This is a genomic window from Mucilaginibacter sp. UR6-11 (assembly GCF_020880695.1).
In the GTDB taxonomy this organism is placed as follows: Bacteria; Bacteroidota; Bacteroidia; order Sphingobacteriales; family Sphingobacteriaceae; genus Mucilaginibacter.
The window spans coordinates 1,094,331-1,152,001 of record NZ_JAJIWO010000001.1; the positions used below are offsets into that span (position 1 = coordinate 1,094,331).

Consider the following 57,671-nt stretch of genomic DNA (forward strand, 5'->3'; position numbering starts at 1 on the left):
TGACGATAGTCGTTGTTATTGAGTATCAGATCTAATTCTGTACCGATACGTGCGGGCGTACAGTCCTGTTGGATGAGTTCTTTTACAATACCTCTGTTCACTATAAGATTGACAAGCGAAATATATTTTATTTTTACTACCCAACGTGCAATTGTTATAGATATTGGATTGCCTTTATAAACAACAATCTGTGGTACGTTAAATAACGCGGCCTCTAAAGTTGCCGTGCCCGATGCCACTACGGCAGCATAAGCATTACTTAAAATATCGTAAGTAGCATTAAACAACACAGGGATTGACCGACCGTTTAAATACTGGCTGTAATAATCGGTATTAAATGAAGGTGCCCCGGCAATGATAAAATGATATTCCGGGTATTGATCTGCAACGGCTATCATGTCGGGCAGCAGGTAATTAATTTCCTGTTGGCGGCTACCCGGAAGTAAGGCCACAATTTTTTTACCGCCCAGCTTATTTTTCGCTATAAAACCTGCATCAGGGGTAAAAGCAGCTACAGCGTCAAGTAACGGATTGCCTACATAGTCAACTTTCATGTCCCACTCCCGGTAAAACTCAACCTCAAAGGGCAGGATGCAGAACAAATGATCAACCACCTTTTTAATTTTAAGTACCCGTTTTTGGTTCCAGGCCCAAACTTTTGGGGATATATAGTAGTTAACCGGCAGGTTATTTTCCTTAGCGAAGGCTGCTATCTTTAAATTAAAACCCGGGAAATCAATCAGTATCAAAACATCGGGATGATAGTTGGCAATGTCCAGCTTACAAAAAGCCAGGTTCTGTAATATGGTGCGCAGATTTATCGCGACTTCAAAAAAACCCATGAAAGCCATCCCGGCATAATGCTTAACTAAAGTGCCGCCCTCCGCTTGCATCAGGTCGCCGCCAAAGTAACGGAACTCCGCCTGCGGGTCAAGATTTTTTAGCTCTTTCATTAAATTGGCTCCGTGCATATCGCCCGAAGCCTCGCCGGCTACCAGGTAGTATTTCATTGCACAGGTTTAATTACTATCAGCATAGCGCCAAAAATACAATTAAAGATTTTAAGCGTTAAACTTCCAGCTATTTAAAACGGGGATGGCATGATGCGCCGTCATATCAAACTGGATAGGTACCACCGATACATATTGATTATCCAAGGCCCATGAATCCGTATCCTCACCTTTATCATTTACCTGGAAAACGCCGCTTATCCAATAGTAAGGTCGCTTGTAAGGGTCCGTGCGTTCATCAAAATCTTCGGCCCATTTAGCATTTGCCTGGCGGCAGATCCTGATACCTTTTATATGTGCAGTATTGGGGAAGTTAACATTTAATAAAGTAGCCGTAGGCATCCCGTTAGCTAAAACCTGCAGGGCGATCGCCTTTATATATTTTTCGGCATGGCTAAAATTTGCCTGCCAGGTATAGTCATCTAACGAAAACCCTATGGATGGTATCCCTTCTATGGCCCCTTCAACTGCAGCCGACATAGTACCTGAGTATAATACGTTGATGCCATTGTTTAATCCGTGATTAATACCTGATACACAAAGATCAGGCTTTTTACCTTTAAAGATCTTGGTAACGGCCAGCTTCACACAATCAACCGGGGTGCCCGAGCAACTGTACATTTCAACATCTTCGTAAATATCAACCTTATCTAACCGCAGGGGCTTGCCTATAGTAATAGCGTGGCCCATGCCTGATTGCGGGCTATCCGGCGCCACAACCACCACGCGGCCAATCTCTTTCATGATATGAATGAGCACTTTTATGCCGGGCGCGGTAATACCGTCATCATTTACTACAAGTATATTGGGTTTGAAATTTGTCATCCCGCGAAATTACGACATAACGGCAAGAGTTAAGAATAACAGGCCGGATAATTACCGTTTTAGGCGGTGTACTGTCCCAGCTACAGGTGAAACACCTGGGACACTTGTTCCTGTTACGGAAACAGGTGCCACATCTATAACGCTTGTAACACCTGAAACAGCAGAATTACAATGCTCCCGCCTTTATATCCTCAACCACAGCCGGATCAAGCAGTGTTGAAGTATCGCCTAAATTACTGGTATCGCCTTCGGCTATCTTCCTCAATATCCTGCGCATAATTTTACCCGAACGCGTTTTTGGCAGGCCGGTTACAAACTGGATCTTATCCGGTTTTGCAATAGCACCAATAATGCGGGCAACCGTCATCATGATATCTTTGCGGGTAAGCTCGTCGTCGCTATGTTTGTTGGGGCATACCACAAATGCATACACGCCCTGCCCTTTTATATCGTGCGGGTAACCAACTACAGCCGATTCGACCACGCTGCTGTGCATATTAATGGCGTTCTCTACCTCGGCAGTGCCAATGCGGTGACCCGATACATTTAATACATCATCAACCCGGCCGGTGATACGGTAATAACCATCCTCATCGCGCAAACAGCCGTCGCCTGTAAAATACATATCAGGGTAGGTAGCGAAATAAGTGGTGCGGCAACGTTCATGGTCGCCATAGGTTGTACGCAGCATACCCGGCCATGGGAATTTAATACACAAGTTACCGCTTACACCATTACCTTCAATTACTTTTCCATTCTCGTCAACCAATACCGGTTGCACGCCGGGCAGGGGCAAACCTGCATACCCCGGTTTTAAAGGCGTAACACCGGCTATGGCGCTTATCATGTGGCCGCCGTTTTCGGTTTGCCACCAGGTATCAACCAGGGGGCAATGGCCGTGGCCAATCTTCTCGTCGAACCAATGCCAGGCTTCCTCGTTAATAGGTTCGCCTACCGACCCAAGTTTGGTTAACGAACTCAGATCTTTTGCTTTTAGCGGATCATCACCAAAACTCATCAACGAGCGTATAGCTGTTGGCGCTGTATATATAATATTGACTTTAAATTTATCAACAATGTCCCATAGCCTGCCGGGGGACGGATAAGTCGGGATCCCTTCAAACATCAAAGATGTGGCCCCTTGCGACAACGGGCCGTAAACAATATAAGAATGCCCGGTTATCCAGCCGATATCGGCGGTACAGAAATAAACCTCTTCCGGCTGATATTGAAACGTAGTATCAAAAGTAAAACCGGTATAAACCATATAACCGCCGCAGGTATGCACAACACCTTTAGGTTTACCTGTCGAGCCTGAAGTATATAGTATAAACAGCATATCTTCGGCATCCATTTCTTCGGCAGGGTAATCGGTTGCTCCCTGGGTTTCAACTTTCTTAATTTCATCCTCCCACCAAACATCACGGCCTTTTATCATTGACACCGGTGTGCGGGTGCGTGTTAATACAATTACTTTTTTTACTGACGGGCAGGTTACCAGCGCATCGTCTATAATACTTTTTAACTGAATGTCTTTGGCTCCTCTGAAACCACCATCAGCCGTTATCACAATATTACACTGCGCATCCTGTATACGGTCGGCTATTGATTGTGCTGAGAACCCGCCAAAAACAACTGAGTGGATTGCCCCTATCCTGGCACAGGCCAATAAAGCGATGGCCAGCTCGGGCACCATGGGCATATAGATACAAATGCGGTCGCCTTTCTGGGCACCGTTGTTTTTTAATACGTTAGCAAACTGGCAAACCTTTTCGTACAACTGACGATAAGTTATAATGCGATGATGTTCGCCGGGATCATTAGGTTCCCAGATAATGGCCGCTTTATCGCCTATGGTATCCAGGTGACGGTCAAGGCAGTTCTCGGTAATATTAAGTTTCCCTCCCTGGAACCATTTAATATTGGGCTCTTTAAAGTTCCATTCTAAAACTTTGTCCCACTTTTTTCTCCATAAGAAAGTATCGGCTACGCCGGCCCAAAACTCTTCGGGTTGGTTAACGCTATCTTTATAAACTTCTTTGTAATGCTCGAACGAGGCAATTTTCATTGTTATTAAGTATAAAATGGTTTTACTGGTGGTTTTTCTTAGCGGAGACGCAAAATAGTGAATTATTAAATAGGTGTAAATGAAAAATTACACTTTATCTTAATTGCATTATATTTTAAGTAATGAAAGGCCTTTTTATTAAGGTATGATATTTTTTCAAATATTTTAAAAACACTGTTGTCTATTCCACATTAAATCTCGATATTTGCAAACTCTTTAATAAAAGGGGTTTAAAAATAATTGTCATGTCAAGAATTTGTGATCTAACAGGAAAGGCGTCAATAGTTGGTAACAACGTTTCTAACTCAAACCGCAAAACTAAACGCAGGTTTCATCCAAACCTTAAGCTTAAAAAGTTTTATATCCCTGAAGAAGATAAATGGATTACCTTAAAGGTATCTACATCAGCTGTTAAAACTATCAGCAAAAACGGGATAACAGCTTGTATCAACAAGTTTGTAAAAAAAGGATATATATAACATGTTGTATGTTGTATGTTATAAGTTGCATGATTTAAAAGCGACTTACAACTTACAACCCGCAACTTTCAACACATAAGAAGATGGCTAAGAAAGGTAATAGAGTTCAGGTAATATTAGAGTGCACAGAGCACAAGGCAACCGGTATGCCGGGTATGTCTCGTTACATTACCACCAAGAACAAAAAGAACACAACCGAAAGACTGGAAATGAAAAAATTTAACCCGGTTTTACGTAAAGTAACAGTTCATAAAGAAATTAAGTAATAAGTACTCAGTTTTGAGTGATGAGTAATGAGTATTAACTCAAAACTCAAAACCCAATACTCATAACACTAAAAGACAATGGCAAAGAAAGTAGTTGCAACCCTGAAAGTTGCCGGTAAAGGCAAGGATTATTCAAAAGTTATTACCATGACTAAGTCTCCTAAAACAGGTGCTTATTCATTTAAAGAGCAAACAGTAGCTAACGAGTTTGTTAAAGACGCTATTGCCGGTAAATTATAATCGGGAATAACCTTCTATAATATTAAAGCCATCTTGTTAACTCGAGAGGGCTTTTTTTGTTAGGCAGATATTTAATAGGTTATAAATCTGCACCTTTGCATACATCTGCATATAAGACACATGGGACTATTTGATTTTTTCAAGAAAAAGGAAAACACGCCGCAGGAACAGGAGGCGCTTGATGTTGGTTTAGAAAAAACCAAGGATAACCTTTTTTCAAAGATCACCAAAGTAATAGCCGGCAAATCAACCGTTGATGATGATGTGCTGGATGAACTGGAAGAAGTACTGGTAACATCAGACGTTGGCGTAAAAACCACGCTAAAAATCATTGACCGCATACAGGCCCGTGTAGCCCGTGACAAGTATGTTAGTACTGCCGATTTAAACGGCTTGCTGCGCGAAGAAATAAAAAACCTGCTGGCCGAAAATAACAGCAACGATTTTTCAAGTTTTGAATACGGCAGTCACAAACCATATGTCATTATGGTAGTAGGCGTTAACGGCGTAGGTAAAACTACAACCATTGGCAAACTGGCGCATAAGCTTAAACAGGCGGGCAACCAGGTAGTATTAGGCGCAGCCGATACCTTCCGCGCGGCGGCGGTTGACCAGATCAAGCTTTGGGGCGAACGTGTCGGGGTAAAGGTAGTAGCGCAAGCAATGGGGTCAGATCCCGCTTCGGTAGCTTTTGATACCCTGAAATCGGCAGTTGCTGCCGGTGATGATGTGGTTATTATTGATACTGCGGGCCGCCTGCATAATAAAGTTGGCTTAATGAACGAGCTAACCAAGATCAAGAATGTAATGCAAAAGGTAGTACCGGGCGCACCGCACGAGATCCTGCTGGTGTTGGATGCTTCAACCGGGCAAAACGCCATTGAGCAATGCAAACAGTTTACCGAGGCAACCGCGGTTAATGCCCTGGCGTTAACAAAATTAGACGGCACGGCCAAAGGCGGTGTTGTTATAGGCATATCAGACCAGTTTAAAATACCGGTAAAATATATAGGCGTTGGCGAAGGCATGGATCATTTACAGTTGTTTGATCGAAAAGCTTTTGTGGACAGCCTGTTTAAAGACTAAATTAGTTTGTCATCCTGAGCGATAGCGAAGGATCTTATACACCATACTTTCGCTCGTATAAGATTTCTCACTCGTTTCTCGTTTCGAAATGACAATAAGTGAAAAAGATACATGAGGACGAAAGAAATAAGCAAGCCGATACTAATCAAAAAACCACGCGTAAACGTGGTAACCTTAGGTTGTTCAAAAAACACTTACGATTCAGAGATCCTGATGGGTCAGTTGAAGGGCAATCTATTTGATGTTGTGCACGAGTCGGACAAAGTGGGCAAGGACGATATTATTGTTATTAACACCTGCGGCTTTATTGACAATGCCAAACAGGAATCTATTGATACCATTTTACAATATAGCGAGCTTAAAGATCAGGGTAAAGTTGGGAAGGTAATTGTTACCGGTTGCCTGAGCGAACGCTACAAGCCTGAACTGGAAGCCGAGATCACTAATGTTGATGCTTACTTTGGCACTAACGATCTGCAAAACCTGCTAACCTCGATAGGTGCTAATTATAAGCACGAATTAATTGGCGAGCGCCTGCTAACTACCCCATCGCACTTTGCCTATTTTAAGATTGCCGAGGGTTGCAACCGCCCCTGCTCGTTTTGCGCGATACCTTTAATGCGTGGCAAACACTTGAGTACCCCTATGGAGGACTTGGTTAAAGCAGCAGAAAAATTAGCCAAAAGTGGAACAAAAGAACTGATACTTATTGCCCAGGATTTGACCTATTACGGCCTCGACCTTTATGGCAAACGTAATTTAGATGAGTTGCTCCGCCGTATCTCTGACGTCAACGGAATTGAATGGATCAGGTTGCAATATGCCTATCCTTCGGGCTTCCCGATGGAGGTTTTGGATGTGATGAATGAGCGCGATAATATCTGTAAATACATGGATATGCCACTGCAGCACATCAGCGATAATATGTTAAGATCAATGCGTCGTGGTATCACCAAACAAAAAACTATTGACGTGGTAAACCAGATCCGTGATAAAGTACCGGGCATCGCTATGCGCACCACGCTGATTACAGGCTATCCCGGCGAAACCGAACAGGATTTTGAAGAAATGCAACGCTGGGTTGAAGATACCAAATTTGACCGCCTGGGCTGCTTCACTTACTCTCACGAAGAAAAAACAGCTGCTCACGCTTTGGTGGACGATGTGCCTGAAGAGGTAAAGCAAGCGCGTGCCGATGCGATCATGGAAATCCAACAGGAAATTTCTTTTGAGAAGAACCAGGAAAGGATTGGCAATACCTATAAAGTGCTGATCGATAAAAAAGACGGGGACTTTTTTGTTGGCCGTACTGAATACGATTCGCCCGAGGTTGATAACGAGGTGTTAATTGATGCCACCGTTGACTATGCCACCGTTGGAAGCTTTGTAAACGTAAAGATCGACACTGCTGAAGATTTTGACCTTTATGGACATATTGTAAAATAAGCGCCTTTTAACAGGTAGATTGTTATTTTATAATATTAAAGTCTAAATTCGATTTCAGTTTTAAAAAAGATCTGAGTATTGATCCCGAACTTTATTCGAAATCGAACATCCGAAATCCGAAATCAAACATGGACGTTGCCTGTATAAGCTATAAAGAAACGGGGTTCTTCTCCCCAACAGTAATTGATTACCTGGAAGATAAGCCGGAATTAAGAGAGTTTTACAGCCACCGCCCCACCCTTAACGGCTTTGCCGATCTGCTTAAAAACAAAAAAGTAACTGCCGACCGGGAACTATTGGCAACTACCTTAACTGACCAATACCAGCTTATTGAACAATATGCCCGCATCTGGGATCCCGGGTTTTCGATTCCCCAACCTGTACAGCAAAATATTAACAGCTTAAAAGAAGCAAATACTTATACCATTACCACCGGGCATCAGTTGAACATATTTGCCGGCCCGTTATATTTTATCTACAAAATAGCTACCGCCATAAAGCTTACGCAACAGCTAAAAGCGCAGTTCCCGGATAAAAATTTTGTGCCGGTTTACTGGATGGCGTCAGAGGATCACGACTTTGCTGAGATAAGCTATACCACTATTGGCGGTAAAAAAGTGCACTGGTGGCTGGAGTCATCTGGGGCAACCGGGCGCATACACCCGGAAACCATACGCCAGGCACTTAACCAATACAAAGGTGTGCTGGGTATGGCAGATCACGCGCCAGAATTGGCCGCGATAGTTGAAACTGCATACACACGGTTTGACAGGCTGGCCGATGCTACCCGTTACATGGTAAATGCCTTGTTTGGCCGATATGGCCTGGTTATCATTGATGCTGATAATCAGCGTTTGAAACAGCAGTTCGCTCCTATTATCGAACAGGATATTATTGAACAAAACAGCTTTAAAAACATCACGGCTACTAACGAAAAGCTACACAACTTAGGTGTACATATCCAGGTTAACCCGCGCGAGATCAATTTCTTTTACATGAAAGGCAGCCTGCGCGAACGTTTGGTTTTTGAGGAAGGCCGCTATAAAGTATTGAATACCGACATCTCCTTTACCGAAGAGCAACTAAGGCAGGAAATAAAAAAACATCCCCAAAAGTTTAGCCCTAACGTAGTTATGCGCCCCTTATACCAGGAATGCATTCTGCCGAACATTGCTTATATAGGCGGCGGTGCCGAGATCGTTTACTGGCTGGAGCTGAAATCAAACTTTGATCATTATAAAGTCGACTTCCCGATACTGATCCTGCGTAACTCGGGCCTGGTGGTGCGCAAAGAATCCGCTGTAAAAATCAAGCGGATGGAGCTTTCGCCGGCAGATTTGTTTAAGCCTGCCGATAGCCTGAAAAACTACTGGATGAAAAAGCACAGTGAGCATAACCTCTCGCTGCAAACCGAGTGGGCGGCACTAACCGGCATTTTTGAGACTATAAAACAACGTGCAACCAGGATTGACCCAACCCTTGGCCCATCAACTGAAGCCGTGCAGGCGCGCCTTAAAAAGGCTATAGATAACCTGGAAAAGAAACTGGTTAAAGCCGAAAAACACAACTACCATACCCGTCTTGAACAAATTGATCAGATCAAAGCCGAGCTCTTTCCTAAAGACAGCCTGCAGGAGCGTAATGAAAATTTCGGCCTGCTTTATGTAAAGTGGGGACAAAGTTTTATTGACGAGCTGATCCGAAATTTTGAGCCGCTGGATTTTGAGTTTGCGGTATTGACGGAAAATTAACCAAAATCTAGAGACGCAATTTGTTGCGCCTTCACGTCATTTTCTCTTTTTATATCTTTGCACATGCTCGTTACCGAATCTACCTTAAGAACGTTCACCCAAAATATTTTCCTGGCAATGGGTTGCAGCAATGAACACGCCGTTTTGGCGGCTGATGTTTTGTTACTGTCTGATCTGCGCGGCATTGACTCGCATGGTGTAGCGCGCTTAACGGGCTATATCCGTTTATGGGAGAAGCAGCGCATCAATCCCACACCCAACATACAGATAGTGCACGAAACCCCCACCACGGCCACTATTGATGGCGACGCAGGTCTGGGTTTAGTGGTCGCCCCGTTTGCGATGCAGGTAGCCATTAAAAAAGCAGAACTATACGGCTCAGGCTGGGTTGCTGTCCGCAACTCCAATCATTTTGGCATTGCGGGATACCACGCGCTAATGGCGGTGCAAAAAGATATGATCGGCTTTGCCATGACCAATGCGAGCCCATTGGTTGCCCCAACTTTCTCAAACGAACGTATGCTGGGCACCAATCCCATGTGCTATGCTTTCCCGGCAGGTAAATATCCGCCTGTTATTGTTGATATGGCTACGTCAGCAGCGGCAAATGGTAAACTGGAAATAGCCCAGCGCTCAGGCAAACAAGTGCCTGAAGGCTGGATCCAGGACCAACAGGGAAATTATACTACAGATCCGCACGCTTTAAAAAGCGGCGGCTCGTTATTACCGCTGGGCAGCGACCGCGATCACGGCAGCCATAAAGGTTTTGGATTGGGTGCTACGGTCGATATTTTATCGGCTGTATTATCGGGCGCCAATTATGGCCCGTGGGTGCCGCCGTTTGTATCTTTTTTAGAGCCGCCTGCTGATCCGGTTGGCTCGGGTATTGGTCACTTTTTAGGCGCCATGCGCGTGGATGGGTTTCGCCCGGTTAATGAGTTTAAGGACCACCTGGACAATTGGGTATCCCGCTTTAAATCGGCATCGGCCATTAATCCTGATGAAAAAGTAATTATCCCCGGGGAACCTGAATATCAGGCCGAGCTTGATCGCCGCAAAAACGGCATCCCGGTAGTTGACGCGGTGGTTAAGGATTTGAATGAACTGGCAGAGAAGATGAAAGTCGCTCCGCTAACCCCCTCCGCCCCCTAAAGGGGTACTTTTGAACAATAAATTAAACGTTGATATAAACAAAAAGCGCCTTGATGAATGATCAAGGCGCTTTTTATTTATGCTTTTAAGTTCCCCCTTTAGGGGGCGAAGGGGGTTTAATGAATAATCTTAAATAACCTGCTCCATCTTATTTTACTAAAGAAAGAAGCGTCATCATCAATACTCATCCATACAAACAACGCCTTACCAACAATATGGTCTTCGGGCACAAATCCCCAGTAGCGTGAATCGTCAGAGTCATGGCGGTTATCGCCCATCATCCAGTAATAATTCATTTTAAAGGTATAACTGTCGGTTTTCTTACCGTTTATTAAAATATCATTTCCAACAACTTGTAATTTGTTGTTTTCATATACGCTGATACAACGTTCATATATAGGATAAGTAACGCTATCCAATTTTACGGTCCATCCTTTTTTAGGGATGATGATAGGCCCGTAGTTATCAACGTTCCATTTATAGTCGTGCTGTTTACCGGCCAACATCAGGTTGGGCGGGCCCACCGGATGATTGGGGTTAGTTGGGTAAACCTGTTCAGTCTCACCTGCCGGCCTGATATTTGGCGTAATAGATTTAATATTTGAATATCCTTTTAATGTATGGTAGGCACTAGTCGTCATTGTAGGATAGGCGGCCCCATCATACATAGAAACATGCAAATCCTGCATAATTTGCGGATTAAGATCCATGCCATTGGTTAAAACTCTGTAATCTATTTGTCCTTCGGGTGGATTGTTTGCTGCTTTCCCATTGATAAAAACCTGCGCATTTACAACTTTCAGCGTATCGCCCGGAGTGCCCTGGCAACGTTTAATATAGTTTTCGCGCTTATCAACCGGGCGGTAATACGGCGAATCTGCATCCATCGGGTAGTTAAATACAACAACGTCACCTTTTTTAACTTCGCTGAAACCGGGCAAGCGGTGGTAACTCAACTCTAACCCGTCCCAATAAGCTTTGGTATTAATAAGCGGCATGGTGTGGTGCGCAAACGGAAAAGAGATCGGTGTCATCGGCGTACGCGGGCCATAGTTTAATTTACTTACAAATAAGAAATCGCCAACCAGCAATGATCTCTCCATTGATGGCGTAGGTATGGTATAAGCCTCAATAAAAAAGGTCCTTATCAGCGTAGCCGCTATTACAGCAAATACGATAGCGTCAACCCACTCGCGGGTTTTGGTTTTCTTTTTTGCTTTAGTCTTTGTTTTGTTCTTATTCCAGAATTTCCAGTTCATTATCTTTTTAATATGGAGGTAAAGTATCTATTATTTAAGATAAATCAAACATATCCGATACCGAAAAAAATCCTTTTTTGTCGGGTATCCATTCAGCAGCCAATACAGCGCCAAGTGCGAAGCCGTTACGATTATGCGCGGTATGTTTAATCTCAATCGTGTCAACTTCCGAGTCATAAATAACGGTATGCGTACCGGGTACGCTGTCTATGCGATAAGATTCTATCAGCACATCTCCGGCTTTGGCATTGTCATCAACCGGGTTGTTTATATCGGTTAAAACATTTACCCATTCCCTTTTGGTATCCAGGTTTTCAATGATGCCTTCGGCGATGGTAATAGCGGTACCACTGGGCGAATCCAATTTTTGTGTATGATGTATCTCTTCAACCTGCACCTCATAATAAGGATGCTTGTTCATCATGCGGGCCAATACCTTATTAATATGGAAAAATATATTTACGCCCACACTAAAATTAGTGCCATAGATAAATGCGTTATCACTTGCCTGGTAACGCTCTTTTATTTCATTTAATTGCTCATACCAGCCGGTGGTGCCTACCACAATGGGTACACCTGCTTTAAAACACTGGTTGATATTACCCAATACTGTTGCCGGGGTACTAAACTCAATCGCTACATCGGCCTTTTGCAGATTTTCGGCGGTAAGCTCATGCTGGTTATCGTAGTCGATTTTTAATACAATTTCATGTTTACGGTCAATGGCTATCTTTTCAATGATCTTGCCCATTTTACCGTAACCTAATAATGCGATCTTCATGCTTTAATTTTTATTGGCGGACACAAATATAACCCGCTTTATCGAAGTGTAAAGGTAACTTTTAAACCCGGAATAAATGCACTGGCAAAACTCTGGGCAGGCTGATTGATCACGGTGGGTACCACCTTTACGCTGAAGTTATTATCCATGGAGTATGAATGCATAAACTTAGCATCAACGTAGGCGTCAATAGTTTGTATGCCCCAGGCCGCAGCAAAAAGCAGCACGCTTAAATCGCGGTAACGCGCATAGCCTCTAACAGCATCATTGATAGCGTTGTCGGGGTAACCGGTGTAGTTTACATACAATTGATAATACTTATCACCGGGACTCGGCTGTGTCCCCTTAGCACGGTACCTGGCTATAGCCAAATCCTCTGTATAAGCCTGTTCATTAAACCGGTACATAACAACCAGCAAAGTCAACCCGGTATAGATAATCGGCACCTTCCAGTACTTACGATTATATACCTGCCCCAGGCCCGGTACAAATACAGACCGGTGCCAGGCTGTTGAAGGGCTGTGGGTACTATCCGGATGGTAAACTTTTTCTGTACTTGCTTTGGGGGCAAATGGCTTAGATTTAAGTGAATCGCGTTTTTCCTGTATGCTATCCGCTTTGGTTTTAACACGCAATACGGGTGCCTGCGCCATAGCCGAAAAAACGAACCCGGTTAATAAACCAATTATTAATATATATCTCTGCATTTTTTACCAATCCAACATTTCAAGGATGCGGGCAAGATCATCTTCTGATAAAAAAGGAATTTCAATTATACCCTTACCCTGGCTGCCTACCTTAAGTTTAACCTGTGTGCTAAACTTTGATGCCAGGTCGTCCTGTATCTTTTGCAACTGAAACGATACCGGCTCGGGCTGCTTGCCTTCCTTTTTGGGCCGCGATTTTTGAAGGTCGCGAACCATCTCTTCCACCTTACGAACGGATAAACCTTGTTGAATAATATGTTTGTGCAGATATAATTGTTGTGCGGGGTCCTCAACCGTTACTAAAGCACGTGCATGGCCCATACTCATCTCGCCATCACGTATGGATGCCTGAATAGTTGGCGGCAGTTTTAGCAACCTTAAATAATTAGTTACAGTTGATCGGTTCTTGCTTACGCGCTCGCCCAGTTCTTCCTGTTTAAGGTTGCACTCATCCAGCATCCGTTGAAAGCTTAAGGCTACCTCGATAGCATTTAAATTTTCGCGCTGGATATTTTCAATCAGCGCCATTTCCAGCATCTGCTGGTCGTTGGCGGTGCGTACGTAAGCCGGTATATGTGTTAAGCCTGCTATTTTTGAGGCCCGCAGGCGGCGCTCGCCGGATATCAACTGAAACTGGTGCGCACTGACGCGGCGTACGGTTATCGGCTGTATCAGTCCCTGTAACTTGATGGAGGCTGCTAAATCTGCCAGAGCCTGCTCATCAAAATCAGTACGGGGCTGAAACGGGTTTACCTCAATTTCCGATAGCCTTATATCGTTTACCGAACCCAGGTTACTAACCTCGCCGTTTGAACCCGTGCTGTTATTAGCAGTACTTGATTTTTTATAGGGAAGTACATCTTCAGAATCATTCAACAGTGCGCTTAATCCCTTGCCTAAAGCATTCCTTTTCTCTGCGCTCATTTTATACTGTTTCTGTTGTTGCTTTTAATTCATCTTTTAACAAGCCATTTTTGCGGATCACTTCACGGGCCAGGTTAAGGTAATTTATAGCCCCTTTACAAGTGGCGTCATGCATAATTACGGATACGCCAAAGCTTGGCGCTTCGCTTAAACGTGTATTACGCTGTATAATGGTATCAAATACCATATCTTCAAAATGATTTCTAACTTCTTCAACCACCTGGTTTGAAAGGCGCAACCTTACATCATACATGGTTAACAATATACCCTCGATCTCTAATTGCGGGTTTAAACGGTTTTGTACAATTTTAACTGTGTTTAACAGTTTACCCAGCCCTTCCAACGCAAAATACTCGCATTGTACGGGAATGATCACAGAGTCGGCAGCAGTTAAAGCGTTAATGGTAATTAAGCCCAGTGACGGAGAACAATCAATTATTATAAAATCATATTCATCACGGATCTTGTTAAAAACCTCCTGCATTTTATACTCGCGGTTCTCGAGGTTTATCATCTCAATTTCGGCACCCACCAGGTCTATGTGAGCCGGCAGCAGGTCCAGGTTTGGCGTGTCGGTTTTAATAATAGCATCATGCGGATCAACTTCGTTGATGATACACTCATAAATACTGTTTTTTACATTGCGCGGATCAAAACCAATGCCTGAGGTGGCGTTAGCCTGCGGATCTGCGTCAACTAATAATGTTCTATACTCTAATACGGCTAAACTTGCAGCCAGATTGATGGATGATGTGGTTTTGCCCACACCGCCCTTTTGATTGGCTAAAGCAATAATTTTACTCATTCTATATCTCCAAAATTTTAAAACAGTGTTTATAACAACGAAAAATAGAAATTTAAATTTCTACCTTCGGGAAACTTTTTACCAACCGCTAAGATATATATTTAAATAACGGAGAAATCCACAGTTTTAGCCAATTTACAAACAATTTAAGGAGTGGTGATTGAATTAATGATTATTGATTGATGACGATTAACCAGCTAATTCCATAACTCAGTAATTCAACAACTACTATGATTACTATTATATCAGCTACCAACCGGCCAGGGAGCTCAACACTTAAAGTGGCCCGTTATTATCAAAAAAAACTGCTTGAAAAGGGTGTGGAAGCAGGTATATTATCGTTGGCGCAACTGCCGCCGAACATATTAGAAACCGATCTTTATGGCAAACGCAGCGCTGCGTTTCAGGTAATCCAGGACATTGTTACCGCTACCGATAAGTTTATATTTATCATCCCCGAGTATAATGGCAGCTTCCCGGGCGCACTAAAAGTTTTTATCGACGCCTGCTCCTTCCCTGACAGTTTTTATGAGAAAAAGGCCGCACTTGTGGGAATATCATCGGGCAAATACGGCAACATACGCGGCATCGACCATTTTACCGGCGTTTGCCATTATGTACATTTAAACACAATGCCGCTAAAATTACATATCGCCAATATCAAAACAGAATTTAACGAGTACGGTGATCTGTATAAAGAAGACACACTGCAGTTTACTAATGAGCAGATTGAAAAGTTTATTAAGTTTTAATTGCTATAATTGTCTTTGATTTAATTTTCTAAACCATCACAAATGAAGAATATCTACATAATGACCTTAGCGGCCATTTTATGCCCTGTATTTTTAAAAGCACAAAGCAATTTTAAACCCGGATATATAGTTACCTTAAAAGGTGATACTTTGCAAGGGGCCATTGATTACAGAGAATGGTCAAGAACACCAAAAGCAATTAACTTCAGAAGCACCAATTTAAACCATATAGCGTTATACACCCCGGCCAATACACTTGCATTTGGTATTAAAGGATTTGAATATTATACTCGCTCTATTTTACCGATAAGTCAGGACAACATCCTTCTTTCTTTATTATCCACAGGTGTTGACACCACGCGTATTACGGATACTGTATTCTTGAAAACAATTCATATCGGCGGAAATATATCTTTATATTCTTACCACGACGATATCAAAGAACGGTTTTTTATCGCCGAAAAAAACAATCAGCCCACTGAACTTATCCGCCACATTTATCTTGATCCGCAACAGTCGTCTCAGGTAGTTAATGTTGATAGTTATAAACGTCAACTGCAAAGGCTGGCTGCAATATACCAACCCGGAAATACAACAATATTAGAAGACATAAATGGCGCAAACTACACTTCAAAAGAATTAGAAAAGATTGTCTCTAAAATAAATGGCTCTGACGGCAAATCATATCCTTCAACTACAGATAAGGAAGGGGTACAATTTTTTGGTGGCATAGGTATAGTTAGCTCAACAATTAATTATAACGGCGTTAGCGATAACTCAACTGGCCCCCAGACCAGTTCGTCCAAAGCCATTTCTCCTAAAATAAATCTGGGTGTGGATCTATATTTAAATAAAAATATCGGGCGGTGGATCTTACGAACCGAGTTATTTTTCACTACGGACAAAGTAAGTTTAAGCTATGACGGAAAAGCAACTACCCCGTTTACAAAGACAGTAAAGTTTAATCATTATATAGCCACGCTAAATCCGCAAATAGTGTGCAATATATATAATACCGATAGGACCAGGCTCTATTTAGATGCCGGCGTAGCTATTAACCTGAGCTTATATCAAAACAAAGAGGCCAATGTCACCTATTTTCAACCAGGCAATACTACAGTCACCTATCCTGATACTTTTCCAAGTGTCAAATCAGCATTTTATACGGTGACCACAAAAATTGGGTGTATTATAAACAGTAAATTTGACATTTATGCCGGTTATTCTCCGTCGACTGTATTAAATACTGAAGTAAACTCTTCCATAACTTTAACAACTTATCAAGTTGGAATAAATTACAGATTTGGTAAAATGTAGTATTATCCCGTTATTAATTTCGCCATGCCGAACGCCGCGGCTGCAGCCAAAGCCCCGATAATTAAAACCTTAAAGGCTCCCGATGTAGGAGGTTGCCCGGTTACTTTACTTTTAAAATAGCCAAAAACAAACAGGCAAACCATGGTTATACCGCACGAGTAAATTAAAGCAGTTTGCGAATTTGACTCAAAAAAATAAGGAGATAAAGGGATGATACCCCCAACGATATAAGATAAACCAATAGTGATTGCACTTTGCGTGGCACGATTTGCCAAAGGTTTTTCAAGGCCCAGTTCATAGCGCATCATAAAATCAACCCATTTGTCCTTATCCTTTGCCATTTCATCAGCAACCTGTGTTTGCAATTCGTCCGACAGTCCAAAACTTGCAAACACTTCTTTTACCTCGGCTTTCTCCTGTTCGGGAACGCGCTCCACTTCATCGTACTCACGTTGCAGTTCGGCAGCATAATGCTCGGCTTCTGTTCTGCCGGCCAGGAAACCACCCAGGCCCATCGCGATAGAGCCGGCAACAATCTCTGCAATACCCGCGGTAATAACAATACCCGACGAATTTACGGCCCCGCTAAGCCCCGCTGCCAAAGCAAACGGAACAGTTAAACCGTCAGACATCCCGATAACGATATCGCGGATGGTGTCAGAGCTTTTCAGGTGGTGTTCATGATGATCCATGACTAAATGTACCTGCTATAAATGTAATATGCCCGCAAAAAATGCAATTTATCATTGGTCTGAATAATAACCCCTGTTTAAGTGAGGGAGAATTATTTGCCACAGCGGCCGGCATTATATGGTTTACGTAGCCAATATCTTACAATCAAAAGCAGCCCTTTTATCTAACCAAAGGGTTATTTTTGCCTTAACCTAATAACAGATACCGTGTTTAAAACTACCCTTGCTGCACTATCGATCCTGGCGGCCGGCACAACTGCCGGTGCACAAAACCATCCTAATAAATTAAAAACTGATACTACCGGTTTACATACGGTAACCGTAAAGGGCTATCTTTCAGATCAGCCGATGCTAAGCGTACCGGCGTCTGTTAGCCTGATAACACCGGCGCAGTTAAAACTACAGCCCGATAATTCGCTGGTATCAGCGGCAAATACAGTACCCGGCGTACGTATGGAAGAACGGTCGCCGGGCAGTTATCGCTTGTCGATAAGAGGCAGCCTGTTGCGGTCGCCCTTCGGGATCCGTGACGTTAAAATTTATTATGACGAATTACCGCTTACCGATGCCGGCGGCAATACCTATTTAAACAGTTTAGATTTTAACAGCGTACAGGGCCTCGAGGTTTTAAAGGGGCCGGATGGCAGTTTATTCGGTGCAAACTCAGGCGGCGTGGTTTTAATAAGCCCGGTTAACCGGTATGATAATACCAGCTTTGTGACAGCTGGTTTATCCGGCGGATCATACGGGTCAGTACATGAAAACGTGGGCCTGCAAAATGTCAGTAAAAACAACCAGTTTAATTTTAATCAGTCTTACCAAACCTATCATGGGTACCGGGTACATAGCGACATGTACCGCCATTATTTTCAAGCCAGTGATAAGCTAACGTATGGCGGCTATAATTCTTTAAAGATACTGGGCTTTTATTCTGACCTGAACTATGAAACACCCGGCGGTTTAACTTTGGCACAGGTTGCTGCCGACCCCACGGCGGCAAGGCCGTCAACCCCGGCTTTCCCCGGCTCAATTGCGCAACATGCCGGCATCACCAATAAAATGACCTATGGCGGGGCAGTGAACGAATGGCATATCACCAGCAACATCCGCAATATATTTGCGGTGTATGGCGCTTATGTAAATTTCACCAATCCGTTTATTACTAATTACGAGCAGCGTTATGAACGCACTTACGGCATGCGCACTTATTTTGAATTTACCGGCACACAAAAACCCGACTTTAACTGGAAAGCCAACGTTGGCATGGAATGGGCACAAACCAATGCCGACAACAACGACTACGGCAATCGTTCGGGCGTGCGTGATACCGCCCAAAGCCTTGATAAGGTTAATACCGGCCAGCACTTCTTTTTTGCACGCTACAAAGAAACAATAAGCAACCGCCTGCATGTAGAGGCTGCTGCCAGCTTAAACTTTTATGGTTATGATTTTAAGAACGTGTACCCGCGCGCGCAAACTGCATTTACCAAACAAACATTCGCGCCGCAGGTGATGCCGAGGCTGGCGCTGTCTTATCAGCTTACCAATAACTTTGTTTGGCGCGCATCAGCCAGCCGGGGCTATTCCACTCCAACCTCGGCCGAGATCCGTCCGTCAAACAATATTATTAATACCTCATTAAGCGCGCAATACGGCTGGAATTACGAAACGGGTTTTCGCCTGCGTAACAGTGATGAAACCCTGTTGCTGGACGTATCTGCTTTCTACTATCATTTAAACAATGCCATAGTACGCAGGCTTACACCAGCGTCGACCGAATACTATACCAACTCGGGCGATATTAAACAACCCGGCCTGGAGCTTTACTTTACCGATTGGCTGATTAAACCAACGGAAAACGGCTTTATAAGGGGACTACAATTTAGCGAATCATTAACGATCAGTAAGTTTACTTTTGGCGACTATCACGACGCCACCAAAGGCTATGCGGGTAATGAGTTAACGGGCGTCCCGCGTAATGTGAGCGTTGCCAGTGTGCAGGTTAAGTTCCCGCAATCTTTATACGTGTATGTGCAGTATAATTCAACGGCGCGCATCCCGCTTAATGAGGCCAATACTTTTTACGCGCCTAAATATAACTTAATACAGGCAAAGGCAGGCTGGCAGCACCCGTTAAGCAATAAATCGCGCGTGGAAGTATTTGCCGGCGTTGATAACCTGCTAAATGAATACTATAATCTGGGTGCTGACCTGGATGCGGTTGGTAATCGCTTTTATAACCCATCGCCGCTGCGTAATTACTACGCCGGTTTTAACTTAAGGTTTTGATGGTTAGCAATAAGAGCGCTCTTAGGCAGAACGCTCTTATTGCTGGGTTGAATACTGAAAAGCAAACGCAGGATATATACTGTTATTGTGACTGTGGAAAACTATTATTTATCATCAGGTTATCGGAGTAAACCGCCGAAATCCAAGTTGTTTTCGTCGCCTTTTACAGACTAAACTTTATCCAGCCGTTACCTTCATATCCAAAAATAAATTGTTTTGGGTTGATGATCTCGGCGAAGAGTTCAACAGCATCTACAAGGCTTTCAGGCGACGCGTTGGGCGACAGTGTACCATCGGCAATGTAGAAACGATTGCTTTTAACTGCGCTGAGCTCTGCAAACCCGGGTAGTTGCAATACCTTATCAATATCCTTCATCGTTTGCTCAACGGTATTTCCCTGCGGCATAAGTATAATGATCCCGGGGTTTTGCAGTTGCAACTCTTCAACTTTGCCAGTAACCAGGGTAGCGCCTGCCAGGCCTGTCAATTCGGCTAAGCCCGTGTCTGCAAGCAGTAAGGGGCCCAAGCCAACAATACAGGCCACTGTAGGTTTTTGTTCCACAAACTTTAGTTTATGGACAATGATAGCTAGTCGTTCCTCCAGTTCTTCCGTTAATGCTTTCATCATGATGTTGCAAAGGTGCGGATTTGATTTAATAATTTAATAATACTATCTGCACATCCGCATACTTGCATATTTGCACCGCTAAAACTTATCTTTGGAGCCAATGATATTTCTAACATTCTTTTTGGGGCTCATAGCTAATTTTATAGGATACATCCCCCCCGGAAACATCAATCTTACCCTGATACGGATCACCATTAATCGTGGCTTTAAACAGGCCATGCAATTTATCATAGCTTTTTCTTGCGTCGAGTTTTTCTTTACCTTCCTGATCATGCACGCTGCCAAATGGCTGTCTGAACAGGTGCATTTAGATGTGGTGATCGATTGGGTAATGGCTATCCTGTTCCTGGTACTGGGTGTAGCAACCTGGCTTCACCGCAAAAAGCCGCCCGAAACCAAATACAGCGAACACGCCAGTATAAAATACGGTATCATCCTGGGATTTGTAAACCCTATGCAACTGCCTTTTTGGATGATCTGCGGCACTTACCTGATCACCCATGAATGGATCCTTGACGGCAATGCGGCCCTGGTGATCTTTAGCATCGGCTCGGCTGGCGGAGCGTTCTTATGCTTGTTTTTATATGCCCGGTTTGCGCAGTATATCCAAAGTAAATTTGCGCTAAGTACCAAGGTTATCAATACATCAATTGCTATTTTATTTTTCGGCTTCGCCGGATACCATGTGGTGAAAAGGATCTATTTAGCGGTGAGGCCTAAGCAAGCTACAGAAGTAAAAACTTAATGATTGTTTTGACAACCGGGTTTAGTTTACTCAACTTTGGGTCTGGCAAGTTTCATCTAATGCCTGATGTTTTTTACTCTTTAAATTCCAGATCATTTCGGCCTTACGCCCTATCAGCCAAAACGATGCGGCAAGGATGGCAAAGAACACCGTTTTATTGGTATGGTCCCAAAAATATTCAAAGTATTTGGTGTAGATGAAAATGATTAAAAAGGTGATGCCAAACTCGCGCGAGATGTCGTCCTTGTTTTTTAGGCCGAAAAGCAAGAAAGCGCCCGCCACTGCCATGGATATGATCCCCCAGTAAAACAAACTGATCTGTTTAATCTGGTACCACTTGTCCAGGTTGCCATAGTTACCAAATATGCTCAGCAACCATAACGACATAAACAGGTACAACAGGCCCACCACATAAGTATGCTCCCAAAAATACGCAAACCATTTACGGTTGCGCAACAACGCACAGGCGCTAACCAGTACCAGGCCAAACAGCACAAAGCGCAGTGGGTAATTCATCCCCAGGAAATAATCCGTCCAATGGGTTTGGAAACCAGTTTCGGTACCAAACCAGCTACCCAGCGATATTAGTGCAAACAGCCAGATTAGCCGCGAGTTCATCCGCCAGCCTAAAAATCCGTAAACAAAAACTGATAGCAAAAAGAGTAATGAATAATGGCCGGAGCCCCTGTCAAGCGCCTTGCCTAAATAAGCTATGCAGCAGGCCGTAAACAGTATGCCGGTAAATACCACGGCTTCGTTACTGAAGATCTTTTCGGGATAAAGACGCTCGCGGCGCCGGCCCCAGTAAAACAGGAATGCCGCCAGTACGGCCGAGACTATGCTGATGATAATATCGGGTGTATAGTACAATTGCTTCAACCAGTTAACCACCACATCATTAACAATTAAAAACGCGAATGATGCCCCGCCGCAGATCAGCGCCACCCAAAACGAATACTTGGCCAGCCGCATCCAGTCGAAGCCCTTCACTTCGTAAGAGTCGCGTAGTTTTTCCGCTTGTTCTTTAGGTATCAGCCCCTCCTTTTCCCAATGGGTAATGGTGCTGCCCAGGAAGTCACTTTCGGATTTATCTATATTGAGTTTTGTCATTGGCAGATGTGTCATTAGTCACTGGCAGGGGTTGCAATGACAATGCCTTAATTTATAATTATAACAAAACTATCAATTAAAGTTTAAGAAATTAAGCTGATAACTAATTACCAAGCAGCCGTAAAACGTCTTCCTTATCTTTCGCTATCTGTATTTTCAACTCATCCAGTCCGTTAAACTTAACGTCGCCGCGTACAAAATGATAAAACTCCATGCGGATAGCTTCGTTATAGATCTCTTTGTCAAAATCAAACAGGTTAACCTCAATGTTGCGTGTCATGCCGTTTATGGTGGGGCGGCTGCCTATATAGGCCATACCTTGATATTCGCTGCCGTCATGTTGTACTTTTACGGCGAAAATACCATCGGCGGGGATGAGCTTATATTTTTCCTCAACCTGGATATTGGCGGTTGGGTAACCAATCTGCCGGCCTATCTGGTCGCCGCGAATAACCTTTCCTGTAATAAAAAACGGATAACCTAAAAAGGTATTAGCCAGTTCAATATCGGCAGCCAGCAAAGCTTCCCGTATACGGGTGGAGCTTACTGCGACCTCATTAACATCCTGCTCTGGTATCTCAATTACCTCGTAACCATATACCGGCGACAGGTGTAACAGATCAGCAAGCCCGCCGCGACGGTCCTTGCCAAAACGGTGGTCATACCCTATCACAATCTTTTTGGTGCCTATTTTGTTAACCAGCACATCGCGGATATAGTCCTCGGGGCTTTGGTTGGAAAAATCGCGGGAGAATGGCGTTATGATTAAATGATCAACACCCAATTGCTCTAATAAACCTGCTTTTTCACTAATAGTAGTTATTAATTTTATACTTTCATCTTCAGGGTGCAGGATCATCCGCGGATGCGGAAAAAAAGTAAGGATAGCGGTTTCGCCGCCGGTCGCGTCGGACAGTTCCTTGATCCGCGATATGATTTTGCGGTGCCCCAGGTGTACACCATCAAAAGTACCAATAGTAACAACGGCGTTTTTTACCGGCTTAAATTCATCTATATGATGGTAGATCTTCATTCTTTGTAAAGCTACAAGCTTTTTATATTTATGTTTACTTACAGGCTTTCCACCTTTGGCTTCTGGCTTTCAGCTCTGATCACACTTACCAGGTCCGTAACCTCCCAGGCATCTTCCAATTTAAAATTGCCGCTGCGCGTACGGGTAAGTTTAGACAGATAGGCGCCGTTATGAACTGCCTTGCCAAAATCGTTAACTAACGAACGAATATAGGTACCCTTACTGCAAACAACCTTGAAATCAACCTCGGGCAATTCAATACGGGTTAGCTCAAACCGGGAGATCGTTACATTACGCAGGCGCAATTCAACCTCCTCACCCCTGCGTGCCTTTTCATAAAGGCGCTCGCCGTCAATTTTAATGGCCGAGTGTGCCGGCGGGTATTGCTGTATATCGCCCATAAATTGTTTGCAGGCATTACGCAGCTGATCGCCGGTTAGGTTGCTTGTATCAAAAGTTTGGTCAACGGCCGTTTCCATGTCGTAAGACGGTGTGGTTGCCCCCAGCACCAGGGTGCCGGTATATTCTTTTTCTTCAGCCTGAAAGGTGTCAATCTGCTTGGTCATTTTACCGGTGCAGATAATCAGCAGGCCGGTAGCCAGCGGATCAAGCGTGCCGGCATGGCCAACTTTTAATTTTAATGGTTTAAAAGAGTTGCGCAGTTTACCTACCACATCAAAGCTGGTCCATTGGTAAGGTTTGTTAACCAGCAGCAACTCGCCCTCGGCAAATTTAAATTCTTTGTTTTTTGATTGGGTGTTATCCAAGGTATTTGTATTTAAACGCAAAGGTAATAATTATATGGGCGTTTCGCTGCGGGCCGGCTGTTCGTTTACGCAGGCGCTTAACACGGCCCCAGGTGTATAAAGGAACCGGCTTTTAATGCCGCTCTTTGGTTTCTTTTGTTACCTTCATTTTATGGAATTATAGAAAATTTGATGCCGGTTTGTCCAATTTCGGTCAGACGGATCGTCATTAGTTTTTAACCATTAAAACTTTAATAAAATGAACGATTTCTTATTGATCTTTAGACGCGATGCCGGTTTTGATGCCCAGCTCACACCTGCGCAATTACAGGCAATTTCAAAACCATGGCAGGATTGGATGGGTGGCCTGGCCGCTCAAAACAAATTAGCCGATAGCGGTAACCGTTTGGCCGTAGAAGGCAAAGTGGTAAAGCCCGGCAATGTTATCACCAACGGCCCTTATGTTGAAATTAAGGAAGCTATCGGAGGTTACATTGTGGTACGCGCCGCCTCGCTTGATGAGGCTGCGGAGCTATCAAAAGGCTGCCCTATTTTAACTACCGGCGGCAATGTTGAAGTGCGCCAGATTGTACCCATGCAACCCTGATATTATTAATGCCCCTGTACTGCAGGGGCATTTTTTGTTTTATGCAGAACGACCAGCTTCTACCTCATCTATATCGGACAGAGTACCGCAAAATTATTGCGGTGCTGGCCCGCCGGTTTGGTTTTGAGCATATCCAAATTGCGGAGGATATTGCCAGTGATACTTTTCTGCTGGCATCAGAAACCTGGACCAGCGACAAGGTACCGGCTAACCCAGCTGCCTGGCTGTATACCGTAGCCAAAAACAAAGCCAGGGATTATCTGAAACATAACGCTATTTTTAAGGAGAAGGTCAGCGGACCGGTTATAGCAGCATCATCCGTAACCGGGGAAGCAGATATCGACCTGTCCGAAGAAAATATTAAGGACAGCCAGTTGCAGATGATGTTTGCCATTTGCCAGCCGGTAATAGCCCCTGAGGCACAAATAGGACTGGCATTGCGCATTTTATGCGGTTTTGGTATTGATGAAATTGCCGATGCCTTTTTATCGAACAAAGAAACTATCAATAAACGCCTGTTCAGAGCGAAAGAAAAGCTGCGCGAGCAAAATATAAAGATAGCGTTCCCCCAAAACAAAGAGATCAATCAACGGCTGGAAACCGTATTGCTTACGCTGTACCTGCTGTTTAATGAAGGTTATTATTCTGTCAGCAGCAATACCAATCTGCGGAAGGAGCTCTGCCTGGAAGCCATGCGGTTAAATTATTTGCTGTTAGAAAACAAAACCACCGATCTGCCTATTGTCAATGCGCTATTTTCGCTGATGTGTTTCCATGCTTCGCGATTTGATGCACGGATTGACAAAGATGGCGAAATGATTATTTACGATGAACAGGATACCAGCCTGTGGAACGACGAACTGATATCAAGAGGCACCAATTACCTGATCCGCGCATCGCGCGGCGACCAGTTGACGCGCTATCACCTGGAAGCCGCCATAGCCTACTGGCATACTCAAAAACAAGACAGCGCCGAAAAATGGGAAAGCATTTTACAACTGTATAATAAACTGCTGATATTGGAATACTCGCCTATGGCAGCGCTAAACCGTACCTATGCTTTAGCCAAAGCCAACGGAAAAGAAAAGGCCATAACCGAAGCCGAAAAACTAACACAGTTAACTGGCAGCCACCTGTATCATACCTTGCTTGGATACCTATATACAGCTATCGACAATGAGAAAGCGCTGCAGCATTTACACCAGGCGTTAAAGCTGGCAAAAACCACCACCGAGAAAAACAGGATCCGGAAAAATATGAAGGCGTTAAATTAACCGCAGGTTTTATTCTTCTTCCTCATCCCCGGCTATTGCCAGCATATCATCCACCTGCTTAAAATTGCTGCGTACAAAGTGGCACCAATCGCATTCTTTTTTGCCGCAGCCGGTATTAAAATCATGCGCCAATATCTTTTGGTAAACGTCTTTTATCTGAGCAGTCACGATCTCAATATCTTCCGGACTGATAACGATCTTTTCTTTATGATATTCGCCTTCGCTTACCGGTTCAACAAAATCAAATATGGTAGTTGTGGCCTCCCATTCGTTGGTACGGTCGTTATCTATCAGGATCTTATAAAACACAGCCTGGCGCCAGTAATCGCCGCCTTCGGGCTTGTCGTTTGTTGGGCGCAGCAGTTTGTCTTTGGCATTTTTAAGCTTCCCTGTTTTATAGTCGACTATTGTAGCCAGCTTGCCATCAAACTCAATTTTATCCAGGTTACCTTTAATTGGTACGCCTTCAATCTCGATATTTTTAATGCCGCGCTCGGTAACGGCTACCTTGTTCCATTGGGTAACATTTTGTTCATAATAAGGCGGCAAAATCTTATCACCATAGTCCATCCGCAGTTTAAATTCCTCTTTGGTGAACGAGTCGCGGTTGCGGTACATATACCACTTAAACTCCTTCATAAACTGCTCGGTAGTCGGGAAATTATCGTCATCATCCTTTAACCATCTAAAGGCCTTATTCAATGCCCAGTGCACCGCCTGCCCAAATGTAGCCGATGGGCTCTTACCCGATGGTACCCTGATCAGACACTGGAAATAGAACCGCAACGGGCAGTCAAGGTAATTACTCAGGTGAGTTACCGATAAGGTATAATTCTGCAATAGCTGGTTAATATAGGTATGATCTATCAGTTCAACTTTAGGCTTATCAGCTTCGCTGAATTGTGTGGTATAGAATTCAAGCATGGCGCTTTCGGCCACTTTAGGGTGCTCAACCACCATATCGGTTTCGGCCAATATCTCGCCAATGAATTGTGATGATTCCTGATCCTTGCCTTTTTTATCTTTATTGGCATAAGATATCATCAGGCATTGTTTGGCCCGGGTCAATGCTACATAAAACAACCTGCGTGCTTCTTCTTTCTGCGCGATATCGTCGTTTGATGCCTGTGTTAGCGTATCCGGATAACTAAACCCATTGTTACGGCCCCTACTGTCCCAGGTCTTTTTATCGCAGCCTATAAAAAACACATGCTCAAACTCCTGCCCTTTGGAGCCATGTGCTGTAAAGAAATTTACGCCATTGTCCGAGAAGATAACCTGGTTCAGATCCATACGGATATGGTGCTCCTTCATCGTATCGATAGTGGCTAAAAGGTCGGCCAGCTTTATCTCTGGTTTTTTTCGGCTTTCGTCCTTCAGGAAATCAAAGAAATTGGTAAGCACCTGCATATAGGTACCCTTGTCTTCCTGCTGCATAATGTAGCGCAGGATGCCTATTTTACCGATAACCTGCTGAAAAAGCTGCTGCATGGTGATGCTCACCGCGTCGCGCAGTAATTCATCAATATTATTAAGCAGGTATTTCATTTCGGTATTGGGCGATGGATCAAACAGGCCAGGTTGCGTGGGTATCCTTATCTCATGGATATACCGGCGCAGCGACGTTTTAGGTGCATTATTAGCCGATGTAACAAAGTTTTCTTTTGATACTGCTATGCTGGCCTTGGCAATCTCGATAGGCGGAATGTTAAAGAAATCATAATGCAGGATCTCGAACAGTAATTCATCCCCACTGTACGGCGAATCCAGCTCCATGGCCAGGTATCGTAATATATTAATGATCTTCTCGCCAAACGGAATGGTCAGGACGTCGATCTTACGGCGGGTGTTAACCGCTATCTTTTGCACATCTAAAAAATGTATCAGGTCCTCTACCTGGTTATGGTTACGGTATATCACCGCTATCTCGCCGGGGGGCGTGCCTTGTTCAACCAGGTGCTTAATGCTGGTAGCCACGTCAACCATTTCCTGGTCGGGATTTTCGTATTCGCGGATGACAGGTTTAACGATCAGTTCTTCAAACCGAGAATGTGAGGATTTCAGGCTTTTATCCAGTTGTAACTGTTTGGTTAAACGTTCATTGTTATTATTGATAAGCGCTTTTGATATGTCCAGGATATGCTGATTAGAGCGATAATTATGCTTAAGTACTACGGTTGATAACGTGCTTACATAATCATTTGCGAAATCCAGTATATTCTTCATGTTGGCGCCCTGGAACTTGAAAATCGACTGGTCATCATCGCCTACAACAAATACGTTTGGCGTTTCCCAGTAGTTCAGTAAAAATTTAAGCAGTTCGTTTTGTGATCCGCTGGTATCCTGAAACTCATCCACTAAAATATAATGATAACGCTCCTGGTACCGGCGCAAGATCTCCTCGTTCTCGCGGAAAGCTTTAAGCACCCAAATGATCATATCATCATAATCATAACGGCCGGCAGCTTTCATCTTGGCATCGTAGCGCTGGTACTCGGCTACGGCAGCCAGCAACTTCTTCATCATCTCATGCGCCGCATCAATATCTTTTTGTTTGGGGTCGCCAATGGCTATGCCTTTGGCTGCATTTGCCCGTTTGTAGATAAACTCTTCGCGGTTGGGCAGGTCATCCAGGTATTCGTTGATGGCTTTTTCAATAAACTGCTCGTTCCAGTTCTCGCGCTTCATGGTAGAGAAAAGGCTTTTCAGCCGCGGCACATCATAATAAATATCCCCGGTAAAACGCTTTAATAAATGATCGTTCGGAAAATCATCCACCAACTCCCTGAACAGCATAGCCGACTCCAGATCAGACAGCGGCTCCAGATTTAGCTTGCCAAAATACTCCAGGTTTTCCTGGATCACCTCGTTACAAAAAGCATGAAAAGTGTAAATATGGATGCGGTAAGCATCGGGCCCAATAAACTCAAACAAGCGCTTGCGCATGGCAACCGCGCCCGCATCGGTGTAGGTTAAACATAAAATTTCGCCGGGCAGGGCATCGGTATCGGTTAAGATCTTGCCGATACGTGCTGCCAGGATCTGTGTTTTACCCGTACCGGGGCCGGCAATAACCAGTACAGGGCCGTCCATTTTATTTACGGCAGCCAGTTGCTCTGGGTTTAAGCCGGCTAAGGCTTCCTGAAATTTTTGATTGTATTTATTGGGATTGGATTGCATACTCATTTAGGTAAAGATAGCAAAGGGTGGACGATTTGATTGCACCCTATGTTTAAAGTTTTGCAATATTTAACAAATAAATAAAGCCCTACTAACACCCTCAATTATTATCTTTACCCCCGAGGATTGAGACTATGGGATTACCGATGAGAATAACTTTTGATGATAAAGACTATATCTATCAGATACTTAATACAAACCTGATAGACAAACACACCACCGAATTGGAAATAATTTTTAACGGCGAAAAGGTGGAATTGGTGATGGATGATAAAAAAACATGGGTGCAAAAAGATCAAAGCAACTCTATTGACCCGAACTTAGTACAGGCGCTTGGCCGCTCTGTATCCCTTAGATTAAGAATGTAATTATAAACCGGTTCCTGTCCCCCCGGGGAAAAACACATTTATGCTTACAGGTAATTTACCTGTAGGCTTTAGCTGACCGGTAAACACTTTAACCGCCGACCGCTGCAGCTCATCACTCATTTGATAGCATACCAGCAATCCGGTGCTTTTTTCAATTCCGGGTAAACCCGCCAGCGTATAAGCGTTGGCAAAAACACTTATTACGGTATTGTTATGCGCGGTTAACGCGGCAATAAATTCTTTTACGCCATTACTATAATCGAGTTTGCTGGCAGGGCGGGTGCGGGTATCATTTATGCTTACATATACCTGGTTGTACTCTTTTAACATCTCCAGCAACCTGTTTAGCTCGGGCACGGGGGTGCTTTTATTAACTGTAAACAAATGGCAGTTGGTAGACCATTTTGAAAGTTCTGTCTGGAAGGTGGTATAACGGTCAACACCGATGCTCACAATCGCTGTTTTTTGAAGTGGATTTAGCCTTACCGCCTCAGGAGTGCCTTTTACCATGGTTACCGAAGCATCGCTTAGCTGCTGGATCAGCAGCCTGGCCGGCTCACGGTTCAAATCAGCCGACAGGTTTTTCAGCTCAACATCCTTACGGCTGTTAAGGCCCGCCCAATATTTGGCCGCCAATACTTTTTTAACCTTTGCCTCAAATTCCGCTTTCGATATCAATCCCTTGCGCACTGCCTTTTTTATTTTCGAAATAGCCTTGTCCAAATTTAACGACAACTCAATAATATCGTTTCCCGCTAAAAAAGCCTGCAATTCGGCTTCGCCGTCAGGGAAGTATTTGGTTACTGCCTTCATTTCCATGGCATCAGAAACAACCAGTCCCTTAAATCCTAATGAATCTTTTAAAACACCGGTTACAATTTTTCGGGATAAAGTTGATGGCCGGTTCTTAGCACTGTCTAACGCGGGGATGCTCATGTGGGCAATCATTACTCCGTTAATGCCGGCGGCTATGGCCTCTCTGAAAGGATATTCTTCTAATGAATCCAGGCGCTGGCGGGTAAATGGCAATAACGGCAGTTCCAGATGTGAATCAACATTGGTATCGCCATGGCCCGGGAAATGCTTTGCAGTAGTTAACAAACCTGCCTCCTGCATCCCTTTGAAGTAAGCTATCCCTTTTTTTGCCACATTATATTTATTATCACCAAAGCTGCGGTAGTTGATAACCGGGTTATCCGGGTTATTATTCACATCCATATCGGGCGCAAAATTCATTTGCAACCCAAGCCGCTTAAAATCATAAGCCACCTGCTGCCCCATCCGGTAAACCAATGTATTATCCTGTATAGCGCCCAATGTCATCTGGTACGGATAGGAAAGCGTCGAATCCAACCGCATACCAACTCCCCATTCACCGTCCATGGCCACCAACAGTGGCACCCGGGCCAGGTGCTGGTACCGGTTTGTTAAAGCGGCCTGCCTGCCGGGCCCACCCTGAAAAAAAACAATGCCGCCAACCTGCTCACTTTCAATAACTTTAGCTACCGAATCTTCAAAAGCCCTGCTTAAATTGGTATGAGCCCTGATAAAGAACAACTGCGCAATTTTTTGCCTGCGGCTAAGCTTGTTATATACAGAATCTACCCAATGGTTTTGCTGGCCAAGGCTTTGGATATAACTATTTTGCTGGGCCAGGGTATCATTACAAATTAAAGTTGACAGGGTAATGGCAGCACAGGTAAAAAACATTTTGATGGTCATGGGCCAAAAGTAAATTAAAAACGCAAATTAACTGAAACCCTTTATCAACATACCTCGTATACAATGACATACAGCAAAATAAAAGTTAATTATTATTACCGCAAAAGTTACCTTTTACGACAAAAGTTAATTATTATTACAACTTATTATAACTGTTTAATTAGGCGTGTAATAAGATGAGAAAAATTATACTTTTGGCTGTAATACTATTGGGTTCACGGGTTTTAAAAGCTCAAACCTATTTCAATGGAGATCGTGCTGGTTATAATAATTTCTACGAAACCAAATTTGGTTTTGAAGCCGACGCAACTATCTCAAACACCACTGATGGCACAAATTTCACTACCGGTAACCTGGCCGGCTTTAGCCTTGGATTTAATGTTGCCCTGCCGGCCATTGAGCCGATGTCAATAATGCCGGCATTACTTTACGCGCAAAAAGGCTATACTGCCAATACCCCGTCGGGCACTTTTTCACAACGCAGCCAGTCTGTTGATATCCCGGTTATGGCTAAGTTTAATACGGGTGGGAGGCTTAAATTCTTTATAGGCCCGCAGGTTTCCTTTATTTTATCAACAAGCAACAAATTCAGTAACAGTTTCCCGGTAGCCATGCGTAAAAACTATCAGTATTCGGGCACAAACATACGTTACCAGGGCGTGGCAGGCGCGGGGTTAGACCTCACCCGCTCAATCAGCATACATGCCCTTTATACATTTGATTTGCAGAGGACCAATAAAAGCGCCAGCAACTTTGTACCATCATACCGCCAGCAGGCCTTGCTGCTGGGACTGGGTTTCAACCTTTAATTGGTCTTGTCAATATTTATCCGGCCGCTTATGTCGGCCCCGTCGGTTTAGCTAACTTCTATATAATATAATTGTGACGAACGTTAACTAAGACAAACTGTATATTTGCAACGTCTATGCAGAATTTAGTTAACGAAGCGCCGGCTAAGAAGAATTACGAATTTATAGATGCCATCCGTGGTATTGCCATGATGAGCATCGTGGCCGAACACAGCGTTGCTTTTAACTTAACCAACATCCCGTTTGAGTCGGCAAAATACTGGACGTTTGCTTCGTTGATACAATTTACGAAGTTTGGAACGATCGCTTTCTTTTTATTGGCCGGGTTTCTTATCAGCGAAAAATTTGCTGATTACTCGCCAGCCCAATATTTGAGGCGCCGCATATCAACCACGTTTGGCCCCTGGGTTTTCTGGACCTTTGTTTATATTCTGGCAGGGTTAATTACCCTGCGCATCAAAGCGCGCATTTATCATGACGACGAGTTTAATTTAACCAATATCCTTACTCTTATAAAGACTGTTTATCTGTATACCAGTTACTGGTTCATTATAAACTTCCTGATCAGTATCACCATTTTATTGATATTCAGGCGATACCTATACTCGTGGTATCTTGGCGGCACATTGATGGCATTTACGCTGTTTTATGTAATTGACATTCATTACGAGTGGATAGACCCCAGGCATACAACGGCTATTTTAGGTTTTGTTTTCTTTTTATGGATGGGTGCACAGCTGCGAAAATACTGGCAATCAATAGGGCGACGCATAGAAAAAGTTTCCTTTTTTTCCTTGTTTATGTTGATGTTATTAACGTTTGGATTGTCCCTTTATGAAATTACCTGGTTACATGGTAAAAGCATTGATCCGTTTAATACGTTACGCATCAGCAATATTCTTTTTTCGCTCGCTTTCTTCGCGATGTTGCTTAAAATAAAAAATTTCAAATTCATCAACTATCTTAAACCAAGGCAAACAACTTATGGAATTTACCTGATCCATTATATTTTGCTGGTATTTTTATTCCCCGAAATATTTATGCATTTGCCTTTCGACATAAACCACCTGGCGTTGCCACTGCTCGTACTATTTAAGATAGTAACATTTGTAGCTTTGTATAGCTTAACGCTTGTTATTGTGTTGTTTATCGGCGACTCAAAGGCAAAAAAATTGGTTGGCGTTTAATATAAGCGGCCTTTACCTACCAATTAAAGGCAATTAGCTGATAACACCTTATCGTTTAAATTTCCTGCATTTATAAAAAAGGGGATTAGATTGGAAATGAATCCCCTTTAGTTTTACTAATATTGTATATGGATAGGTTAGCTGTTTACCGTAAACTGAACGATTCTTTTAATAAAACTTATATTTTTACCTTTGGGTCAGAGGGTGGTTTCTATTCCGAATTTAACAATATGATCTTCGGAATGATTTATTGTTTGAAGTATCAATACCGGTTCGTTTTATATACAGGCAATTCTAAGTTTAATATCAATAAAGGTTGGACTGATTTCTTTGAGCCCTTTTGCGAAGAAATTACCTCGTCCTCATTTCATAAAAAATTTAACAGACGCGAAATCGCACCTAAAATCAAACCAAAAAACCGCTTGGTCTGGTGGGCCTACCGTTTATTCAACGGTAATACGGCTTTAACCTACGAATTGTTCTCCCGGTTTTATAATGGCGATTTTGAAAAAGAACAATTTGATTTTCCAGAACTGGGATTAAAAGGTAATCTTAGAGATATTTCACGCGAGTTTGTTAAAATGGTCTATCAGTTCAATTTCGAAACCAAAACTAATATTCAGCCAATTATGGGCAGCGTAAATCTTCCTGTCGGATACATATCGCTTAACATCAGGCGGGGCGACAAGGATACAGAGTTTAATTTTGTGCCGGTAAGCGTTTACGTAGATAAAGCCAGAGAGCAGTCTGGTTTGAAAGATATTTTTATCCTGACGGATGACTATACAGTTATCGAAAATTTGCAAAGAGACTACCCATATCTTAATTTTTACACATTGGTAAAAAAAGAGGAGCGCGGATATGTGCACGCTGATTTTATGAAAGAAAGCCCGCAGAAACGCCAAACAGACCTGGTTAAATTATTTGCTTCGATTCAACTCATGGCTAGCTCAACATTAGCCGTGGGTACCTACACCACCAATCCTGGTTTGTTTTTGGGAATGTACATGCCTGAAGATAAATTTATCAGTGTACAAAAAAAATCATGGTATCAATTTGAGAAGGAAGATGTCAGAACATTTATAGTTAAGCCTTCATCTCAAACTTAATTTAGCATATAGTTTTATAATTTATTTCATATCTCTTTTTTGTATTAATTCAATCGCTTGCAGTTTATATTCATTTGCAAGTAAACAGCACCAACTGCTCGTTTTAGTTACCTTACCCTTTTATTGATTATAAAAAACTATCAGACTCGGTATCTAATGCCGATTTAGCTTCATCCAGCAACATAATTGGCGGGTTAGTTAGCAGTAAAAATCTTTTCATATTGAGAGTGATAGGCTATATTTATTATTGGAGGAGCCTTAATGGAAGAATAGCATTAAAGAAACTTATTCATAACAAAGCATAATAGGTATGAAATTATACCTGGTACAATTCAATTACGTTTAAGTCATTCAAATTGCACCAGGTATATAAACCTTTTACTGCCAAGGTGTATTTTTAAAATTACTTACAACATCTTTAAGAGCGGTAGTTAGCCAGGGGTTTAAACTTCCACCATGGGCAGTCACCGCCCCTACGCCATTATTTCCAGTATCGGTTGCGGCAACCACAGCCCATACCAAACCATAATGTACGTCATACGTAGGCCAATACTCAACAAAATTTCCGTCATTTTGCAGCAGGTAAAATGCATATTGAACCGTATGCATCCCGGTATTATTGTATAACATTGACGCCCAGGCACCTGAAACCGGATTTGTAGGGGTGTGATCTCCTGTATACAGAACTAAATTACCGTCGCTCTGAAAATATAAACCCGTTGGTGATTTCCCTACAGTCCTGCTTGACCAAAGGCCGGTTTCTGATCCATCAGTATTTTTTTTGTAGAGCACTAAATTTCCGTCAACTTGCAATGTTAGCCTGTAAAGATGATTTGGCGAATAAATTGATTGACCGACAAGCAAAACCGGCTGAGTATCACTTACACTAATTTTAGTACTTCCATAACGGCTGGTAGTGGAGGTAGTAATATATGGATCTCCCTCCACTATATTACATTGCAAGGTTGAACCTTGTAGAAAAAAAACATCTAATGTTGGCCAGTCAATTGGCGGGGTTGTTACAGTCCCGGTAGATCCAATGCTTACAGTAGTATAAGTGGTAGAAGAGGTCAAATCCATAAGCAGGTTATTTTTATCCCAATAAAAAACATCAAGATAAACCGTACCGCCTATATCAGCCGCTGGTATACTAGCAGTAGTTGTTTTACTATAAAGATAGCTGCCAGCAAATTCAAAGTCTCCAACACTTATATCTGAAGATGATAAATTTGGAGCTGTTAAATCTGTAAATACTCCTGAAGGGCTTTTATAAACCAATCGCACATAGGCGATAGTGGTTTCATATTGGCCATTCGAATCAAAGCCACGGGTTAATGAAAAACTAAAAGTTACGTTGGTTGATCCGCTTGTCCCTATGGCTACTTTACCATTATTTAAATTATTGGTTGCTATTGAAAATGAATTTATAGCTATTGCGGCCTTTGATTTACTAATGCCTGATATTAATACAAACAATATTATGATAGTTCTAAAAAAATGCTTCATCTTATTATTGATTAATTTTAGTAATACCATATTTAATTTTGTACTCATTTGCAGTAGCATATTGATTTTCAACATCTTTTATGGTTAGGGAATGACCCCTGACAGTAAAATTTTGTTGATTGACATCAATTTCATCGTTCGAAACACCTAGTGTTCTGGATAAATAGGTTTTTAATGTTTCGACGTTGATGTTTCCCTGCGAAGTAGGTTGAATGTTCTTGTCTGCTTTGCAACTTATTAAGTTGGCAGATAGAACCAATGCGACGAAGCCGGTAAGGCACGCGTGGTTTTTCATAGATGATAAGTTTAAGTTTTATATTATAACAATGCTAACAAATAAAAAGCACTGTTATTAACTTTAACTAAAATGTTACATTTTAGTTAAAATCATCTGCAGAAGAAAATACGACGTTTATTTTACTATCCGGCAAATTATCAGAGCGTACCGGGCCGATAAAAAAGCTGTTTAATTAAAACGATAAAATAGATCAATCCGCGCTAAAAGTTTGCATATCTATCAACTTGCGGTATAAGCCGTTATGATTGATTAGCTCCTGGTGATTACCGGTTTCCACAATCCGGCCATTCTCTAATACCACAATAATATCTGCGTTTTGTATGGTGCTTAAACGGTGCGCGATGATTAATGATGTGCGGTTTTTCATCAGGTTATTCAACGCATCCTGTACTAATTTTTCAGACTCGGTATCTAACGCCGATGTAGCTTCATCCAGCAACATAATTGGCGGGTTAGTTAGTACCGCGCGCGCTATGCAGATCCGCTGGCGCTGCCCGCCGGATAGCTTGGTGCCGCGGTCGCCGATGTTGGTGTTATAACCATTTTCGGTTTCCAGGATGAAGTTGTGTGCATTGGCAATGCGTGCTGCTGCCTCAACTTGCTCTGGCGTGGCATCTGTTTTACCGAAGGCGATGTTATTATAGATAGAATCGTTAAATAAAATAGATTCCTGGTTAACTACGCCCATTAAACCACGTAATGAATTAGCGGTAATGTGTTTTATCTCGTGATCGTCAATAGAAATAGTGCCCGATTTTGGATCCATAAATCTCGGGATCAGATCCATCAGTGTTGATTTACCACCGCCCGACGGGCCAACCAGCGCCACCGTTTTACCCTTGGGCACGGTAAAGGTGATATCCGACAGAACCACCTTTTCGTCATAGGCAAAATTTACTTTGTTAAAATGCAGGCCTTCATTAAATTCAGTAACAACTATGGCATCAGGGGCATCGGTTATTAATGGTTTCTCATCAATCAGTGCCAGTACGCGCTCGCCGGCTGCTATGCCCGAGTGGATATTACTAAACGAGTCTGAAATAGCTTTGGCCGGCCGCATCAGTTGCGAGAAGATCCCGATGTAAGCTATAAAATGCCCGGCATCCAGATCCGACTTGTGATTTAAAATTAAATACCCACCATACATCACTATAAAAGAGATCATGGTAACCGACAAGGTCTCGGATACGGGCGAGGCCAGCTGCTGGCGCCTGGCCATTGACCGGGCGATATTTGAATACGTTTGATTTTCTTTATTAAACCTGTTTTTTATAAAATCGGTAGCGTTAAAAGCTTTAATAATTTTGATCCCTGATAAGGCTTCATCCAGGTAACTGATCATATTGCCATAAGATTGCTGCGCGGCAATAGCCTGTGCCTTTAACCTTTTTACAATGCGCGATATGATGAATGCGGAGACAGGAATAACCAATAATGAAAACAAGGTAAGCTTGGCAGAAATGCTAACCAACGCTATCATATAAGCGATCATGGTAAGCGGCTCTTTAAATATAACCTGTAAGGTGCCGGTTACTGAGTACTGGACCACCTGCACATCCGACGAAACTTTGGATATAATATCACCCTTACGCTCATTACTGAAATAAGCCAGGTGCAGATCGATCACATTATTAAACACTGTTTTGCGCAAGTTTAATAAGGTATGCACCCGCAGGTTTTCCATAGTGCGTTGCGACAGGTACCTGAACAGGTTCCCCAAAAAAACAAATACAATAATAACCAGGCACACAAACTTTAACGCGCCCCAGGCGCCGCCATAATGGATGATATAATATTGCAGGTAATACTTAAACAACTCGGTCATGTGAAAGATTGACGGAGGATGCCCTGTTTGTGATACCGTAGCAACAGCAGCAGTATTACAGGTATTAGTTGGAAATAAGGCATTTAACAGTGGCCCCAGCAGCACCAGCACCATGGTGCTGAAAAACACATACAAAAGTGTAAATAGAATATATGGTATAGCAAATTTTTCAATCGGCCTGGCAAATGAAAGTAGCCTGAAATATGTTTTCATTAAAAATTATAAAGTCTGCAAAGTTAACGTAAAATATCAATTACTGTTATGCGGGCAGCAGCGGCCGGGTTGCCTGCCATACATTCTCCAGGCTAATGGTTGAAATACAGGGAAAGGGCTCATGGCTTTCGGTTTTATAAATGCAGAGCCAGTTGCAATAGTAACATGGCAGTTTTTCATAAACGCAAACCGGCGCGCAGTTAGTGCCGGCCGGGTAAGGCGCAAACCGTTCAAAATGCCCGCCACCTAAAATACATACCGACGGGGTTTGCGCAGCAACCGCCATGTGTATGGCGCTGGTTTCGTTAGCTATTAACAGGGCCGAGCTTCCAATTTTTTCTATCAGCTGCGGCAGGGTGGTTTTATTGATCAGGTTTTCAATGCTGCCGGGTTCAAGGTTTTGCATCAGGTAGTCGCCGGCCCTTGCCTCGGCGGGGCCGCCAATCAGGTAAACCGGCTGGCTGGTGCCCTGCAGTATCCGGCGGATCAGTTGCAAAAACTTTTCGCCTTGCCAACCGCGTTTAAATGCGCCGGCGCCCGGCAATATGGCTATGCCTTGCTTTTGCCCGCCAGGGGTGTTTATTTGCGGCCATTGGATAGTGATCTTTGTCTCTAACACAGTTTCAAAAAAGAAGGTGTTTCTTTCAAATTCAAAATAGCTGTCTGCTGGCAGCAGCAAACGCCGGGTATAAAATTTATCTGTTTTGTTTTTATAGCGGGGCACTATGCCTTCGTTATCACTTTCAAAACCGATGATATGCCTGGCAGCTGTAAGGCCGGCAAAGCCATCAGTAATAAAAACACGGGTATAGGTGGGTTGTAATACTGCTTCGTAATTATTGGCGAACAGACGCCAGCCCTGTTTTAACGTTTTTAGCGGGGCCTCGTAAAAATTATTGGGGTTAACAAAGTACATTTCGCCTAAAAACTGCTCGTCATAGGCCAGGGTAATATCTCGCCAAAGGCTGTTACCCAGCAGGTCTATCCGGTAATCTTTATATTTTTCAGATCGCTTTACGATCTCAATAAAATTCCTGAACAGGATATAATCGCCTATAGCATCGGTTTTTATCAGCAGCAAACGTTTTTTTGGTGTCCTGAACCTGGCCAGAAGCCTGAAAAACGCCGGCAGCTTAAGCAGCACAAAACGGGTTAGCCTAAATAAGTGGCGGTTTTTGATATCCATTAGTTAAACGCGCTGTCCAGCTCCTTATAAATTACAGATTTGCTGAAGCTGTTATTAAATAATTCTTTGGCAAAGGCGCTTTGGGCGGCATAAACTGCTTTATCATTAAGCAGGGTAATAATGTTAGCGGCAAACCCGGCCGGGTCATCACTTACCAGGCAGCCGTTTAACCTTTTATTGGGTAAACCGTCTATCCCGCGTAATGTACAAACTACCGGCAGCCCGTGTGCCAACGCTTCAACCACCTTTACTTTTACACCGGTGCCGGTAAGCATGGGGCAGAGCGCAATTTTTGACCCGGCATAATATTCGTCCAGGTTTTCGGCATAAGCGATACGCTCAATTTTGTATTGCGCCGGTATAGATTTATTGATCAGCCCGATCACACAGATCTTGATATCCGCGGGCAATAAAGGGTACACCTTGTCAAAGAACCAATCGGCCGACCGTTTATTATGCACATTATCGCTGGCAACATAAACCAGGTCGTATTTTTTTAAGGCGACCGGTTGTTCCGTAATATGATCCATATCGATCATCAATGGCACCAAACGCACGTTTGATTTGCAAAACTGCCCAAACACGTATTGTTCCTCATGTGATATGGCCCATACCTCGTCAAAGCTGTTCAGCCTGCTGATCTCATCCTGAAAAGTTACCCCCAGATTAAAGTTTCTTTTGTATTTAAACTGGGCGGTGATAAAATCATGGGTATCTATGATGGTCTTCGCTCCTTTTAGCAGCGACTTGTTTGATACCAGCCCGGCGCAGGTTACATAGCTTATAATAATATCATCGTAGCTATTAGCCTTCAATACATCCTCAAAGGCATGCTTTAACCTGATGGTTAAAAACGTGGGGATGTTTGATTTAAGCGGATAAGCGAACCAGTAATAAATCAGGTCCCACAATTTATATTTCAAAAAGTATACTATCGGGTTGCCTTTGCCCGGTTTCCTCGGCAGCAAATAAACCTTATCGGCCAGCTTATTATCAATTAAAAAATTGACCGTATCCTGCTCGGTTTCCTGATCAGCCTTTTCATGTTTAAGACTGGCAAAATCAACCTGATAGCCTTTCTGCTTAAAATACTTTAATAATTGTATGGCCCGGGTTTTATTGCCCGCGTTTTGGCGGCCTACATTATCCGGGAAGAAGTAGAGTACCCTTTTCATTTAAGCAGTTTATAATTTCTATACTCGCTTACTCGCCAGCCGGTCCAATCTTCAATTTTTTGCAGCGCCCTGCGGCGCAGGGTCATTTTCTTTTTCAGTTTATCCAGATCAATATCCAGCTGCCAGTTAGTAGCAGCAATACGTTTTTGCATTACTGCCGGGTGGGTATCCGTAAACCGGATTAATCTATCAGCATTTTTATAGTCGAACTCGTAGGTCTCGGGTACATTTTGTTCTATCCATGCATCATCATGATAAAACTTATTAAAGCTGCGCAGTTTGTTTTTAAGCCCTGCAGGTGGTTTTACCCAACCGTAATGATATATATAAGCGTCAATTAGTTTTACGTTGATCTTTCTGTCATTCCACCTAAAGCCCTGCGCATCGCGGTAAGCATGGATAGCCGGGTTATTGCGCAGCACCCTGATCTCGCGGCGGTACCAGCGGCGCGAATGCCCGTAATAATCATATGACCCATAAAAATGAAGATATTTAAACAACAACCCTTCTATATCCTTATTATTCAGGTTCTCTTCCATCTCCTTTTTAATAACCGGGAGATATTTTTCATGCACGCACTCATCGCCCTGGATATAAAAGGCCCAGTCTACGTCAGGCGAAATCCCGTGAAACGCTTTATCGGTCTCGACTGCGAATACAGCACCGCCTTCGCGGATGTTTTCATCCCAAACGGTGTTAATGATCCTGATCTTGGGCGAGTTGATGCCTAAGATCAATTGTCCGGTTTCATCTTCGCTATTGCCCAGGGCCACTACAAACTCGTCACAAAGCGGCAATATGGATGTAATTGCCTCCACAATGGGATAGTCGTTTTTTACCGCGTTACGTATAAAAGTAAAACCTGCAACCTTCATGTAGTGATATTATATTTATTTAAACCGCGTACTTAAATAAAGTATTTACTTTGTAATACCTTATTTAAAACGATGCGCCCCAAATATACGCTACTGGTTATAAATAATTGACATGTTAAACGCCGCAGAAAATATGGTGAAAGCAAACACGCCCAAAATATCCATCATTATCGTTACCTATAACGCCGCCGAAACCTTGCAGGCCTGCCTGGATAGCATCTACAGCCAAAAATATCCCGCACTTGAAATTGTGGTGATTGACGGGCAAAGCACCGACGGCACGGTTAAGATATTAGCAGAAAACAACGACCGCCTGGCCTACTGGAAAAGCGAAAAGGACGCAGGGATCTATGACGCCATGAACAAAGGCATCAAACACATAACCGGCGGGTGGATCTATTTTTTGGGTGCCGACGATGTACTGTTTGAAGATTTTACTAATTTGGCTTACGAACTAAAAGATGAAACCACTATTTACTACGGCCGGGTAATGACGCTGGGCGGACCCACCATCCCCGTAAATGAATATGGATTTGCCAAATATGGTCTCTGCCACCAGGCCATGATCTATCCAAAGGCGGTTTTTGATAACTATCAATTCAATACCCGCTACCCCATATCTGCCGATTACGCTTTAAATATGGAACTGTATAACAGCGGCGCGTTCCGTTTTGAATTTCGCGACCATCTGGTAGCCAACTTTAACCAAACCGGAGTATCAAGCACATCAACAGACAAAGTTTTTGAAGCCGACCGCAGCAGGCTGGTACGCAAATACTTTGGCCCAAAATTATGGCTGCGCTTTTTGTTCTGGCGCTTTAAGAAGAATTTGAAAAAGAAATAATCCCCCCTAATTGCAGGAAAACGAAGCAATGTCGTATAAGGAGATCGCCTATATAAAGAAGCTGCCTGCTCCGGTAAACGGGCAGGCAGCTTCTTTTTAATCGATCTGCTTAATCTTAATTTTTTAAGCTCAGTTCTTTGGTTTGCATCATTTTGCGCAGGTTATTTAGCGCGTAACGCATGCGGCCAAGGGCTGTGTTTATGCTAACGTCGGTTATGTCAGCAATTTCTTTAAAGCTCATATCGCCAAAGTGGCGCATAATCAACACTTCCTTCTGTTCGGATGGTAAAAATTGTATGAGTGTTTTCAGGTCTTTGTGGGTTTGTTCGCGTACCATACGGTCTTCGGTACTTTCATCGTAGTTACCCAGCACCTCAAAAATATCAAAATCATCCCCGTTGCTAACCATGGGGGCCCGTTTCTCGCGCCTAAAATGGTCAATAACCAAATTGTGGGCAATGCGGGTTACCCAGGGCAAAAACTTACCTTCTTCATTATACTTGCCGGCTCTGAGTGTATTAATAACCTTAATAAAAGTATCCTGAAAAATATCTTCGGCCAGGAACTCATCCTTAACCAAAAGGTAAATAGAAGTGTAGATTTTGGTTTGATAACGGCGAATTAGCTCGACTAATCCGTTCTCGTCGCCGCCAATGTACAGATGGATTAGATCCTGATCACTTTGCAATTGAAAATCCATATAAAGCGTTTACTTTAACTTAGTTTGAATAAATTGTTAAGTACAGCTTCTAATCGATAGAGATTTCTTTGAGGGGTAAATAAATTGTTACATCAAATAAAACAAATTCTGCGTTAAAAAACAAATAATTTTTTTGTGTCATAATATTTATTGCTTTGCGATGTTATTTGGATACTGCTAAAAATTTTAGGATTTTTGCCTTTTCAAAAAAAGCGCACGATTATTGGCTATACCTGGTTAGACGCCTTTTTTAACAAAGGTTTAATCGGGTAGCTAAAAATCTATAGCACCATAGTTTACGGACGATGGTTGAAAATGCGGTTACCAAACAGGAAAAAATAATATGGACCATGGGCCACCGTCTATGGACTAATACAAAGAACAATGATCAAAGAAGCAGACAAGGATCCTAAAAAGCATATCATCATCAAAGGCAGCCGGGTGCACAACCTTAAAAACCTGGACGTGGCCATACCTAAAAATAAGCTGGTTGTGGTAACCGGTATGTCGGGATCTGGCAAATCGTCCCTGGCTTTTGATACGTTATATGCCGAGGGCCAGCGCCGTTACGTAGAAAGCCTTTCATCGTACGCCCGCCAGTTCCTGGGCCGCATGAACAAGCCCGACGTTGATTATATAAAAGGGATTGCCCCAGCTATTGCTATTGAACAAAAGGTGATCACCTCAAACCCGCGGTCGACCGTTGGTACATCAACCGAGATCTATGATTACCTGAAGCTGCTTTTTTCAAGAATCGGCAAAACCATATCGCCGGTATCGGGCGGCATTGTTAAGAAAGATTCGGTTACTGATGTCATCAACTTTATAATGACCCTGCCCAATGAGACGCAGGCAACCATACTTTGCCCTTTATATCCGCACAATAACCGCAGCTTAAAAGAAGAGCTGGCGGTATTAATGCAAAAAGGTTTCGTAAGGGTAGAGTACCAGGGTAAGATATCGCGTATTGAAGCTTTATTGGAAGAAGAGGGACTGGACAACACTGCCTGGGGTAGCTTTGAGGACGCCGATACCGAAAAAGTTAAAAGTAAAAAGACAAAGATTAAAGATGATGGCGGGCTTGCCGCAGATTCAACAACCACCACCCATCACTCCCTGCTTAACACTCACCACGCCGTACATATTGTAATTGACCGCATTACCAAAGATGAGTCGGACGAAACCATGAGCCGCCTCGGCGACTCAATACAAACCGCGTTTTTTGAGGGTAAAGGCGATTGCTATGTGCGTTACCAGGAGCCTGATGCCGAAACCGAAAAAGAACGTTTCTTTTGCGACCGGTTTGAATTGGACGGAATAAAATTTGAAGAGCCCACACCAAATTTCTTCAGCTTTAATAACCCCTATGGCGCCTGTAAACGCTGCGAGGGCTACGGTAAGGTTATCGGCATTGACGAGGACCTGGTTATCCCCGATAAAAGTAAAACCATATACGAGGGCGCTATTGCCCCCTGGCGCGGCGAAAAAATGCGCGAATGGAACGACGAACTGGTAAAACACGCTTTAAAGTTTGATTTCCCTATCCATCGCCAGTACAACCAGCTTACGGCCCAGGAACAAAGGCTGTTGTGGACCGGTAATAAATATTTCCGCGGGCTTGACCAGTTCTTTAAAGAGATGGAGGCGCAAACCTATAAAATCCAATACAGGGTGATGCTGTCGCGCTACCGCGGTAAAACAACCTGCCCCGAGTGCAAAGGGAGCCGCCTGCGACACGACGCCACTTATGTTAAGATAAACGACCACTCGATAACCGACGTGGTTTTAATGGCGCTGGATAAAGCCCTTGATTTTTTTAACGGCCTGCAGTTAAATGAAACGGATATCACCGTAGGCAAACGTTTATTAACCGAGATCACCAACCGGTTAAGTTTTTTAAATGGTGTGGGGTTAAGCTATTTAACTTTGAACCGGTTATCGAACACCCTGTCAGGCGGCGAGTCGCAACGGATTAACCTGGCAACTTCATTGGGCAGTAGTTTAGTGGGCTCCATTTATGTGCTGGACGAGCCAAGTATTGGTTTGCACCCGCGTGACACGCAACGGTTAATCACCGTGCTAAAATCATTACGCGACGTAGGCAACACGGTTTTGGTTGTTGAGCACGAAGAAGAGATCACGCAGGCTGCCGACCATATCATTGACATAGGCCCCGCTGCCGGCACACATGGCGGCGAACTGATTTTTAGCGGCACCTACGATGAAATTATTAAAGACAACAATAGCCTTACCGGCAAATATTTAAGTGGCCGCGAAAAAATAGCCATCCCTGCGCAGCGCCGCAAGTGGCACGATTTTATCGAGATAAAAGGCGCGCGCGAAAATAACCTGCAGCACGTTACCGCCAAATTCCCCCTCGGGGTGTTCACGGCGGTTACGGGGGTGTCGGGCTCCGGCAAAACCAGTTTGGTAAAACGCATCCTGGCCCCTGCCCTGCAAAAAACGCTGGGCAACTACAACGGCGAACAAACCGGTAGCTATGATGCCATTGAAGGCGATTATGCTAAAATAGAACAGGTTGAACTGGTTGACCAAAACCCCATCGGCCGTTCGTCGCGCTCAAACCCGGTTACTTATGTTAAGGCCTGGGACGAGATCCGTAACCTGTATGCAGCACGGCCGGCGGCTAAAGCGGCCGGGTTAAAACCATCAGCCTTCTCCTTTAATGTGGAGGGCGGGCGTTGCGATGTTTGCCAGGGCGAAGGCGAGGTAAAAATAGAGATGCAGTTTATGGCTGATATCTTTTTAACCTGCGAGACCTGCGAAGGCAAACGTTTTAAACAACATATTCTTGATGTTACCTACAACGAAAAAAATGTAAGCGAGGTGCTAAGCATGACCATTGAGGAGGCCCTTGAGTTTTTTGCGGCCGAGCCGAAGATCATCGCCAAAATAAAACCGTTGTTTGATGTGGGCTTGGGCTATGTGCAGCTGGGGCAATCATCCAATACGCTATCGGGCGGCGAAGCACAGCGGATCAAGCTGGCATCGTTCCTGGTTAAGGGAAATAACCCGCATAAAACCCTGTTTATTTTTGACGAGCCCACTACAGGTCTGCACTTTGACGATATTAAGAAGCTCCTAAAATCGTTCGATGCCCTGTTGGAGCATGGCAATACCATTATTGTTATTGAGCACAACATGGACGTGATAAAATGCGCCGATTGGGTAATTGACATTGGCCCAGAAGGTGGCGACCGTGGCGGTAAAGTGATATTTGAAGGTTTACCCGAAGATCTGATTAAAGTGAAGGGAAGCTATACCGGGGAGTTTTTGAAAGAGCGATTTTAGGTTAGAGATTAGTGGCTGAAGATTAGAGATTAGTTCACCACTTGCACTCGTCTTTGACGAGTGCTTAATATAATTTCGCGATTGTATCGCGAAGTAAACTCCAGTTAAACACAACTGCGCCCACCTCTTATGGGTCTTACCCGGTGCCATGTATTCCAGGCAAATTTTTCAAAAGTTTCTAACCTAAATTACTTTTGATAGGCTGGCCATGCAACTATTTGAATGATTTCTTGTCTAATCATCAAACCGTAAAACCGCTAACTATTTTAAAACTAGCTAAATAGTTTTACATTGCATCGCCAAACCGCCTTATGCTAAACCGAATCACAATAATTATTATTTATTGCTTATGCAGCCTTACGGCTGTTGCACAAGTTAACTACACTGTAACAGGTTCCGTTACTGATACCACGACCAAACAAAAGGTAGACGGTGCCACCATAGTAATCCTTAACGCCAAAGATTCCATCATTCAAAAATTTACTTATACCAATAAAGGTGTGTTTAAGGTGGATAATCTTAAACCGGGCAAGTTTTTGCTGGTGGTGACCTACCCTGATTATGCCGATTACTCGGCTGACTTTACATTGGATGCTGCCCATCCCTCGAAAGAATTTGGCGATCTAAGCCTTATACTTAAAGCCCGGCTACTTAATGAAGTTATTATTAAAGCCAAAGTTATACCTATTAAATTAAAAGGCGATACAACCGAGTTTAACGCGGCTGCTTACGCAACGCAAAAAAATGCAAAAGTTGAAGACCTGTTGAAATTGCTGCCCGGTATGCGCATTAACCAAAGCGGCGTCATATTGTTCCAGGGTGAGCAGGTACAAAAGATGCTGGTTGATGGCGAAGAATTTTTTGGTGATGACCCGGCACTGATTACCAAAAATGTACGTGCCGACATGGTATCAAAAATTCAAGTATACGACGATAAAACCGAACAAGCTAAGAAAAGCGGCCTGGATGACGGGCAGAAGGTAAAAACTATAAACGTAGTACTTCGTGAAGATAAAAAACGTGGTGTATTTGGCAAAGCCGACGCCGGGATGGGCACCGATAAGCGTTACGCCGGACAGCTCATGGCCAATAAATTTTCGCCTAAAGAGAAGATAGCCGTTTACGGAAACACTGGTAACACCGGCAATGTAGGCCTGGGCGGCGGCGATAACAGTAAGTACGGCGGTGGCTTTAACAGTTATGCATTTAATGGTGTCGGCATCCCTGTTGCCCGCGATGGCGGCGTACACTATGACGGTAAATGGAATAAAGACAAGCAGTCATTAAACGCCACTTATAAACTAGGCGGGCTCAACATCGATAGGCAAGGCACTTCGCAGTCGAAGATCACGTTGCCTGATGGTTTTAATACAACCAGCAGCAACAGCACTTCACATTCGCATAGTTTCAGGCAAAGCCTGGATGCGCAATTTAATACCAAATTAGATTCGCTGTCAACACTCGGCATCGCGACTTCTAACGCCACCTCAAACGCTTCGTCAGTTTCAGATAACAACACCACTACCGTCCGCGGCAATGGCGTGATATTAAACAACAATGTTACCCATAATAGCAGCGACTATAGAAATAAAAACAGCTATTTAAGTGTTGACTATCACCGATCACTCAAAAAGCCCGGACGCTCGTTTTCTACTTACGGCGACATTTCTCTTAACAATACAAAGTCTGGCAGTTATCTCAAATCAGACCTGAACTATTATGATGATAATGGAAATTTAGACAATACACATAGCTCCAAAACAGATCAATACAAACCAGCAAATACCGACAGCCGGTATCTATACGGTAATTTTCTATATACCGAACCGCTCGCAAAGCACCTGGCAATAAGTTTTAGTATGAATTTTTCAGACAGTAAAAACAGCTATAATCAACAATCGTTTAACAAATCGGCCGCTGGAGCTTATGATGTCCCTGACCTGTTATATAGTAACGACTATACAACTACCACCACAGCTCATAATTATTATATGGCGCTCAGGTACAATTCCGAAAAAATCAACACAGGTTTTAGCGGCAGTTTGGGCAGTTCAAAGCAAAAACAAACCGACAATTTATTTGACACGGTGCTCGCGCGCAAGTTTACCGTCTTTAGCCCCCATGCTGATTTTTTTTACAGGTTTTCAAAAGCTGCTACAATTAACTTTGGGTATAATGGCCAAACCCAAACACCTTCATTTTACCAGATACAGCCCTTGCGCCAAAACAACGATTTGTTAAATATCACCATCGGCAACCCGCTGCTCAAGCCGTCATTTTCAAATGCCTTTAACTTTTTTTACCGGGTATATCAGGCCATCAACGACCAGGGGGTAAACCTAAGAGCTAATTATAATTTTACCAGTAATGCTATTGTAAATAACCGGATGACGGATTCGGCCGGGGTAAATACTTATCAATATTCAAACCTTAATGGCAAACATCCTAATAACTGGAACACCTATTTAGAAGTGTATGGCCACCCTAAAGGCTCTAAGCTTTTGCTGCTTCCCAATATTAGCATTTCAGGAAACAGCAGCTATAACCTGATTAATAAAAAACTAAGCGAGAACCGCAATATCAGCTACGAAGCCGACCTGCCCATACGACTGGGTGCCACTAATTATTCATATAGCGTAAACATTACCGCTTCCATTACCAAAAACAAAACAAATTTACAGCAGCTGGCTAATGATTATAAGGGCTACCAGATAGACTTTCACCAGTATAACAAATTGCCGTTCAACTTCTTTATCGGTACCGATGGTAATTATAACTACAGTGCACCAAATCGGGTTTACCCCACTGCTATCAGCAAGTTTTTATTAAAAGCTTATCTTGGTAAAGCATTCCTGAAAGAAGAAAATTTGAAGATCACCCTCACCGGTAACGACCTGCTGAACCAAAATACCGGTTATAATCGCAAAAGCACTTCAGATAGCTTTACCGAATCGCGCGATATGGTGATCAAACGATTTTTCCTGTTAACAGTTACGTGGGATTTCAGCAAATTTGGCACACTGGCTCAACCTCAAAAACCATAACCTCCATGAAAAATCCGGTTAAAACCATACTCTTGTTTGTTATGCTTCACAGCAATTTGGCATTCGCTCAAAACAAGCAATTTGTAACCAGTGGCGTTATTGAGTTCGAGAAAACGCAAAATATGTTTGCCATTATAAAAAATAAGGTCACAACAGATAATGCCGGTAATAAAGCCTACTACGAGCAATACCTAAAAAGCGAGCCGCAATTTTTGACTTATAAAAGCACACTCATCTTTAATGTCAACAGTTCATTGTTTACGCCAATTCCCGGAAAATCCATACAATGGTATTATGATGCACCTATTGCTGACCAATTGAATACCGTATATTCAGATTTTAGCCGTGGGACCACCACCACCCAAAAGGAGTTTTATGAGCGTACCTACCTGATTAAAGATACCTTGCGTAAAATAAAATGGAAGATCACCGACGAAACCCAAACTGTTGCCGGCTACAACTGCCGGCGGGCTAATGGGTTGGTTTTAGATTCAGTTTATGTCGTGGCTTTTTATGCCGAGGATATTCATGTACCCAGCGGACCGGAATCATTCACCGGCTTGCCTGGCATAATCCTGAAGCTTTCGTTGCCCCATGAACACGTAATATGGGTAGCTACCAAAGTAACCCCCGTTGCTGTGGGTGAAAAGGAACTGGTTCCGCCTAAAAAAGGCATAGTGGTTGACTATAAACAGATGTTGAAGGTTTTAACAGATGCACAAAGCCGCTGGGGCCAGGTTGGCAGGTATTTTATCAGAGGCTTTTTTTTATAATGGTATTGTCAAATAGAACTGCTTAGCTATCCGGAAATGGGTTAATTAAGTATTTTAGCCATAATGAACAAACTGACAGGACGGCTAAGTATATTGTTTTTGCTATGCGCGATATTGGCATCCTGTAATTCGACAGCCGTCAAAAGTAGTCAAACCGTATTCAACATCAACCTCGACGAGGGCCTTACCTCGCTCGATCCTGCCTTTTGCCGTAACCATAATACCATCTGGATGGATAACCAGATCTATAACGGGCTGGTACAGATCAACGATAGTTTAAAAACATCTCCCTGTATTGCCAAAAGCTGGGAGATCTCTGCCGATGGCAAAATTTATACTTTTCATCTGCGCAATGATGTCAGTTTCCAGGACGACCCGCATTTTAAGCATGGCGTTGGCCGCAAGGTTGTCGCCGCTGATTTTGCCTATAGTTTCGGCCGTTTAATTGACCCTAAAGTCGCCTCGTCGGGCTCATGGATCTTTAGTGATAAGGTTGTGGGCAGGCAGGCTTTTGAAGCGGTTAACGATAGCACTTTCCGCGTCACCTTAAAACAGCCGTTCGCCCCGTTTATCAGCATGCTCACGGCGCAGTATTGCTCGGTAGTGCCCAGCGAGGTTGTTGAATTTTATGGCAAGGACTTCAGGAGCCATCCGGTAGGTACCGGTCCGTTTAAGTTTAAATACTGGAAAGAAGGCGAGGTAATGGTACTGCTAAAAAACGAGAAGTACTGGGAGAAAGACAGCACCGGCCGCCGCCTGCCTTACCTGGATGCCGTACGCGCCACGTTTATTGATGATAAGCAAACCTCCTTTATGGAGTTCATCAAAAAGAACCTTGATTTTTTTAATGATATAGATGGCAGCTACCGCGATGATATTTTAACCAAATCCGGCCAGATAACCCGGAAATACAAAGGCCGGTTTGTACTAAGCACCGGGCCTTATTTAAATACGCTGTATTTAGGGATGCTGGTGGATACTACGCTGCCGATAGTTAAGCACTCGCCGTTACGGCTACTGAAGATAAGGCAGGCCATTAATTATGCTATCGACAAGCAAAAACTGATCAAATACCTGCGCAACAGCCTGGGCACGCCCGGCAGCCAGGGCTTTGTACCCAAGGGGATGCCCGGCTTTAATGAAACCGATGTAAAGGGCTACAGTTATAACCCTGCAAAGGTGCGCCAGCTGCTGGCCGAAGCCGGTTATCCCGAAGGCAAAAACCTGCCGGCCATTACGCTTACCACCACCGTGGCCTATCATAACCTGATTGAATATGTACAGGCCGAGCTTGAACGCGCCGGCATTAAAACCAAAATCGAGGTTACCCAGGGTGCCAGCCTGCGCGAAATGGTGGCCAAAAACGGTATCAATTTTTTCTACGGATCATGGATAGCGGATTACCCGGATGGCGAGAATTACCTGTCGCTTTTTTATTCGAAAAACAAGATACCTTTCGGCCCCAATTATACCGGGTTTAGCAACCCTGAGTTCGACAGGCTGTTTGAGCAATCATACAACGTTAAAGGCGACGGGCAACGGTATGCCCTTTACCGCCAAATGGATGACCTCATCATGGCTAATGCCCCGGTGGTGGTGCTGTATTATGATAAACGGGTAAACCTGTACCAAAACAATATATCGGGCTACAGCGTTAACGCGCAGAATTTACTGACGTTGAAGCGGGTAAGGAAACGGTAGAGGCGAAGCCTGCTGTTATCTTCGCTAAGGGAGCGGAACAATAAAAACATCCGGAACAAAAAAGAGACGCAAAATATTGCGTCTCTACAAAATTATATAAATTAGAAACCGAAAATCCGGTTCCGAAATCAGCTTACACCATTTGTCTGCGGATGATGTTTAGCGCGCCGCCTGCTTTGAACCACTCAATTTGCTGAGCATTGTAAGTGTGGTTAACCGCAAACTGTTCGGTAGTGCCATCATGATGGTGCAGCACAACGGTTAACTGTTTGCCCGGGGCAAAGGTGGTTAAGCCGGTGATGTCTATTTTATCATCTTCCTGTATTTTCTCGTAGTCGTTGCTATCGGCAAAGGTGATGGCCAGCATACCCTGTTTCTTTAAGTTGGTTTCGTGGATCCGGGCAAATGATTTTACCAGTATGGCACGCACACCCAGGTGGCGTGGCTCCATAGCCGCATGCTCACGTGATGAGCCTTCGCCATAGTTCTCGTCGCCAACTACAATACTGCCAATGCCATGTGCCTTATAATCGCGCTGGGTAGCGGGTACGGGTCCGTATTCGCCGGTCAGTTCGTTTTTAACGGTATCGGGCAGGTTATTAAAGTAGTTAATGGCGCCTATCAGCATGTTGTTACTGATGTTATCCAGGTGACCGCGGAACTTTAACCACGGGCCGGCCATCGAGATATGATCGGTGGTACATTTGCCTTTGGCCTTGATCAATAATTTCAAACCGGTAATGTCAGTACCTTCCCACGGTTTAAACGGCTCCAGCAACTGCAAACGTGACGAAGCCGGATCAACCTTAACCACCACCTGGCTGCCATCCTCGGCAGGGGCCTGGTAACCGGCATCCTCAACCGCGTAGCCTTTTACCGGCATTTCAATACCCAACGGCTCATCCAGTTTTACCTGCTCGCCTTTTTCGTTGGTCAGGTAATCGGTCAGCGGGTTAAAAGTTAAATCGCCGGCTATAACCAACGCGGTTACCACTTCGGGCGACGCTACGAAAGCATGCGTATTGGGGTTACCGTCCTGGCGCTTGGCAAAGTTACGGTTAAACGAGGTGATGATAGAGTTACGGCGCGTAGGATCGTCGGTATGACGGGCCCACTGGCCTATACACGGGCCGCAGGCGTTAGCCAATACCACGCCACCCATTTTACCAAAGGTATCCAGGTAGCCGTCACGGTCAACCGTGTAACGCACCAGTTCTGATCCCGGCGTAATGGTAAACTCGGCCTTTACTTTTAGGCCCTTATCAATGGCCTGCGCGGCTATGGAAGCCGAACGGGTAATATCTTCGTATGATGAGTTGGTACATGACCCGATCAGGCCCACTTCCAGTTTCTCGGGCCAGTTGTTCTCTCTAACCGCCGTAGCGAATTTAGAGATCGGCCAGGCCAGGTCGGGGGTAAACGGACCGTTAATATGCGGCTCCAGTTCGCTCAGGTTAATTTCAATCACCTGGTCAAAATACTGACCGGGGTTGGCATAAACCTCAGGGTCGCCGGTCAGGTGCTCGGCAATAACGTCGGCAGCATCGGCAATCTCGGCACGTTTGGTGCCGCGCAGGTAAGCCGCCTGTTTCTCGTCATAACCAAATATCGAGGTAGTGGCGCCAATCTCGGCACCCATATTACAGATGGTACCCTTACCGGTAGCCGACAGCGATTGCGCGCCCTCGCCAAAATATTCAACAATAGCGCCGGTACCACCTTTTACGGTAAGTATCCCCGCCACTTTTAAAATAACGTCTTTAGCTGATGTCCAGCCCGAAAGCTTTCCGGTTAGTTTAATACCGATCAGTTTCGGGAACTTCAGCTCCCAGGGTAAGCCGGCCATAACGTCGCAGGCATCGGCACCGCCAACACCAATGGCAATCATGCCCAAACCACCCGCGTTGGGGGTATGGCTATCGGTACCAATCATCATACCACCCGGGAAAGCATAGTTCTCCAGCACTACCTGGTGGATAATGCCCGCGCCTGCTTTCCAGAAACCGATACCATATTTATCAGATACCGACGCCAGGAAATCATAAACCTCGCGGTTTACATCAACAGCGGTATGCAGATCTTCAACAGCGCCAACTTTGGCCTGGATCAGGTGATCGCAATGTACGGTAGACGGCACAGCAACCTGCGGACGGCCTGCCTGCATAAACTGCAGCAGCGCCATTTGCGCGGTAGCATCCTGCATGGCCACACGGTCGGGCGCGAAGTCGACATAATCAACCCCACGGCCATAGGCCTGCCTGGCATCACCCTCGCTTAAGTGAGCATATAATATTTTTTCGGTTAAAGTTAGGTGTTTACCGGTAGCTGTACGCGCAGCCGCAATGCGGGTGCTGTAACGGTCGTAAACCTTTTTGATCATGTCTAAATCAAAAGCCATCTTGAGTAGTATTTAGTGTAAGCAGAAAAACGATACCGGCCTATATTAAGCATTAAAACGCATAAAATAAACAAGTGCCGCGAATTTACAAAATATAACGTTAAACAGAAGTAGCTGGTTTGTCACAATGTTATTTGGAGGGGTTCTAAATTGAGTTGTGCGTTTTGGGTGAAACGGGCGAGCGCAAAGGCCCGTCAGCACGCGCGGCCGGGAGCCTAGCCATGCGCAGTGGCAGCGATCGGGCTGACTTGATTTTTTGGTTACTTTTGTATCAAGACAAAAGCAACAGCCTACCCGCGGCGATTGAGCGGGTGGATGTTGGTATCAAAGAATGCAGCCGGCAAGAACCCCGTTCAAGCCAGTATACCACCGCACCAAACCCAAATCGATAGCTTATGTAGAGATTGCTTCGTTCCCCGCAATGACGGGTGGTAAGGCAGTGCAAAAAAGCCACATTAGCCCCTTACTTTATTCCTTCCGTTTTCAATAGCTGCTTTAATCTCCTGGGCATCGCTTTTTGAAAAACCGTGAGCCTCTACCTTATTGCCGTTATGATAAAAACGTATGGTTGAATAGCCGATAAGCGGGGTATCAATCTCGACCGCCGAAATACTGCTGTAGGCTACCGATGTTTCATCGCCGCTAAAAAACCCGGGGATTTTAATGGTAATCCCGGTGTCTTCAACGATGATCTCTGCCGGGAAAAGTTTATTGCCTTCTGAAAGGCGGGATGCGGTATATTTCATGATGCTAGAGCGTGTTAAATAATCATCAAAAATAAGGATTTAATTATTATCGTTCGGGTTAATTACAAGCGGTGCGTCTGCAGCAAAAAGCAATTATTATCAATAAATTTTTATACCTTGTAATTACCTATATCCAAACCTTTATAAACCATGAAAGCTAAAATACTGTTAAGTTTATTTGTTGCGGTTGCCATGCTGGCCGCCTGCAAGAAAAACAACCCCGTAATCACCGATCAGCCAAAAAAATTAAAATATCTGACGCAGGTAATTGCCGTACAAGGGGCTGTTACCACAACGACCTATTATACCTATGACGATAACAAAAGACTGATATCTGAAAAAACAGGTGACAATACGACTAATTACATTTACAATGGCAATGAACTGTTTTCGGTTGAGTATTTATCAAAATCCGGCACCAACACTAGCAGGAGTACCGATGAACTCTATTATGCCGACGGGCTGGTTCAAACACTTACACATAAATTTTATAGTGGCGATGGCAGCGTAACCTTGCAAAGCGCTTTAGGTTTTGCCTATAATAACGGTAAGTTAACAGAAACACATAACGACGGCCACCTAACTTATTATTACTATGAGGGTAATAATCTCTCGAAAATACAACATGAACAATACAACCTTACATTTAGCTATGACGACAGGAAAAATAAGTTTTTAAATTTACCTGCGGCACTAAAAAACGTGGCGCTCCAATTAAATAAGATCGAATACCTTTCGTCAAACAATATTACCGTCGAGACTGACTCTTCTTTGGAACCCGGCACCTACACTTATAATTATGACAGCGATGGTTACCCTACCGGCGCCACGCTTAACTACAAAACCAATACTTATTTAAACACCAAGTATACCTATGTGTACAAAGAGTTATAGCTAGCGTAAATTGATTGGCTTTTGTAGGGATTGCTTCGTTCCCCACAATGACGTGGTAGAGAAAGCATCAAGCATAAGACTCACCGTCATCCGGAAGCGCAAAGGCCCATGAGCGTCACCAGGCGATAAGTACGACACTTACCTGACGCCCCCCGGTCGGTGTTATCCCGCACCAGTGATTTAAACCGGGCCGAATCCTAATCAACAGACATGATTAACTCCGTTTCAAACTTGCTTTCATCGCTTGTCCAATGCCCGTATATTTCAATATACGGGAGAGCAGGCTTAAACCCCATCTTTCGGATTTCATTTCGCATGTTATCGCCCGCCTGCTTAACCCCGCCATGCGGACCGATATGTTTATAGTAAGCATATTTTGGAAGCGAGATGATTTTTCGTTCAAACCCCGTATCTTCAATGGCCGGATCTTCCAGTTCAATCCCGGCAAAAACCGCTTCATCCGGCTCATACACCCAAATGTTGAGCCCTTTATTTTTTATCCCTTTCGCCCTGATCACCGGCCAAATTTTATCCATTAATGCAAAGGCAGTTCCTACATAATTTTTATTTGCAGCGATACCCGAAAAGCCAGAAATATCCAATTTAAGCGGGTCAGTAATTATTTTGATTTCCATTGCATGTAAATTATTGATTAACAGATTGATGACCGTATATCAAAAATAGAACTTCGAAAGGAAAAACGAAACAACGATTTGGATTAAGTGTACAGGATTATTTTATAACTTGTGATCTATAAAATCAATACCCCATGACCGAAACCGCCCAATACTGGATAGAACATTTAAACCTGCAGCCGCACCCCGAGGGTGGCTATTATAAAGAAGTCTTCAGATCGGCGCACGAGGTTACACGGGCGGGCGCAACGGCGGTAAAGCAGGCCTGCACCTCTATTTATTATTTGCTGGAGGGGCGGGACTTCTCGGACTTCCACCGCCTGGCGTCGGACGAGTTGTGGTATTTCCATAAAGGCGCGCCGCTGCATATCCATGTTATTGATAATGACGGCGCACATACCCTGATTGAGCTGAGCGATACCGCTACCGGCAGCCTGCAGGCAATTATACCACCCAACACCTGGTTTGCGTCCGAGATACCGTCGGGCAGCGGGTTCGCGCTGGTGAGCTGCGCCGTAGCGCCCGGTTTTGATTTCGCTGAGTTTGAGATGGCTAAGCAACAGGAATTAATCAAGCAATATCCTGAGCACCGGGCTTTGCTTGAAAGGTTATGCAGGGAGTAGGATATCCGCGCTTTTACTTAAATTAGCTTTATAAATAAACCCCATCATGAAATCAATAGAGATCATTTCCATCCCGGTTACCGACCAGCAGCGGGCCAAAGAATTTTACGTAGCCTTAGGTTTTGAAGTTATAGTTGAGGCTCCCTTTGAGGGCGATAAGCAATGGATCCAAATGGCATTGCCGGGCACCAAAGGGATAAGCATTACGCTGGTTACCTGGTTCGAGAACATGACGCCGGGCAGCGTTAACGGCCTCGTCATCAAAACCGACGACATCTACAAAGACATAGCCGACCTGACCGCCAAAGGCATAACCGCCGGTCCGGCTGAAAAAACGCCGTGGGGATTGTTTGCTGCCGTGATTGATCCGGATGGAAACAGGTTAAGCCTGCATGGCTAACCCGTCGCCTCTTTATTGCAATGGCAAGCACCTGCGGCCTGCAAGCCGGCTAAATCACACTAATAAAACCGGACACCAACCGTTCGTTTTTATTACAACAGTTTATAATTTATCATACATATATAACTGACTATAAGTTAATTAATTTACTGGCAC

The 57,671-nt window shown here is 43.8% G+C and carries 50 protein-coding genes (1 of these 50 only partly in view); 25 read left to right on the forward strand and 25 right to left on the reverse strand.

Going from position 1 to position 57,671, the window contains the following annotated elements:
• The 3 genes from lpxB to acs form a co-directional block, all read right to left on the reverse strand.
• Nucleotides 1-1,010, reverse strand: the 5' portion of a protein-coding gene (gene lpxB / locus LJ658_RS05105; protein ID WP_230545379.1) for a lipid-A-disaccharide synthase. The gene continues 97 nt to the left of window position 1, outside the view; only the first 1,010 of its 1,107 coding nucleotides appear in the window; it begins with the start codon at nt 1,008-1,010; the stop codon falls past the left edge of the window.
• Nucleotides 1,011-1,061: 51 nt separating this feature from the next.
• Nucleotides 1,062-1,835, reverse strand: a complete 774-nt coding sequence (gene surE, locus LJ658_RS05110; RefSeq protein WP_230545380.1) for a 5'/3'-nucleotidase SurE — start codon at nt 1,833-1,835, stop codon at nt 1,062-1,064.
• 166 nt (nt 1,836-2,001) lie between these two features.
• On the reverse strand, nt 2,002-3,903 hold the full coding sequence (gene acs, locus LJ658_RS05115; protein WP_230545381.1) for an acetate--CoA ligase: 1,902 nt from the start codon (nt 3,901-3,903) through the stop codon (nt 2,002-2,004).
• A gap of 245 nt (nt 3,904-4,148) precedes the next feature.
• Here acs and rpmB point away from each other — a divergent pair, with 245 nt between their 5' ends.
• The 7 genes from rpmB (at nt 4,149) to LJ658_RS05150 (ending at nt 10,323) form a co-directional block, all read left to right on the forward strand.
• Nucleotides 4,149-4,382 carry a 50S ribosomal protein L28 gene (gene rpmB / locus LJ658_RS05120; RefSeq protein ID WP_144247620.1) on the forward strand — a complete coding sequence of 78 codons (234 nt, stop codon included), beginning with the start codon at nt 4,149-4,151 and terminating at the stop codon, nt 4,380-4,382.
• An 83-nt stretch (nt 4,383-4,465) separates the two neighbouring features.
• On the forward strand, nt 4,466-4,648 hold the full coding sequence (gene rpmG / locus LJ658_RS05125) for a 50S ribosomal protein L33 (RefSeq protein WP_175269406.1): 183 nt from the start codon (nt 4,466-4,468) through the stop codon (nt 4,646-4,648).
• A gap of 78 nt (nt 4,649-4,726) precedes the next feature.
• Nucleotides 4,727-4,888, forward strand: coding sequence for a DUF4295 domain-containing protein (locus LJ658_RS05130; RefSeq protein ID WP_230545382.1), 162 nt, complete (start codon nt 4,727-4,729; stop codon nt 4,886-4,888).
• A 120-nt stretch (nt 4,889-5,008) separates the two neighbouring features.
• Complete coding sequence (gene ftsY, locus LJ658_RS05135) at nt 5,009-5,974, forward strand: signal recognition particle-docking protein FtsY (RefSeq protein WP_230545383.1); 966 nt, start codon at nt 5,009-5,011, stop codon at nt 5,972-5,974.
• A gap of 111 nt (nt 5,975-6,085) precedes the next feature.
• A complete protein-coding gene (gene rimO / locus LJ658_RS05140; RefSeq protein ID WP_230545384.1) occupies nt 6,086-7,420 on the forward strand; it encodes a 30S ribosomal protein S12 methylthiotransferase RimO in 1,335 nt (444 codons plus the stop codon).
• A 128-nt stretch (nt 7,421-7,548) separates the two neighbouring features.
• On the forward strand, nt 7,549-9,171 hold the full coding sequence (bshC, locus tag LJ658_RS05145; RefSeq protein WP_230545385.1) for a bacillithiol biosynthesis cysteine-adding enzyme BshC: 1,623 nt from the start codon (nt 7,549-7,551) through the stop codon (nt 9,169-9,171).
• A gap of 63 nt (nt 9,172-9,234) precedes the next feature.
• Complete coding sequence (locus LJ658_RS05150) at nt 9,235-10,323, forward strand: Ldh family oxidoreductase (protein ID WP_230545386.1); 1,089 nt, start codon at nt 9,235-9,237, stop codon at nt 10,321-10,323.
• Nucleotides 10,324-10,439: 116 nt separating this feature from the next.
• On the opposite strand, the gene lepB is transcribed toward LJ658_RS05150, so the two are convergent.
• From lepB to LJ658_RS05175, 5 genes are read right to left on the reverse strand one after another with little or no spacing between them, the layout of a single operon-like run.
• Nucleotides 10,440-11,582, reverse strand: a complete 1,143-nt coding sequence (gene lepB / locus LJ658_RS05155; protein ID WP_230545387.1) for a signal peptidase I — start codon at nt 11,580-11,582, stop codon at nt 10,440-10,442.
• Between the two features lie 34 nt (nt 11,583-11,616).
• Nucleotides 11,617-12,363: a 4-hydroxy-tetrahydrodipicolinate reductase gene (gene dapB / locus LJ658_RS05160; protein WP_230545388.1), complete on the reverse strand. Its 747-nt coding sequence runs from the start codon at nt 12,361-12,363 to the stop codon at nt 11,617-11,619.
• Between the two features lie 38 nt (nt 12,364-12,401).
• A complete protein-coding gene (locus tag LJ658_RS05165) occupies nt 12,402-13,070 on the reverse strand; it encodes a DUF5683 domain-containing protein (protein ID WP_230545389.1) in 669 nt (222 codons plus the stop codon).
• Nucleotides 13,071-13,073: 3 nt separating this feature from the next.
• Complete coding sequence (locus tag LJ658_RS05170; RefSeq protein ID WP_230545390.1) at nt 13,074-13,994, reverse strand: ParB/RepB/Spo0J family partition protein; 921 nt, start codon at nt 13,992-13,994, stop codon at nt 13,074-13,076.
• A 1-nt stretch (nt 13,995) separates the two neighbouring features.
• Nucleotides 13,996-14,799, reverse strand: coding sequence for a ParA family protein (locus LJ658_RS05175; protein ID WP_230545391.1), 804 nt, complete (start codon nt 14,797-14,799; stop codon nt 13,996-13,998).
• Between the two features lie 230 nt (nt 14,800-15,029).
• Here LJ658_RS05175 and LJ658_RS05180 point away from each other — a divergent pair, with 230 nt between their 5' ends.
• Entirely contained in the window at nt 15,030-15,551 is a 522-nt protein-coding gene (locus LJ658_RS05180; RefSeq protein ID WP_230545392.1) for an NADPH-dependent FMN reductase, read from the forward strand.
• Nucleotides 15,552-15,593: 42 nt separating this feature from the next.
• A complete protein-coding gene (locus LJ658_RS05185; RefSeq protein WP_230545393.1) occupies nt 15,594-16,868 on the forward strand; it encodes a hypothetical protein in 1,275 nt (424 codons plus the stop codon).
• A gap of 2 nt (nt 16,869-16,870) precedes the next feature.
• Here the strand turns inward: LJ658_RS05185 and LJ658_RS05190 are convergent, their stop codons facing one another.
• A complete protein-coding gene (locus tag LJ658_RS05190; RefSeq protein WP_230545394.1) occupies nt 16,871-17,560 on the reverse strand; it encodes a VIT1/CCC1 transporter family protein in 690 nt (229 codons plus the stop codon).
• 207 nt (nt 17,561-17,767) lie between these two features.
• Here LJ658_RS05190 and LJ658_RS05195 point away from each other — a divergent pair, with 207 nt between their 5' ends.
• A complete protein-coding gene (locus LJ658_RS05195; RefSeq protein WP_230545395.1) occupies nt 17,768-19,849 on the forward strand; it encodes a TonB-dependent receptor domain-containing protein in 2,082 nt (693 codons plus the stop codon).
• 163 nt (nt 19,850-20,012) lie between these two features.
• Here the strand turns inward: LJ658_RS05195 and LJ658_RS05200 are convergent, their stop codons facing one another.
• Complete coding sequence (locus tag LJ658_RS05200) at nt 20,013-20,477, reverse strand: ABC transporter substrate-binding protein (RefSeq protein WP_230545396.1); 465 nt, start codon at nt 20,475-20,477, stop codon at nt 20,013-20,015.
• A gap of 100 nt (nt 20,478-20,577) precedes the next feature.
• Here LJ658_RS05200 and LJ658_RS05205 point away from each other — a divergent pair, with 100 nt between their 5' ends.
• Complete coding sequence (locus tag LJ658_RS05205) at nt 20,578-21,222, forward strand: LysE family translocator (protein ID WP_230545397.1); 645 nt, start codon at nt 20,578-20,580, stop codon at nt 21,220-21,222.
• Between the two features lie 30 nt (nt 21,223-21,252).
• On the opposite strand, the gene LJ658_RS05210 is transcribed toward LJ658_RS05205, so the two are convergent.
• The 3 genes from LJ658_RS05210 to truB form a co-directional block, all read right to left on the reverse strand.
• Nucleotides 21,253-22,332, reverse strand: coding sequence for a DUF2157 domain-containing protein (locus tag LJ658_RS05210; protein ID WP_230545398.1), 1,080 nt, complete (start codon nt 22,330-22,332; stop codon nt 21,253-21,255).
• Between the two features lie 103 nt (nt 22,333-22,435).
• Nucleotides 22,436-23,365 carry a bifunctional riboflavin kinase/FAD synthetase gene (locus tag LJ658_RS05215; RefSeq protein WP_230545399.1) on the reverse strand — a complete coding sequence of 310 codons (930 nt, stop codon included), beginning with the start codon at nt 23,363-23,365 and terminating at the stop codon, nt 22,436-22,438.
• 38 nt (nt 23,366-23,403) lie between these two features.
• A complete protein-coding gene (truB, locus tag LJ658_RS05220) occupies nt 23,404-24,132 on the reverse strand; it encodes a tRNA pseudouridine(55) synthase TruB (protein WP_230545400.1) in 729 nt (242 codons plus the stop codon).
• 238 nt (nt 24,133-24,370) lie between these two features.
• On the opposite strand from truB, the gene LJ658_RS05225 reads away from it, so the two are divergent.
• Nucleotides 24,371-24,718 (forward strand): YciI family protein, encoded by a 348-nt coding sequence (locus LJ658_RS05225; protein WP_230545401.1) that lies wholly within the window; start codon nt 24,371-24,373, stop codon nt 24,716-24,718.
• Nucleotides 24,719-24,759: 41 nt separating this feature from the next.
• Nucleotides 24,760-25,992, forward strand: a complete 1,233-nt coding sequence (locus tag LJ658_RS05230; protein WP_230545402.1) for an RNA polymerase sigma factor — start codon at nt 24,760-24,762, stop codon at nt 25,990-25,992.
• Between the two features lie 9 nt (nt 25,993-26,001).
• Here LJ658_RS05230 and LJ658_RS05235 read toward each other — a convergent pair whose 3' ends face one another.
• Nucleotides 26,002-29,178 carry an ATP-dependent DNA helicase gene (locus tag LJ658_RS05235; RefSeq protein WP_230545403.1) on the reverse strand — a complete coding sequence of 1,059 codons (3,177 nt, stop codon included), beginning with the start codon at nt 29,176-29,178 and terminating at the stop codon, nt 26,002-26,004.
• 140 nt (nt 29,179-29,318) lie between these two features.
• Here LJ658_RS05235 and LJ658_RS05240 point away from each other — a divergent pair, with 140 nt between their 5' ends.
• On the forward strand, nt 29,319-29,540 hold the full coding sequence (locus tag LJ658_RS05240) for a hypothetical protein (RefSeq protein ID WP_230545404.1): 222 nt from the start codon (nt 29,319-29,321) through the stop codon (nt 29,538-29,540).
• Here LJ658_RS05240 and LJ658_RS05245 read toward each other — a convergent pair whose 3' ends face one another.
• Nucleotides 29,541-31,250: a glycoside hydrolase family 3 protein gene (locus LJ658_RS05245; RefSeq protein WP_230545405.1), complete on the reverse strand. Its 1,710-nt coding sequence runs from the start codon at nt 31,248-31,250 to the stop codon at nt 29,541-29,543.
• Between the two features lie 188 nt (nt 31,251-31,438).
• On the opposite strand from LJ658_RS05245, the gene LJ658_RS05250 reads away from it, so the two are divergent.
• The 3 genes from LJ658_RS05250 (at nt 31,439) to LJ658_RS05260 (ending at nt 34,367) form a co-directional block, all read left to right on the forward strand.
• On the forward strand, nt 31,439-32,071 hold the full coding sequence (locus LJ658_RS05250) for a porin family protein (RefSeq protein ID WP_230545406.1): 633 nt from the start codon (nt 31,439-31,441) through the stop codon (nt 32,069-32,071).
• A gap of 116 nt (nt 32,072-32,187) precedes the next feature.
• Complete coding sequence (locus LJ658_RS05255) at nt 32,188-33,258, forward strand: acyltransferase (protein ID WP_230545407.1); 1,071 nt, start codon at nt 32,188-32,190, stop codon at nt 33,256-33,258.
• A gap of 128 nt (nt 33,259-33,386) precedes the next feature.
• The gene (locus LJ658_RS05260; protein WP_230545408.1) at nt 33,387-34,367 is read left to right on the forward strand and encodes a hypothetical protein; all 981 of its coding nucleotides are present in this window, start codon (nt 33,387-33,389) and stop codon (nt 34,365-34,367) included.
• A gap of 378 nt (nt 34,368-34,745) precedes the next feature.
• On the opposite strand, the gene LJ658_RS05265 is transcribed toward LJ658_RS05260, so the two are convergent.
• The 6 genes from LJ658_RS05265 to LJ658_RS05290 all read right to left on the reverse strand — a co-directional run bounded on the left by LJ658_RS05265 (nt 34,746) and on the right by LJ658_RS05290 (nt 41,445).
• Nucleotides 34,746-35,921, reverse strand: a complete 1,176-nt coding sequence (locus LJ658_RS05265; RefSeq protein ID WP_230545409.1) for a hypothetical protein — start codon at nt 35,919-35,921, stop codon at nt 34,746-34,748.
• Complete coding sequence (locus LJ658_RS05270) at nt 35,878-36,168, reverse strand: hypothetical protein (protein ID WP_230545410.1); 291 nt, start codon at nt 36,166-36,168, stop codon at nt 35,878-35,880. Before LJ658_RS05270 ends, LJ658_RS05265 begins: the two co-directional genes overlap by 44 nt.
• Before the next feature lie 193 nt (nt 36,169-36,361).
• Nucleotides 36,362-38,209, reverse strand: coding sequence for an ABC transporter ATP-binding protein (locus LJ658_RS05275; RefSeq protein ID WP_230545411.1), 1,848 nt, complete (start codon nt 38,207-38,209; stop codon nt 36,362-36,364).
• A 46-nt stretch (nt 38,210-38,255) separates the two neighbouring features.
• Complete coding sequence (locus LJ658_RS05280) at nt 38,256-39,395, reverse strand: glycosyltransferase family 9 protein (RefSeq protein WP_230545412.1); 1,140 nt, start codon at nt 39,393-39,395, stop codon at nt 38,256-38,258.
• The gene (locus LJ658_RS05285) at nt 39,395-40,570 is read right to left on the reverse strand and encodes a glycosyltransferase (protein WP_230545413.1); all 1,176 of its coding nucleotides are present in this window, start codon (nt 40,568-40,570) and stop codon (nt 39,395-39,397) included. The genes LJ658_RS05280 and LJ658_RS05285 overlap by 1 nt, the downstream gene beginning before the upstream one ends.
• A complete protein-coding gene (locus LJ658_RS05290) occupies nt 40,567-41,445 on the reverse strand; it encodes a glycosyltransferase family 2 protein (RefSeq protein WP_230545414.1) in 879 nt (292 codons plus the stop codon). Before LJ658_RS05290 ends, LJ658_RS05285 begins: the two co-directional genes overlap by 4 nt.
• A 112-nt stretch (nt 41,446-41,557) precedes the next feature.
• Here LJ658_RS05290 and LJ658_RS05295 point away from each other — a divergent pair, with 112 nt between their 5' ends.
• Nucleotides 41,558-42,289 (forward strand): glycosyltransferase family 2 protein, encoded by a 732-nt coding sequence (locus tag LJ658_RS05295; RefSeq protein ID WP_230545415.1) that lies wholly within the window; start codon nt 41,558-41,560, stop codon nt 42,287-42,289.
• A 115-nt stretch (nt 42,290-42,404) separates the two neighbouring features.
• Here LJ658_RS05295 and LJ658_RS05300 read toward each other — a convergent pair whose 3' ends face one another.
• Entirely contained in the window at nt 42,405-42,989 is a 585-nt protein-coding gene (locus tag LJ658_RS05300; protein WP_230545416.1) for an RNA polymerase sigma factor, read from the reverse strand.
• Between the two features lie 384 nt (nt 42,990-43,373).
• On the opposite strand from LJ658_RS05300, the gene uvrA reads away from it, so the two are divergent.
• The 4 genes from uvrA to LJ658_RS05320 all read left to right on the forward strand — a co-directional run bounded on the left by uvrA (nt 43,374) and on the right by LJ658_RS05320 (nt 51,819).
• Nucleotides 43,374-46,301 (forward strand): excinuclease ABC subunit UvrA, encoded by a 2,928-nt coding sequence (gene uvrA / locus LJ658_RS05305; protein WP_230545417.1) that lies wholly within the window; start codon nt 43,374-43,376, stop codon nt 46,299-46,301.
• A gap of 311 nt (nt 46,302-46,612) precedes the next feature.
• Complete coding sequence (locus LJ658_RS05310) at nt 46,613-49,345, forward strand: outer membrane beta-barrel protein (protein WP_230545418.1); 2,733 nt, start codon at nt 46,613-46,615, stop codon at nt 49,343-49,345.
• A gap of 5 nt (nt 49,346-49,350) precedes the next feature.
• Entirely contained in the window at nt 49,351-50,118 is a 768-nt protein-coding gene (locus LJ658_RS05315; protein ID WP_230545419.1) for a GLPGLI family protein, read from the forward strand.
• 63 nt (nt 50,119-50,181) lie between these two features.
• A complete protein-coding gene (locus tag LJ658_RS05320; RefSeq protein WP_230545420.1) occupies nt 50,182-51,819 on the forward strand; it encodes an ABC transporter substrate-binding protein in 1,638 nt (545 codons plus the stop codon).
• A 133-nt stretch (nt 51,820-51,952) separates the two neighbouring features.
• Here LJ658_RS05320 and LJ658_RS05325 read toward each other — a convergent pair whose 3' ends face one another.
• The gene (locus LJ658_RS05325; protein ID WP_230545421.1) at nt 51,953-54,217 is read right to left on the reverse strand and encodes an aconitate hydratase; all 2,265 of its coding nucleotides are present in this window, start codon (nt 54,215-54,217) and stop codon (nt 51,953-51,955) included.
• Nucleotides 54,218-54,672: 455 nt separating this feature from the next.
• Complete coding sequence (locus LJ658_RS05330; RefSeq protein WP_230545422.1) at nt 54,673-54,963, reverse strand: PH domain-containing protein; 291 nt, start codon at nt 54,961-54,963, stop codon at nt 54,673-54,675.
• Nucleotides 54,964-55,113: 150 nt separating this feature from the next.
• Here LJ658_RS05330 and LJ658_RS05335 point away from each other — a divergent pair, with 150 nt between their 5' ends.
• Nucleotides 55,114-55,857 carry a hypothetical protein gene (locus LJ658_RS05335; protein ID WP_230545423.1) on the forward strand — a complete coding sequence of 248 codons (744 nt, stop codon included), beginning with the start codon at nt 55,114-55,116 and terminating at the stop codon, nt 55,855-55,857.
• A gap of 197 nt (nt 55,858-56,054) precedes the next feature.
• Here LJ658_RS05335 and LJ658_RS05340 read toward each other — a convergent pair whose 3' ends face one another.
• Nucleotides 56,055-56,492, reverse strand: coding sequence for a GyrI-like domain-containing protein (locus LJ658_RS05340; RefSeq protein ID WP_230545424.1), 438 nt, complete (start codon nt 56,490-56,492; stop codon nt 56,055-56,057).
• Between the two features lie 134 nt (nt 56,493-56,626).
• On the opposite strand from LJ658_RS05340, the gene LJ658_RS05345 reads away from it, so the two are divergent.
• Together LJ658_RS05345 and LJ658_RS05350 are read left to right on the forward strand one after the other, a co-directional pair.
• Nucleotides 56,627-57,115 carry a cupin domain-containing protein gene (locus LJ658_RS05345; protein ID WP_230545425.1) on the forward strand — a complete coding sequence of 163 codons (489 nt, stop codon included), beginning with the start codon at nt 56,627-56,629 and terminating at the stop codon, nt 57,113-57,115.
• Nucleotides 57,116-57,161: 46 nt separating this feature from the next.
• Nucleotides 57,162-57,515, forward strand: a complete 354-nt coding sequence (locus LJ658_RS05350; RefSeq protein ID WP_230545426.1) for a glyoxalase superfamily protein — start codon at nt 57,162-57,164, stop codon at nt 57,513-57,515.
• Nucleotides 57,516-57,671 lie beyond the last annotated feature (156 nt).

Bases quoted from the DNA above. Each gene is read 5' to 3' on its own strand.
- surE (WP_230545380.1), bottom strand. From the start codon at position 1,835: ATGACAAATTTCAAACCCAATATACTTGTAGTAAATGATGACGGTATT.
- acs (WP_230545381.1), bottom strand. From the start codon at position 3,903: ATGAAAATTGCCTCGTTCGAGCATTACAAAGAAGTTTATAAAGATAGC.
- rpmB (WP_144247620.1), top strand. From the start codon at position 4,149: ATGTCAAGAATTTGTGATCTAACAGGAAAGGCGTCAATAGTTGGTAAC.
- rpmG (WP_175269406.1), top strand. From the start codon at position 4,466: ATGGCTAAGAAAGGTAATAGAGTTCAGGTAATATTAGAGTGCACAGAG.
- LJ658_RS05130 (WP_230545382.1), top strand. From the start codon at position 4,727: ATGGCAAAGAAAGTAGTTGCAACCCTGAAAGTTGCCGGTAAAGGCAAG.
- ftsY (WP_230545383.1), top strand. From the start codon at position 5,009: ATGGGACTATTTGATTTTTTCAAGAAAAAGGAAAACACGCCGCAGGAA.
- rimO (WP_230545384.1), top strand. From the start codon at position 6,086: ATGAGGACGAAAGAAATAAGCAAGCCGATACTAATCAAAAAACCACGC.
- bshC (WP_230545385.1), top strand. From the start codon at position 7,549: ATGGACGTTGCCTGTATAAGCTATAAAGAAACGGGGTTCTTCTCCCCA.
- LJ658_RS05150 (WP_230545386.1), top strand. From the start codon at position 9,235: ATGCTCGTTACCGAATCTACCTTAAGAACGTTCACCCAAAATATTTTC.
- lepB (WP_230545387.1), bottom strand. From the start codon at position 11,582: ATGAACTGGAAATTCTGGAATAAGAACAAAACAAAGACTAAAGCAAAA.
- dapB (WP_230545388.1), bottom strand. From the start codon at position 12,363: ATGAAGATCGCATTATTAGGTTACGGTAAAATGGGCAAGATCATTGAA.
- LJ658_RS05165 (WP_230545389.1), bottom strand. From the start codon at position 13,070: ATGCAGAGATATATATTAATAATTGGTTTATTAACCGGGTTCGTTTTT.
- LJ658_RS05170 (WP_230545390.1), bottom strand. From the start codon at position 13,994: ATGAGCGCAGAGAAAAGGAATGCTTTAGGCAAGGGATTAAGCGCACTG.
- LJ658_RS05175 (WP_230545391.1), bottom strand. From the start codon at position 14,799: ATGAGTAAAATTATTGCTTTAGCCAATCAAAAGGGCGGTGTGGGCAAA.
- LJ658_RS05180 (WP_230545392.1), top strand. From the start codon at position 15,030: ATGATTACTATTATATCAGCTACCAACCGGCCAGGGAGCTCAACACTT.
- LJ658_RS05185 (WP_230545393.1), top strand. From the start codon at position 15,594: ATGAAGAATATCTACATAATGACCTTAGCGGCCATTTTATGCCCTGTA.
- LJ658_RS05190 (WP_230545394.1), bottom strand. From the start codon at position 17,560: ATGGATCATCATGAACACCACCTGAAAAGCTCTGACACCATCCGCGAT.
- LJ658_RS05200 (WP_230545396.1), bottom strand. From the start codon at position 20,477: ATGATGAAAGCATTAACGGAAGAACTGGAGGAACGACTAGCTATCATT.
- LJ658_RS05205 (WP_230545397.1), top strand. From the start codon at position 20,578: ATGATATTTCTAACATTCTTTTTGGGGCTCATAGCTAATTTTATAGGA.
- LJ658_RS05210 (WP_230545398.1), bottom strand. From the start codon at position 22,332: ATGACAAAACTCAATATAGATAAATCCGAAAGTGACTTCCTGGGCAGC.
- LJ658_RS05215 (WP_230545399.1), bottom strand. From the start codon at position 23,365: ATGAAGATCTACCATCATATAGATGAATTTAAGCCGGTAAAAAACGCC.
- LJ658_RS05225 (WP_230545401.1), top strand. From the start codon at position 24,371: ATGAACGATTTCTTATTGATCTTTAGACGCGATGCCGGTTTTGATGCC.
- LJ658_RS05230 (WP_230545402.1), top strand. From the start codon at position 24,760: ATGCAGAACGACCAGCTTCTACCTCATCTATATCGGACAGAGTACCGC.
- LJ658_RS05235 (WP_230545403.1), bottom strand. From the start codon at position 29,178: ATGAGTATGCAATCCAATCCCAATAAATACAATCAAAAATTTCAGGAA.
- LJ658_RS05240 (WP_230545404.1), top strand. From the start codon at position 29,319: ATGAGAATAACTTTTGATGATAAAGACTATATCTATCAGATACTTAAT.
- LJ658_RS05245 (WP_230545405.1), bottom strand. From the start codon at position 31,250: ATGTTTTTTACCTGTGCTGCCATTACCCTGTCAACTTTAATTTGTAAT.
- LJ658_RS05250 (WP_230545406.1), top strand. From the start codon at position 31,439: ATGAGAAAAATTATACTTTTGGCTGTAATACTATTGGGTTCACGGGTT.
- LJ658_RS05255 (WP_230545407.1), top strand. From the start codon at position 32,188: ATGCAGAATTTAGTTAACGAAGCGCCGGCTAAGAAGAATTACGAATTT.
- LJ658_RS05260 (WP_230545408.1), top strand. From the start codon at position 33,387: ATGGATAGGTTAGCTGTTTACCGTAAACTGAACGATTCTTTTAATAAA.
- LJ658_RS05265 (WP_230545409.1), bottom strand. From the start codon at position 35,921: ATGAGTACAAAATTAAATATGGTATTACTAAAATTAATCAATAATAAG.
- LJ658_RS05270 (WP_230545410.1), bottom strand. From the start codon at position 36,168: ATGAAAAACCACGCGTGCCTTACCGGCTTCGTCGCATTGGTTCTATCT.
- LJ658_RS05275 (WP_230545411.1), bottom strand. From the start codon at position 38,209: ATGAAAACATATTTCAGGCTACTTTCATTTGCCAGGCCGATTGAAAAA.
- LJ658_RS05280 (WP_230545412.1), bottom strand. From the start codon at position 39,395: ATGGATATCAAAAACCGCCACTTATTTAGGCTAACCCGTTTTGTGCTG.
- LJ658_RS05285 (WP_230545413.1), bottom strand. From the start codon at position 40,570: ATGAAAAGGGTACTCTACTTCTTCCCGGATAATGTAGGCCGCCAAAAC.
- LJ658_RS05290 (WP_230545414.1), bottom strand. From the start codon at position 41,445: ATGAAGGTTGCAGGTTTTACTTTTATACGTAACGCGGTAAAAAACGAC.
- LJ658_RS05295 (WP_230545415.1), top strand. From the start codon at position 41,558: ATGTTAAACGCCGCAGAAAATATGGTGAAAGCAAACACGCCCAAAATA.
- LJ658_RS05300 (WP_230545416.1), bottom strand. From the start codon at position 42,989: ATGGATTTTCAATTGCAAAGTGATCAGGATCTAATCCATCTGTACATT.
- uvrA (WP_230545417.1), top strand. From the start codon at position 43,374: ATGATCAAAGAAGCAGACAAGGATCCTAAAAAGCATATCATCATCAAA.
- LJ658_RS05310 (WP_230545418.1), top strand. From the start codon at position 46,613: ATGCTAAACCGAATCACAATAATTATTATTTATTGCTTATGCAGCCTT.
- LJ658_RS05315 (WP_230545419.1), top strand. From the start codon at position 49,351: ATGAAAAATCCGGTTAAAACCATACTCTTGTTTGTTATGCTTCACAGC.
- LJ658_RS05320 (WP_230545420.1), top strand. From the start codon at position 50,182: ATGAACAAACTGACAGGACGGCTAAGTATATTGTTTTTGCTATGCGCG.
- LJ658_RS05325 (WP_230545421.1), bottom strand. From the start codon at position 54,217: ATGGCTTTTGATTTAGACATGATCAAAAAGGTTTACGACCGTTACAGC.
- LJ658_RS05330 (WP_230545422.1), bottom strand. From the start codon at position 54,963: ATGAAATATACCGCATCCCGCCTTTCAGAAGGCAATAAACTTTTCCCG.
- LJ658_RS05335 (WP_230545423.1), top strand. From the start codon at position 55,114: ATGAAAGCTAAAATACTGTTAAGTTTATTTGTTGCGGTTGCCATGCTG.
- LJ658_RS05340 (WP_230545424.1), bottom strand. From the start codon at position 56,492: ATGGAAATCAAAATAATTACTGACCCGCTTAAATTGGATATTTCTGGC.
- LJ658_RS05345 (WP_230545425.1), top strand. From the start codon at position 56,627: ATGACCGAAACCGCCCAATACTGGATAGAACATTTAAACCTGCAGCCG.
- LJ658_RS05350 (WP_230545426.1), top strand. From the start codon at position 57,162: ATGAAATCAATAGAGATCATTTCCATCCCGGTTACCGACCAGCAGCGG.